Below are 57,671 nucleotides of genomic sequence, written 5' to 3'. Positions count from 1 at the left end.
GGCGCAGGCCATCGCCTTGCCCGGCTTTTCGGTGGACGATTACCTGGATGCGCGCGACGAATCGCCTTTCGACGAAGCGTGGTCGCTGGCCGCCACCGGCGTGGCCGATGCCGCAAAGGCCCAGCCGGAAGAGACGTGCAACGAACAGGCAGCGGCTTCGAGAAGCCTTCGGGAATGGGTGTTCAGGACGACGGCCGAACGCACGGGCGAACCGGAACTGGCGGCTTGCGTGTCCGACGACGCCGGCCTGATCCTCGAGGCGTCGCTTTGCGGCTGGTCATCGGCGTGGATCGGCACCCTGCGGCGCTGCTACGCATCGCATCGGCTGCCGCAAGGCGATCTGTGCGCCTGATTACGGCGCATGGCGCGCCGCCGGAAGAAAAGTGTGAAGCCCGCCGATAAGCCGGATTCTGTGCACCGGAGCCCTCTTGCGAAGACCCCGGCGTGACCGCCATTACTCTGGGCCGTTTGTCGCCAAACGGCTCGATGCCACCTACCCGCCAGCTCAGCGGAACCACCTCGATACTGGCCTACTTGGTGTTGCTGCGCGCAGAGATTGCCCGTTTCACCCGAACTGAATCGGCTCGTCTCTGTTGCTCTGATCCTCACCTCACGGTGGAGAGTCATTAACTCCTGCGCTGTCCTGTGCAGTCCGGACGTTCCTCCAGTGCGGCCTTTCGGCACTTGCACCAGCGGCGGTCTGGCGTGCTTCACCGCTCGATTATCGCCTCACGCCCAAAGAGACTCCTCTGCACCGGGGATACCGCGGAACCGGCTTTCGGCGAAGCGACATGCAGCGCGCGAAGACTGGGGGTGCCATCAAATGCCGCAGAACTCGCGCCGGTACTGCTCGGGCGTCGTTCCTGCTTCGCGCTGGAACATCGCGATGAACGCCGACGCCGTGCTGTAGCCCAGGTCGAAGGCGATCTCCTGCACGGTGCGGCCCGATTCCAGCGCGTCGATGGCGCGCAGGAAGCGCAGCCGCTGGCGCCAGTCGCCGAAGGACATGCCGAGTTCGCGCTGGCACTGGCGCGCGAGCGTGCGTTCGGTCATGTGCACGCGCTGCGCCCACTCGGCCAGCGGGCGGTGGTCGCCGGGGTCGGCCTGCAGCGCATCGAGCACGGTCGCGAGCGCGGGCGACGCGGCCGCCGGCAGGTAGCTGCGCTGCACCTCGGCCACCGCCAGCTGGTCGACCATCACGTGCGCCAGGCGCAGGTCGGCCGGCGTCTTCGGTTCGCGCACGTCGCGCGCAGCGAAGTCGGCCAGCACGCTGCGGATGATCGGGCTCATGCGCAGCATGCAGGCCTCGTCCGGCAGCGCGGCGCACAGGGCGGGCGCGATGTAGATCGAGCGATAGACGATGGCACTGCGCAGCGTGCAGCCGTGCATCACGTTCGGTGGAATCCACACCGCGAACTGCGGCGGCGACAGAAAGCGCAGACCCTCGGCCTCCGCATGCATGGTGCCGTGCGCGGCGTAGTTCAGGTGGCCCCAGCTGTGGCTGTGCGCCACGGCCAGCGTGTCGGCGGCGAACTCGTCATAACGGAAATAGAAGGGCCCCTCCTTGCCCTCCACGTCCTGGATCGGCAAATGACGCAACCGGTCGGCCATGGCGATGAAGCTCCTCGGCAAGAAAGAAAAGGATGGGAAAGCGTCCGGATCGCCGAACGGAATGTCCTGATCGAGCTATATGCCGCAGGACGGACGCATCGATGATAGGCCTCTACCCTGAAAAAGAAAGCTCCCTTTCATGTGGCCCTATGCCTTTCCTCTGCTCGCCGTCGTCATCTGGGCGGGCAATGTCGTCGTCAGCAAGATGGCCGCCGGCGCCATCGCGCCGGCCGAGATCAGCTTCTACCGGTGGCTGCTGGCCGCCCTGCTCTTCACGCCGCTGGCATTGCGCCCGATGCTGCGCAACTGGCCGGCGGTGCGGCCGCAACTGGGTCGCATCGCGGTGCTGGGCCTGCTGGGCATGGTCGTCTACCAGAGCCTGGCGTACTACGCGGCCTACCTCACCACGGCCACGCACATGGGCATCATCGGCTCGCTCACGCCGATCATGGTGCTGGCGCTGTCGATCCTGCTGCTGGGACAGCGACTCACGGCGGGCGCCGTGGCGGGCTCGCTGGCGTCGATCGCGGGCGTGCTGGTGGTGGTGTCCTCGGGCGACCTCGGCACCCTGCTGAAGAGCGGCGCCAATACCGGCGACGCGCTCATGCTGCTGGCGATGCTGGCCTATGCGGTCTACGTGATCCTGCTCAAGCGCTGGGGCATGAAGGACGTGCCCGCGCTGCAGCTGCTCTACCTGCAGATCGTAGTGGCCGTCATCGCGCTGCTGCCGCTTTACCTGCTCACGCCGCGGGTGGGGCTGTCCGCCGCCAATCTGCCGCTGATCGGCTTCGCGGGCCTCGGCGCCTCCATGATCGCGCCGCTGGTGTGGATGCACACGGTGGCGCACATCGGCCCGAGCCGCGCGAGCATGTTCTTCAACCTGATCCCGCTGCTCACCGCCGTGATCGCCGCGGCCGTCATCGGCGAGTCGCTGGCGGCGTACCACGCGGTCGGCGGCGCGCTCACGGTGGCGGGCGTGCTGCTGGCGGAGCTGTGGAAGGCACCGCTGCGCAGCCGGCGCGCGGTGGCGGGTTGATCAGGGACCGAGCGCGGAGAACACCTCGATCGCGATCAGGTTCGACACCGAGCGCCCCTGCTTCACCTCGCCCGGCACCACCAGCCGCGCGAAGCCGGTGGTGGTCAGGTCGGCGCCGTTCATCTGGTAGGCGACCATCGCGGCCTTGCCGCCGAAGCCGGGGTCGATCTCGCCCAGCGACAGCGTGGCGCGGTAGCCGTCGCTGCCCGTGACCACGGCGTACATGCCCAGCGAAGCGTTCTTCGGCGTGGCGGGCAGGCCCAGGCCGCTCAGCAGCGTCCACAGGCTGACGCCGTGGTACACGTTGGCACCCACGGTCAGGTCGGGCGACGCAGTCATGGCCTTGAGGTCCGCGGCGGTGTAGCTCATCGACGTGCCGACCTTGCCGGAAACGGCAAAGCTGCTCGACACACCGCCGCCCGGAAGGGCCGCCGCCGTCGCGGGCGCGGCCACCACGTCGAGCCGCACGAGGTTCGACACATAGCGCCCGCCCTTCACGTCGCCCGGCGCCGTCACGCGGAACGGGCCGTCGGTCGTGCCCAGCGGGGCCGAAGTGCCCGCCGTGGTTTCGGCATAAGCGACCACGCTCGGCTTGTTGCCGAAGTCGGGGCTGAGTTCTCCCAGCGCGAACACCACCTTGTAGCCATCGGCGCCGGTGGCCAGCAGGTAGCGGCTGAGCACGTCGTTCTTGCGCGCGCCATCGACCTGGATGCCCGCGTCGTTCAGCAGCGGCCACAGCCCGGCGCCGGTGTAGGTGTGCGTCTGGGCGCCGCTGCCGCTGGAGAAATCGACCGTCTGGGTGATCGGCGCGCGCGCTGCGAGCTCGGCTTCGGTGAGGGCCGCCGAGCGGTCGATGGCGCCACCGAGCTGCACGGACGGTGCAGGCGCTGGTGGCGGGGCGGGAGGCGGCGGCGGTGCGGGTGGCGCGGGCGCAGGTGCGGGCGCAAGCGGAACGAACACCGCGCCGCTGTTGTCCCCGCCACCACCGCACCCGGCGAGCACCAGGGCGGCGACGCCCGAAACCAAGCTCCTGGACCAATCCATGACCATCTCCCGTTTCCGATGTATTCGATAAGACACGGCGACAGCGCTCGCCCTGCGAACCAGCGCAAGCAATGCTGCGCTGGCCCGGCGGCGTCTCTCGCTCGCAACCAACGGGCGAATGTACCGCGTTGTATTCAGGTGAACATATCGGAAACGATATCCCGCGCCACCGGACGAAGGCCTGCGGCGGTCATTCGGGCCACCCGTTCGGCAACAGGGCGAAGCCCACCGCGCTGCGCCACGGCATGTACGGCGTGGCGACGAAGATCACGCCCGACGCCACTCAGGCAGGTTTGGCTGCATCGAGCGCAGCGCGCCGGAAGCGCCCCGGCGTCACGCCCGCATGGCGCGCGAACGCGCGGTTGAAGGCCGCCTCCGAGCGGTAGCCGACCGCCTCGCCGACGCTGGCCGTGTCCTGCCCGCCATGCGCCAGCAGCCGCGAGGCGAGTTCCATGCGCAGTGCCGTCAGCAGTTCGAGCGGACCCGTGCCCGCACGCCGCGCGAACTCGCGTGCGAAGGTGGCGCGCGACATGTGGCAGCGCCCGGCCAGCGCGGCGACCGTCCACGCCGCTTCGGGGTTCGCCAGCATGGCCTGCAGGGCGGGCGCGAGCCGCGGGCTGGCCATGAGCCCGAGCACGCCCGACAGTTCGGGCCGCGTGGCCAGGTGCGCACGCACCGCCAGCGTGAACAGCGTGCCCGACAGCTGCGCCACGATGGCCGCCGCGCCGGCGCGCTGCTGTTCGATCTCGTGCGCCATGAGCCGCACCAGCCCTTGGAGCCAGCCGTATTCCGGATGCTGCGCGAAAGGGATCACCATGGTCTCGGGCAGCGCGTCGAGCAGGATGCTGCGCCGCCGCCCCGGAAACTCGAACTCGCCGCACAGGATGTCGGTATCGGCCTTCGCGGGCTGCCGCAGGTTGGTCTTCAGGTCGACCAGTTCGCCGTGCCGCAGCCGGATGGCCCGCCCTTCGCTCTCGAGCCCCGTCGTGCGCAGCACGTGCGCCGAGCCGCGCGGCAGCACCACCAGGCTGCCCTCCTCCACCTGCAGCAACGCGCGGCTATCGGGCAGCCAGAGTTCGCAGCGCCCGCGCAGCAGGATGTGAAAAGGCGCGCGCCACGGGCCGATGGCCTCGTGCGGCGCGGCCCAGTCTTCGCCGAACAGGCAGCGCAGGTCCATGCGGCCGCGCGGGTCGAGCCATCCGACAAGTTCGCTCAAGGTGTCCATGGCAATCGGGCGTGAGACGCTGAAGCAATTCTTCGAGACATTCTGGCATTCAAAATCCCAATGCGCCGGCCTAAAGTTCATTCAACGTCTTCACGAGGTGAACAGAATGAATTCCGATCGTGCCGCTCCTTCCGCCCTTCCCACACTTCCATCACTTCCCGCCCTCACCGCCGCCCCGGCCGCGCGGTCGCCCGCTGCGCACTCCGCGGCGACCGCGGTGCCCGCCATCCCGGCCTCCTTCTTCGGCATCGCCGTCGGCCTGCTCGCGATGGGCAACGCCTGGCGCGTGGCCACGCCACTGTGGCATCTGCCGCGCGACATCGAACACGCCGTGACCTGGAGCGGCATCGCGGTGTGGTTCGCCCTGCTGGCGCTGTATGCATGGAAGTGGCTGCACCGCGGCGACGAGGCGCGCGCCGAGATGAACCATCCGGTGCAGTCGTCGTTCGCGGCGCTGGGTCCGGTGGCCAGCATGCTTGCGGCGATGGCGCTGCTGCCCTGGTCGCGACCCGTGGCGCTGGCCGTGTTCGCCGTGGCCGTCACGGCGCAGCTCGTGCTCGGCCTGTGGCTCTACGGCCGCGTGTGGCAGGGCGGGCGCCAGCCCGAGACGGTCACGCCGGCCATCTACCTGCCGGCGGTGGCGCAGAACTTCGTGGCCGGCACGGCGGCCGCCAGCTTCGGCTGGCCGCACCTGGGCATGCTGTTCTTCGGCGCGGGGCTGTTCTCGTGGCTGGCGATCGAGTCGCTGATCCTGGGCCGCGCCGCGCTGCAGCCGCCGATGCCCGAAGCGCAGCGCCCGGTGCTCGGTATCCAGCTCGCACCGGCGGTGGTCGGCGGCGTGACCTACCTGAGCCTGAACGGCGGCGTGCCCGACCTGTTCGCGCAGATCCTGCTGGGCTACGGCCTGTACCAGGCGCTGCTGCTGCTTCGGCTGCTGCCGTGGATCGCGCGGCAGCCGTTCGCGCCCTCGTACTGGGCCTTCAGCTTCGGCGTGGCTGCGCTGCCGACGCTGGCGATGCGGCTGCTGGCTGCCGGTGCCGGCGGCCCGCTCGAATGGATCGCCCCGGCCTCGTTCGCGGCCGCCAACCTCATCGTCGGCCTGCTGGTTCTGAAGACGCTGGGCCTGCTGCTTCGCGGGCGGCTGTTGCCTGCCGCAACACCCTCGCGCTGAAAAACGAAGCGGGCTGGTCTCACAATGCGCGCTATCCGTCCGACACCAACGCATCGACCCAAGGAGATCCCATTCCATGAAGGCCCAGAACATCCTCGAGACCATCGGCAACACGCCGCACATCCGCATCAACCGGCTGTTCGGCAACGCGAAGCAGCAGGTCTGGATCAAGTCCGAACGCGCCAACCCCGGCGGCTCGATCAAGGACCGCATCGCGCTCTCGATGGTGGAAGACGCCGAGAAGAGCGGCGCGCTCAAGCCCGGCGGCACCATCGTCGAGCCCACCTCGGGCAACACCGGCATCGGCCTGGCCATGGTCGCTGCCGTCAAGGGCTACAAGCTGATCCTGGTGATGCCCGACAGCATGTCGGTCGAGCGCCGCCGGCTGATGCTGGCCTACGGCGCCACCTTCGACCTGACGCCGCGCGCCGGCGGCATGAAGGCCTCCATCGCCCGCGCCGAGGAAATCGTGGCCGGCACGCCCGGTGCGTGGATGCCGCAGCAGTTCAACAACCCCGCCAACGTCGACGTGCACGTGCGCACCACGGCCGAGGAAATCGCGGCCGACTTCCCTGACGGCATCGATGTGCTCATCACCGGCGTGGGCACCGGCGGCCACATCACCGGCGTGGCGAAGGTGCTGAAGAAGAAGTGGCCGAAGCTGCAGGTGTTCGCGGTGGAACCGGTGGCCTCGCCGGTGATCTCCGGCGGCGCACCGTCGCCGCACCCCATTCAGGGCATCGGCGCGGGCTTCATCCCGAAAAACCTCGACACCTCGCTGCTCGACGGCGTGCTGCAGGTCGACGCCGAACCGGCGCGCGAGATGGCGCGCCGCTGCGCGCAGGAAGAAGGCATGCTGGTGGGCATCTCGTCCGGCGCGACGCTCGCAGCCATCGCCCAGAAGCTGCCCTCGCTGGCACCCGACGCGGTGGTGCTGGGCTTCAACTACGACACCGGCGAGCGCTACTTGTCCGTCGAAGGCTTCCTTCCAGCCTGATCTGGCTCGCCCCCAGGCTGCGCGGCACTTCGTGTCCGCTTCGCCTCCCCCCTACCGGGGGCAACACCTGAGGCCCGGCAAAGCCGGTTCCTCGGTGTTCCACGAACGACGAAGCTAAAATGGTGCGCTGCTTGATAGTCACAAGCCTTTGGCCATGCTGAGAATCTCCGAACTCAAACTCCCGCTCGACCACGCGCCCGACGCGCTGGCCGCACTGATCGCAAGAACGCTCGACGTTCCGCTCGACGCGATCGAATCCCACACCGTCTACAAGCGCAGCTTCGATGCGCGCAAGGTGGAACTGCTCACCGTCTACATCTGCGACGTGCAGCTGAAGGACGCGACGCTCGAAGCCGCGCTGCTCGCGAAGCACGCGGGCCATCCGCACATCCAGAACGCGCCCGACATGCGCTACACGCCGCCGGCCGATGCGCCCGACGGCGTGTCGCGCCCGGTGGTCATCGGCTTCGGCCCCTGCGGCATCTTCGCGGCGCTGATGCTCGCGAAGATGGGCTTCCGGCCCATCGTGCTCGAACGCGGCAAGACCGTGCGCCAGCGCACCCGCGACACCTGGGGCCTGTGGCGCAAGAGCACGCTGAACCCCGAGTCGAACGTGCAGTTCGGCGAAGGCGGCGCCGGCACCTTCTCGGACGGCAAGCTCTACAGCCAGATCAAGGACCCGCGCTTCCTGGGCCGCAAGGTGATGGAAGAGTTCGTGAAGGCCGGCGCGCCGCCCGAGATCCTCTACGTCGCGCATCCGCACATCGGCACCTTCAAGCTGGTGAAGGTGGTGGAGAACATCCGCGAGCAGATCGTGGCGCTGGGCGGCGAGATCCGCTTCGAGCAGCGCGTGACCGACGTGCACATCGAGAACGGCCACCTTCGCGGCCTCACCGTGCTCGACCAGACCACCGGCCAGAGCAGCGAGCTGCGCGCCGACCACGTGGTGATGGCGCTGGGCCACAGTTCGCGCGACACCTTCGAGATGCTGCATGCGCGCGGCGTGCATATCGAGGCCAAGCCCTTCTCCATCGGCTTCCGCGTCGAGCATCCGCAGGGCCTGATCGACCGCGCGCGCTGGGGCCGCCATGCGGGCCATCCGCTGCTCGGTGCGGCCGATTACAAGCTGGTGCACCACGCCAGCAACGGGCGCTCGGTCTACAGCTTCTGCATGTGCCCCGGCGGCACCGTGGTCGCGGCCACCAGCGAGCCGGGCCGCGTGGTCACCAACGGCATGAGCCAGTACTCGCGCAACGAGCGCAACGCCAACGCGGGCATCGTGGTGGGCATCGACCCGCGCGACTTCCCCGGCGATGCACTCGCCGGCATCGCGCTGCAGCGCGAGCTCGAGAGCAACGCTTTCGTGCTCGGCGGCGGCGACTACCGCGCGCCGGGCCAGCTGGTGGGCGACTTCATCGCGGGCAAGCCCTCCACCGCGCTCGGCAGCGTGACGCCTTCCTACAAGCCCGGCGTGACACCCACCGACCTGCACAAGGCCCTGCCGGCCTATGCCATCGAGGCGATGCGCGAGGCGTTTCCCGCGTTCGGCCGCAAGATCAAGGGCTTCGACACGCACGACGCGGTGCTCACCGGCGTCGAGACGCGCACCTCCTCGCCGATCCGCATCACGCGCGGCGACGACTTCCAGAGCCTGAACGTGCGCGGCCTGTACCCCGCCGGCGAAGGCGCGAGCTACGCAGGCGGCATCCTGTCGGCCGGCGTGGACGGCATCAAGGTGGCCGAGGCCGTGGCGCACAGCGTGCTGGCAGCGTCCGAACGCGAACGCACGGCGAACGTCTGACACAGGCCATGCACGCTGTCCACCCCATCCGCTTTGAGCGCGCCACGCTCGGCCACTTCACCGCCGCCACGCTCGCCATGGCCGCGGTGGTGCTGGCCTCCAACATCCTCGTGCAGTTCGCGCTCAACGACTGGCTGACGTGGGGCGCATTCACCTACCCTGTGGCCTACCTCGTGAGCGACCTGGTCAACCGGCGCTTCGGTCCCGGCATGGCGCGCCGCGTGGCCTGGGTCGGCTTCGCGGTGGCGGTGGGCGTGTCGCTGCTGCTGGCGCCGGTGCGCATCGCGGCCGCCTCGGGGCTGGCCTTCATCGCCTCGCAGCTGCTCGACATCGGCGTGTTCGATCGCCTGCGCCGCGGCCTGTGGTGGCGTGCGCCGCTGGTGGCCACGGTGATCGCCGCGGTGCTCGACAGCATCGTGTTCTGGGGCATCGCCTTCGCGGGCACCGACGGCCCCTGGCTCACCTGGGCGCTGGGCGACCTGGCGGTGAAGCTTGCCGTGGGCGTGCTGATGCTGCTGCCATTCCGGCTGCTGATCGGCCGTCAGGCGGCGCGGGCCTCGGCCTGAGCCGCCGGACGCCCACACGACACCGAGACCTCCCGATGGCCGGCGACGACTTCCACTTCTACGAACCCGCCAAGGGCCACGGCCTGCCGCACGACCCGTTCAACGCGATGGTCGGGCCGCGCCCGATCGGCTGGATCTCGTCGCAGGACGCGAACGGCGTGCTCAACCTCGCGCCCTACAGCTTCTTCAACGCCTTCAACTACACGCCGCCGATCGTCGGCTTCGCCAGCATCGGCGCCAAGGACAGCCTGCACAACATCCGCCAGACGCGGGAGTTCGGCTGGAACCTCGCAACGCGCCCTCTGGCCGAGCAGATGAACCGCTCCTGCGCGGCCGTGCCGCCGGAGGTGAACGAGTTCGAGCTGGCCGGACTCACGACCGCCGCATCGCAATGCATCGCCGTGCCGCGCGTGGCCGAGAGCCCGGTGTCGTTCGAGTGCCGGCTCACGCAGATCCTGCAGCTCGAAGGCGTGGACGGCGTGCCCGTTTCCACGTGGCTGGTCCTCGGCGAGGTGGTGGGCGTGCACATCGCGCGCCACCTGCTGAAGGACGGCATTTACGACACCGCCGCGGCGCAGCCGATCCTGCGTGGCGGCGGCCCGGCCGACTACTTCGAAGTCAGCCGCGACAATCTCTTCAGGATGTTCCGGCCGCGCTGATCGCGCCGCGCCGGACTTTCTCCTTCCAATCCATTACAGCGCCCCCGCATGACCGACGCTTCCACCGCCACCCCCAAGACCAACGCCCGTGCGCCCCGGCGCCAGCAACTGGACATGGCCGACCAGCTGAAGCAGCTGCAGGCCGGTGCAGGAACCGGCACCGGTGCCGACGCGCCCGAGCAGCAAGCACAGCAGCCGCAGCAGGCATCGCGTCCGCCGCGGCAGAAGAACGCGGGCGGCGGCCGCGGCCAGCGCGTGCAGCAGGCCGGCCAGCCGCAACCGCGGCAGCAGAAGGCGCAACAGCCCTCGCAGCAATCGCCGCAGCGCACGCCGCGCAAGGTCAATCCGGTGCTGGAGCGCCTGTTCGAGCTGTACCCGCAACTCTTCGGCGCGCGCTTCGTGCCGCTGAAGCTCGGCGTGTACGAAGAGCTGCTCGCCCGCCACCCCGAAGACTTCAAGGCCGAAGACCTGAAGATCGCCATGGGCCAGCACGCGCGCTCCACGCGCTACCTCGAGTCGGTGGCTGCCGGCCTGGCACGCCACGACCTCGACGGCAACGCGCTCGACCCGGTCGCGCCCGAGCATGTGCACCACGCCATCCTCGAGCTGCATCGCCGCCGTGCCCATCGCAACGGCAACAACGACAACGGCAACGCCGCCGCCGACCTGCGCCCGCAGCTGGTGGCGCGCATCGCCAAGGCCGTCGAGGCCTCGGGACTCGACCGCGAAGCCTACGCAGTGCTCGTGCGCTCGCGCGACGCGAACGCCAATGCGGTGGTCGACGAGGCCCTGGCCGAACTCGCCCAGCAGGCCGCCAAGCGCGAAGCCCTGCTGCGCGCCTTCGAGGCCAGCGGCCGCAGCGAGCAGGAATTCGCCGAGATGTACGGCATGAAGCCCGGTGACGTGGCGCGCACGCTGCAACGCGTGCGCAACGACCAGAAGAAGGCGCAGGCGGCCGCGGAGGCAGCGGCTGGAGCTGAAGTGGCGACGCCTTCTGCCGAAGCGGCCGTTGTCGCGCAGCCAGTAGAGGAAGCACCTGCTCAACCCGCTGAACCTTCGGGTCCCGCGGCCACCGGCAATTGAGCGGCCACCGGCCGATCATCATTGCGCTGGCTGTAAGGTGTGGCGACGCCGCACCTTTGCTGCAGCAGAAACGTTTTTATACATTTCCAGTTACATTCCCTTCCGCCCATGTCGGGCGGAGGAGAACGTTAATTGAAAAGAGTCATCAGGCTGCTCCTTGCAGCCGCGGCCGTGTCCCTGTTCACGAGCGGCTGTGCCGTCAATCGCGCAACGGCCACCGTCGATCCCTCAGCGAATCTCGACAAACTGCGCGTGGTGCAGGTCAAGCAGCTCGAAGGTGAAGACGGCACGATCCACAAGCTGATCGCCGGCAACCTGCGCAAACGCGGCCTGCAGGTCACGGAAGACAGCAAGTCAGCCGAACAGGTCGACGCCGTCGTCACCTACGTCGACAAGTGGATGTGGGATCTCTCGATGTACCTGCTCGAACTCACGGTGACGGTGCGAGACCCGAAATCCGACTTTCCCCTGGCCACGGGCAACTCGTTCCACACCTCGCTCACACGCCTGTCACCACAGGAAATGGTCGACGAAGTGGTTGGCAATATCTTCAAAGAATCGGCAACGCAGAAATGATCCATCAAGCCTTTCGCCGCGCTGCTGCGCTGGCTGCCCTCGCCGCTGTCGTCATGCTCGCTGGTTGCGCCTCGCCGGCCAATCGCGACGCCATGACGGCCACCAGCATTGCTTCGAGCAAGAAGCTGCCGTATTCGCTTTCGGTCAAGACCGGCGGCGGCAATGAGACGAATCCCCTCTGGAGCGCGGACATCAGCAATGACGATCTGCGCACGGCCATCGAGCAGTCGGTCACCAAGACGGCATTGTTCAAGGAAGTCGTCAAGGGCAAGAGCGGCGACTACGAGCTGTCGGTCTCGATTACTAGGTTGAACAAGCCCACCTTCGGCGCTGCGTTCACGGTCGACATGGAAGCGGGCTGGACGCTCATCAAGGTTTCCGACAAGTCGGTGGCCATGCGCCAGGTCATCAAGTCGACCTACACAGGTGGCGCGTTCGATTCGCTTGTGGGCACGACGCGTCTGCGCATGTCGGTGGAAGGTGCCGCACGCAACAACATCAAGCAGGGGCTGCAAGCCATCTCGGCACTCGATCTCTGAGCCAACGACACCCGCTTCTGCCAACGAAAAAAGGGGCTGGTCCATCGACCAGCCCCTTTTTATTTCATGCTGCCGTTCAGCTCAACGCTGCGCGCTCTGCAGCGCAGCGATGCGTTCCTCGATCGGCGGGTGCGTGGCGAACAGCTTGCCGATGCTGCCGGTGATGCCCATCGCTTCCACCGCCTTCGGCAGTTCGCCGGCGGGCAGGCCACCCAGGCGCGCAAGGGCGTTGATCATCGGCTGCTTCTGGCCCATGAGCGCGGCGGCGCCAGCATCGGCGCGGAACTCGCGATGGCGCGAGAACCAGGCCACCACCATCGCTGCCGCGAAACCGAGGACGATGTCGAGCACGATGGTGCTCACGTAGTAGCCGATGCCGGGGCCCGACGAACGGTCGTCGCCGCGGCGCAGGAAGCTGTCGACCGCATAGCCGATCACGCGCGACAGGAACACGACGAAGGTGTTCATCACGCCCTGGATCAACGTCATCGTGACCATGTCGCCGTTGGCGATGTGCGCCACCTCGTGGCCGATGACGGCCTCGACCTCTTCGCGCGTCATGTTCTGCAGCAGGCCGGTGGACACCGCCACCAGCGACGAGTTCTTGAATGCGCCGGTCGCGAAGGCATTGGGTTCGCCCTCGAAGATGCCGACCTCGGGCATGCCGATGCCGGCCTTGTCGGCGAACTTGCGCACGGTGCCGACGATCCAGGCCTCGTCGGGCGTCTGGGGGTTGTCGATCATGTGCAGGCCGGTGGTCCACTTGGCCATCGGCTTGCTGATGAGCAGCGAGATGATCGCGCCGCCGAAACCCATCACCAGCGCGAAACCGAGCAGCGCGCCCAGGTTGAGGCCGTTGGCCGTCAGGAACCGGTTGACGCCGAGCAGGCTGGCGACCACGCCCAGCACCGCAACCACCATCACGTTGGTCAGGACGAACAGAAGGATACGTTTCAAGTTGAATTCTCCGTGGGGAAACCTGCCACACAGTTGAGGGCCGTTCGGCCCCCTTCAAGCCGCGAACGGCAAGGAGGCGCTCACGTTGTCATGCGTTGCAGGGCGCTCCGGTGGCCCGGCGAAGCCATGATAGGAGCAAAAGTTCTAGCGCCCGCGTATTCCCCATCGTCCTGAAGGCCTGTCGGACAACTCAGAAGACGCCTGTGGCGCCCGGCGCCGGGCGCATCGCCACGTCGGCACGCAGGCGCGCGCCGCGCCGCATCGACTGGCTCAGGCGCAGCGCGAACACCACACCGTTGACCAGCACCAGGATCGCCGCGAACAGCGCCCACAGCGCGTAGGCACCGGCGGCCGCCGTGCGCGTGGCGTCGAGGCCCGGATCGATGCGCACCAGCGTCGTGCCGGCGGCATCGCCGCCAGTGGCGGTCACCAGCCCCTCGAGCACGAAGGGCTTCAGGCCGGCTTCGGTGGCATGGCGCTGCAGGCGGGCCCAGCGTTCGAGCAGCGAGCCGCCCGCGGCGTCCGCTTCGATGGCGGCGACGTCGTCGTCGACCGGCCCGGCTTCGCCATCGCCTGCCGTGCGCTTCGCATCGCCGATGAGCGTCGGCGACGACAGCAGCACGCCGCCGCCGGCCGGCACGATGGCCGGGCGCGCGGCCTCGATCTTTTCCGCAACCACGCCGTCGACCGCCTGCTGCACGAAGCTGTTCACGGAAGCGAGCTGGCTGCGCGAGAGCACGAGGTCGGCGTTCTCGCCGCCCGCCTTCGCGCTGGCCGCCAACGCGGCCCAGGTGGTCACCAGCGTGTCGACGCCGTCCTTCTCGACGGTGGCATCGATGGCGCGCACCATCTCGCGCTGCAGGTGGCCGCATCCCTCGGGGGAAAGTCCGCCGCTCTCGCCGCAGGCGGCTTCGACGAGCGCCACCGACCGGCCGAAGCCGCGCACCATCATCGGCGTGTTCTGGCGCGCGCGGTAGGCCGCGAGCGGATCGGGCGCCTGTCCCATCTGCATGCGCAGCATCGCCATCAGCGCAGCCGACATGCCGCTCTCCGACGCGCGAAGAAAGTCGGGGCGGGCCAGCGCCAGCACGCTCTGCGGAATGTCCAGTGCGGGAACGACAGGGGCGGTGCCGCCCCAGCGCACGGTGCCGCAGTCGATGACCGGCACGGCAAGTCCATTGACGGTGCTGCCGTTCACATCGATCTCGCAGCGGGCCTCGCCTTCGGCGTGCGCGAAGCTGCCCCACTTCGGCGGGCTGCCGGACAGCTGCGCCGCACTGCCGTAGCGCGGGTTCTCGTGATGCAGGACCGCATGCGCCACCAGCGCCGCCTCGCCGCGCAGGTCGGGCGCCGACAGCGCCAGCACACCGAGGGCCAGCAATCCCACCAGCATCAGCAGCAGGTGCCGCCCCCAGTACGCAGGCCGGAAGCGCCGCCATTCGTCGGCCACCGACCAGTTGCTTCCGAAGCTCACCGCGCTGAAGTCGCCGGTGCGCAGTTCCGCCTCGATCACTTCGCCGTGCGGCACCTTCGCGGCGTCGTTCCAGTGCGAAGGCAGCACGAGACTCAGCTTGTCGCCGATGAAGAGCCCGACGTTCCTGACCGACGCATTGCCGGCGTTGACCACTGCGATCCGGTTGAGCATGCCGCGCACACGGTTGACCGGCTGCGGCACCCGCGCGGCGGCCGTGGCGGACGGCCTGCGCACGAAGAGCCAGGCGGCCCATGCGGCCGCGATCAGCCCTGCGCCCAGCAGGTAGGCCTGCGCGCCGCGCGTGGCATCCCAGGTGGCGACCCACAGCAGTGCGAAGGCGGCCAGCCACACGAGCGCGGAAGCCCAGCCGCCGCGGCCCATGCGGCTGGCGACCTCCTCGGGCGTCTCGGTGCGCTGGCCCAGAATGTCGACCTCGCCGCGCTGGTAGCGGGCGGCCGGGTCGGCCTCGCGGCCGATCTCGTCGAGCGTCGGCAGCGCACCCGCCGCGCCGTGCTTCCATTGCCTGTCCTGGGCCTGCTGGCGCTGCGCGCGCTGGCGTCCTTCGAGCAGGTCGAAGCCGTTCACCCGGATGACCACCGCGCACTTCCTGCTCAGCACCACCAGTGCCTGGTTGTGCGGCTCGATGTAGTCGAGGGCGTCGTAAGGCAGCAGCACGTCGATGTCGCCGATGGTGTCGTGCTCGGTCGACGAGCCCTGCGCCTGCAGGCCGTGGCGCACGAAGGCGCCGGCGAGTTCGCGCACCTCGTCGTCCACCGCCAGGCCCTGCCCCATCAGGAACGGCTGCAACGCCGATTTCTCCTCGTCGGTGATCCGGCGCAGCACGGGCGTGTTGCGAAAGCTCTTCAGTGCGCCGCGGTTGCCCGAGCGGCGCGAGGCGTAGACGATGAGGCTGTAGATCGCGTAAAGAATCAGCCCCACCTTCAGGACGATGACGAAGGTATCCATGTTGTTGTGCTCTCCTCTGAACTGGAATGCCTGCCGTGCGTGCAGCACGGCGCGGGCGATGCATCGCCGCGCGGCCTCCCGCCTGCGTGGCTAGCGCTTCGCAGGGGCCGGCAGCGGGCGGAAGACCTGCGTGTCGGCGTAGAACGAAGCCTCGGTATTTTCGTCGCACCAACCGGGCACGCCGAGCACCGGAAGGGGTACGAAAGGTTTCGTCTGGAGCCTGTTTGCGTCGAGATCCGTCGCGATGGCCGCGTCGTCGAGCGCCATCGAGGTGTGCAGGTCGCGCGGCAGCAGCACGTGCGCGGTGACCGCCTTGCGCGGCGTCACGAGTTTTTCGAGCAGCGCATGGCCGAACAGCTGCAGCCGCGCTTCGCTCCAGAGCGCGCGCCGCGTGACGAACAGCGTGTGCCAGTCGCGCGCCACGAGCGCCTGCCACAACGCGGGCGGCGCATCGAGCAGCGCTCCGTTCTCGTCGAACAGCGTGAGCGCGTCGCGCACCGCTCCGCGCACCGGTGCGACGCCGTGGCGCGCGATCTCGGCCGCCTGCAGTTCGTTGAGGCGCCGCTTCGTGTGCGGAAACGCGAGCCACACGAGCCCGTTGAAAAAATCGTGCAGGTTGTCGCGCGTGGGCACGGTGCGGGTCTGGAAGACGTGGGCCTCGTAGGCCCGGCCCGCGGGCAGTTCATGCTGCTGCACGAATCCGGGCGCCGCACCGGGCCTGGCGCCCTGCAGCGCGGCGGCCACGCCGACGTGGCGCGCGGCCTGCGCCACGGTTTCACCGTCCGGACGATAGGGCGCCAGCCAGGGCTGCGCCCAATCGATCGCCGGCAGGATCAAGGCGTCGGGGCACCCGTCCAGCGGATGCGGTCCGGATGCTGCATCACCGCGAACTCGGCGGTGAGCTTGTCGAACAGCTTGAGCGAACTGCCGTGCTTGCCGAGCAGGCCTGCCGTGCGCAGTGCCTTCGCGACGTCGTTGAGCGGCACGTCCTTGCCGCTGCGCAGCGCGGGAGCGGCCTGCAAAATGAACTCGGCGGCTTCCGATGGCGGCTCGGGCTGCGGCGGTTGCGGTGCGGGCGCCTTGGCGGCCGTCTTGCGCGCGGTCTTCCTGGCCGGTGCCTTCTTCGCAGCGGGCACGGTGGCGGTGGTGGCCGTTGCCGCGGTCTTCGCACGCGCGGTCTTCGCACCGGCCGACTTGGCCGATGCCGTCTTCTTCGCCGCCGCGGTGCGGGCCGCAGGCTTTACGCCGCTGTTGCTGCTGCCGTGGTGCGCGAGGTCCATGAACGTGTCGTAGATGCCGACCGTTTCCTCGCCCGTCTTGCCCTGCTGGCCGATGCCGCAGACGCGGCAGCCCTTCTCGCGCAGGCGGATCACCAGCGGCGCGAAGTCGGAGTCGGACGACACCAGCACCACCACGTCGGGCCGCTCGGCAATGGCAAGGTCGATCGCATCGACCGACAGCGCGATGTCGGTGCTGTTCTTGCCGGCCGAGAGATTGACCATCGGTCGCACCGACAGCCGCTTGAACAGCGCCTGGCGGTTCACCGCCATCTCGGCATTGCAGTAGGCACGGCGCACGTGAATGGCGCCGTACTCGTCCATCGTGCGCTGCACGGCCTGTTCGATCACGTCGGCGGAGACGTTGTCTGCGTCGATCAGCAGCATCACTTGAAGGGTTGGAGTCATATTAAATTTCTGATGAGTATTCGGTCATCGTTCGACAGCCGCTTTGCGATTTCATCCCCGGTACCTGACGCAGTTCGGTTGGCTCTTGGGCATGAGTTCAAACTGCGCGGGATGACGTCGGAATAGGGTCACTGGCTTCGTCTTCGCATCCAGGACGCCCGCATCGCGCAACTTTGTCGCGATCTGACTCAGGTGCACAGGCTGCTTGCCCTTGAGTTCGGGAAGGATCGAAAGAATCTTCTTGATCGACGGCGTCGTGGCAACAACCGCCTTGTCCGAAGGCGCAGTCATCGCCTTCACTGGTTGCGGCTTCGGTTTGCTCGCCGGCACGGGACTGGGCTCGACGGCTGGCGACGCTTGAAAAATTGCCCCGCTTTCCTGCGCAGACTGAGCTTGTGGCACCTCGTTAGGGCTTACGTCCTCCACCACATTCAGCAACACCACGTCGTCGTAAAAGCTGTCGGGGTTGGCGAATATCTTGTTCGCCAAGCTGTAGCAAAGAACCCTGCAGCCCTTTTCTCGCAGCCAGAGCGCCAAAGGAACAAAGTCGGCGTCGCCGGAGCATATTGCGACGATATCGATGTCATTGGTGCATACAGCCTCAACGGCGTCGATCACCAGCGCGCTATCGGTTGTCGTCTTGTCGACGATCAGGTTGGCTACAGGCCGGACGCCATGCTTCCAGAGGACGGCATGAATGGCCTTGAGGCTCTCGGGCCGGCCATAGGCACGCCTGTAGATCACACGATCGGCCATCGATCGCAATGCCAACAGAACATGGTCGAGCGCCGTGGCATCGTTCAGATTGTCAGCGTCGATAAAAACGGCCAAATTCTTCGCCGTGGTGCTTGCCGGCGTACCGACAACGCTCATTACATGAGCTTCCAGTTCATGGTTTCACCGCCGCGCAGCGGCTTGAGCGTGGCATCGCCGTAGGGCACCGTTTCCGGCACCGTCCAGCTTTCGCGCTTGAGCGTGATGGTGCCGGTGTGGCGCGGCAGGTCGTAGAAGTCGGGGCCGTGGAAGCTGGCGAAGCCTTCGAGCTTGTCGAGCGCGTTCGCGTTGTCGAAGGCCTCGGCATACAGCTCGATGGCGGTCAGTGCGGTGTAGCAGCCGGCGCAGCCGAGGGCGTGTTCCTTCAGATGCGCCGGGTGCGGCGCGCTGTCGGTACCGAGGAAGAAGCGGTCGCTGCCGCTGGTGGCGGCCTCGACCAGCGCCACGCGGTGCGTCTCGCGCTTGAGCACCGGCAGGCAGTAGTAGTGCGGGCGGATGCCGCCCGTGAAGATGGCGTTGCGGTTGTACAGCAGATGGTGCGCGGTGATGGTGGCGGCGGTGAAGCGGCCGGCATCGCGCACGTAGTGGGCGCCTTCCTTCGTCGTCAGGTGCTCGAACACCACCTTGAGCTCGGGGAAGTCGCGGCGCAGCGGGATCATCACGCGATCGACGAACACGGCCTCGCGGTCGAACAGGTCGATGGCGGGGTCGGTCACTTCGCCATGCACCAGCAGCAGCAGGCCGTGCTTCTGCATGGCCTCGAGCGTCTTGTAGGTGTGGCGGATGTCGGTCACGCCGGCATCGCTGTTGGTGGTGGCGCCGGCCGGGTAGAGCTTGAGCGCGCGCACGCCGGCTTCGGCCGCGAGCGCGATCTCTTCCGGGGGCAGCCTGTCGGTGAGGTACAGCGACATCACGGGCTCGAAGTCCGTGCCCTCGGGCACGGCGGCGCGGATGCGGTCGCGGTAGGCCACGGCCTGCGCGGCGGTGGTCACGGGGGGGCGCAGGTTCGGCATGATCAGCGCGCGGCCGAACTGGCGCGCGCTGTGGGGAACGACGGCTTCGAGGGCGGCGCCGTCGCGCACGTGCAGGTGCCAGTCGTCGGGGCGGGTGATCGTGAGGGTGTCTGTCATGGCGGGGGCGATTGTCGCACCGGGGGGTGTGGCACTCCCCCAGGCTTCGCGCACTTCGTGTCGCTTCTCCTTGCCCCTACCGGGGGCGACACCGGCGGCCCGGTGATTCTTGGCTCGCCCCCAGGCTTCGCGCACTTCGTGTCGCTTCTCCTTCCCCCTACCGGGGGCGACACCGGCGGCCCGGCAAAGCCGGTTCCGCGGTGTCCTTGACTTGCCCCCAGGCTTCGCGCACTTCGTGTCGCTTCTCCTTCCCCCTACCGGGGGCGACACCGACGGCCCGGCGAAGCCGGTTCCGTGGTGTCCTCGACTTCCCGGGGGCTCACGCGATGGGTGTCGCCTCCACTTCACCTTTGCATCGGCGGTCGGGCAGAGCCGGCTGCGTGGTGTCTCGCGAACGGGTCGTGCGGGCGCGTGCACCTTCGAATCAGGCGAGCAGGTATTCGCGCGCCAGCGAGCGGGCGCGGTGCAGGCGGCTCTTGACGGCGCTGGCGGGCTCGCCGAGCCGCACGGCGATCTCGGCGATGGTGAGTTCCTCGAAATCGCGCAGCAGCACCACCTCGCGGTAGTGCGCGGGCAGCGACTCGAACGCGTGCACGAGGTCCAGCCGCAGGGCGCCGTCGCTGCGGCTGGCCAGCTGGCGCTCGGCGATGTCATCGTCCAGGGGCTCATGACGGAACATGGCACGCTGCAGCTTCAAGCATTCGCGGCGGATGACGGTGAAGAGCCACGCCGAGAACGCCGCGGCCGCCTTCAGCGCGCGCACCTTGCGCGCGATCACCATCAGCGACTCCTGCACGGCGTCGTCCACGTCGCTGGCCTGGCAGTGCCGCCAGGCGTAGCGGCGCGCGTCGGGCTGGCAGGCGGCCAGCAGGCTTTCGATGGCGGCAGGGTCGCCGGTCTGCGCGGCGAGCACCAGCGCGCTGCGGTCCGCATGCTCGACGAAGGCGGGGGCCACCGTTCAGCGTTCCCCGCCCAGCCTGCCGGGCTTGCGCCCGACCATGGCGCACATCGGGCAGAAGCCGGCCAGCCCGGTGAGCGCGAGCATCGCGCCCCCAGGCCGGCCGCCACGGCCAGCGCAGAACCGGCCGCGCCCCAGTTCATGGCGGCAAAAACCAGGCCGGCAAGCCCGGCCACGATGCGCAGCGCGCGTTCCCAACCGGGAACATTCTTGATGTAGAGCATGGCGATTCCTTCGATCCTTGGTTGTGCATGAGGAAGACCCTCGGACACAAGGAGGCGTCGAACCCGCCGAACGGTTCGCGGACCTTCGAAACATTCTGTGCGCAGCCGCCGACAGTGAGCCAGCAACGACCGCAGCGCGTTAGCGGTGGTCGTCCGCAGGGTCCGCCCACAGCCACGGATGCGATTTCGGGCTCAGGCAGTTGCGCCCTTCCTGCGGCGGGTCGATGCAGAGCCCGGCCAGCGGCCGCAGCAGCAGCTCGACCGACTGCGCAGCGCGAACGGTTCGGGCCGTCACGTCCCAGGGCTCGTCGGCGTCGGACATCGACAGGTCCAGCCGCCCGGCACGCAGCCACGCGAAGACCTCCGCGCCGGCGATGGTCACGCGGCCCGGCTGCCGCACCGGCAGCCCGAAGCCGCGCGCCGCGGGCACGAACTTCATGAATTCCGCGCCGGGGTAATGCACGCCGGCCACGGGCTCGGGGTGGTCCTGCGGCAGGCGCTCCAGCGCCATGCCGAGTTGCGCGAACACGTCCTGCAAATGCGCCTCCGACGCGATGGCAAGCGCCGCGCGCAGGCAGTCGCCGTCGTTCGCGTGGCCGCCGAAGGCGCGGCAGAAGCGGAAGAACGACAGGCTGCGGGCCCATTCGCGCAAGATCTCGCGCGAATGGCGTTCATGGAGGTAGGCGTTCCAGCGTGCGTCGTCGGTGCTCATCGGGCGTCGATGATCGCAGGCGCGGCCATTGCACCGGCCAGGTCTTCGAGCCAGCGCGCGTGGGCGGCGTCGCGTTCGCCGTCGGGCAGCCGCAGCAGCGCCGACGGATGCAGCGTAACGAACACCGGCCGGCCGTCGCCGCGCTCATGCAGCCAGGCGCCGCGCTCGGTCTGCACGGCCACCTGGCGGCCGAGCAGGGAACGTGCGGCCGTGGCGCCGAGCGCCACCAGCGCCTTCGGGCGCACCAGCGCGATCTCGCTGTCGAGCCAGTGCGCGCAGGCCAGGGCCTCGCGCTGGCCGGCCGTCTTGTGGATGCGCCGCTTGCCGCGCAGTTCGTACTTGAAGTGCTTGACGGCATTGGCCAGGTACACGCTCTCGCGCGCCCAGCCCAGCTGCGCCATCGCGCGGTCGAGCAGTTGCCCGGCCGGCCCGATGAAGGGCCGGCCCGCCAGGTCTTCCTGGTCGCCGGGCTGCTCGCCGACCAGCATGTGGAGCGCCCCCGCAGGCCCCTCGCCGCACACCGCCTGCGTGGCGAGCGCGCCGATCGGACACGCGCGGCACGCGTGTGCCGCGGCGCGCAGCTGGTCGAGGTCGGCTGGCGCCATGCCGTCGGCCGGCACCGGATGCAGCTGTATCGGCGCCCGGATGCGGCGCGCAGGCGTGGCGGGCGCGTCGATCATCGACTGGCTGCGCTGCGCAGCCGCCTCGGCCAGCGGCTGGATCAACGCAGCCTCGGGCAGGTTGTGCCAGTAGCGGCGCGGCATCTCGCGCCGCATCATCGCGAGCTTGAGCCGCGCGGGGTTGAAGATGTTCTCGTAGTAGGTGAGCCAGAGCTGCTCGCCCGCATCGGGCGGCGGCTTCTCGCGGCGGTCGGCGCCCTCGCGCAGCGACAGCGCCTGCCCGTCCCATTCGATGCAGCGCTCGGGCGTGAGGATGGCCCAGCGCATCTGTGCGAAGCGGCGCGCGAAGAACGGCGCGTTGGCCTCGACGATGTGGTGGTCGGGCTCGAACCACGCGACATGCCTCTCGCCGCCTTCGCCGTCTTCGACGCGGGTGAAGCGCACGAAGGCGCGCATCTTGTGGATGTCGCGGTGCACCGCCTTGGCCATGAGCTGCGCCTGCATCATGTCGGCATCGATCGGGGCGTGCCGCAGGCCGGGCTCGTGCACGAGGCGCCACAGCAGCCGGTACAGGAGCGTGAAGCGTTGCGGGTCGCGGTGCAGGATCACGTCGGCGCACAGCGCGACGAAGGACGCGGGCACGGGCTGGCGTGCCGCGACATGGAGCGGCGGCCTTGCGTCCGTGCTGCCTTCACCGGACGCATCGAACAGGCCGCCTGCCCCTTCGGCCGCCGCGCCCTCCAGCCATTCGACATGGTCCGGCGGCACGCCGTCGGCGAGCAGCCGCCGCGCGTGCCCGCGGAAGGCTTCAAGGTCGACCGGATCTTCGAGCCGCACCTGCATGACGCACCCGCTCAGAACAGCGCGGCCTGCACGGCCTCGGGCTGCGCCGAAGGCGCCGCGGCCGCCATCGCGCCGGCCGCCGGCCGATGCCCGTCGGCCACCACGAAGGGCAGCACCTTGCGCGACGGCACGTGCAGGCGGCGCAGGTCGTCCGCGCGCACCCGGCGCACGCGCCGCGCCTGCAGCAGCCGCTCGACCGCCTTCACGCCGAGCCCCGGCACGCGCAGCAGCATCTCGCGCGGCGCGTGGTTGAGGTCGACCGGAAAGCGGTCGGCATGCGCGAGCGCCCAGGCCAGCTTGGGGTCGACATCGAGCCGCAGCAGGCCGTCGGGCGCGGCCACGATCTCCTGGTGCTCGAAGCCGTAGAAGCGCATGAGCCAGTCGGCCTGGTAGAGGCGGTGCTCGCGCATCAACGGCGGCGCGGCCAGCGGCAGCGCGCGCGCCGCATCGGGAATGGGGCTGAAGGCCGAGTAGTACACGCGCTTGAGCTTGTACGCGCCGTACAGCGTGGCGCTCGACGCGAGGATGCGGCGGTCGTCGGTGGCGTCGGCGCCCACGATCATCTGCGTGCTCTGCCCGGCGGGCGCGAACGGCGGCGGCTTGGCGGGCGTGGCCGACGCGCCGGGCAGCGCGCGAATGGGCACCACGCGGCGCGCCTCCTCGCGCGTGTCGTCGATGCGCAGGCGCAGCCGCGCCATCGAGCGGCGGATGGCGCTCTCGTCCTTCTCGGGCGCCAGCGCACGCAGGCCCTCGGTGGTGGGCATCTCGACGTTGATGCTGAGCCGGTCCGCATAGCGGCCGGCGCGCGCGATGAGTTCGTCGCTCGCGTCGGGAATGGTCTTCAGGTGGATGTAGCCGCGGAAGTCGTGCTCCTCGCGCAGCAGGCGCGCCACCTCGACCACCTGCTCCATCGTGTGATCGGGCGACTTGATGATGCCGCTCGACAGGAACAGGCCCTCGATGCAGTTGCGCCGGTAGAAGTCGAGCGTGAGCTGCACCACCTCTTCCACCCGGAAGCGCGCCCGCGGCACGTTGCTCGACGCACGGTTCACACAGTAGAGGCAGTCGTACTGGCAATGGTTGGTGAGCAGCACCTTCAGCAGCGAAATGCACCGGCCGTCGGGTGCGTAGCTGTGGCAGATGCCCGCGCCTTCGGTCGAGCCGATGCCGCGACCGCCCATCGAGTCGCGCGGCTGCGAGCCGCTCGACGCGCAGGAGGCGTCGTACTTGGCGGCGTCGGCCAGGATCGCGAGTTTGCGCTGGGTGTCCACGGGAAGGCTTTCTCGGTCGGCGAAATGCTGTATGAATATACAGTTTTTCCGGATTGTGTCCCAGCCGGCGACCCGGACGGCCGTGCGGTTTTCCGGCCAAGCGGCCCGTGCGCTGGCTGGTTTTTCATCTCGCCCGGCGCGGGAAAACCACGAGCTTCGCGCCCCAATGCCAATGAATTCAAGCACTTGCGCACCATGCGCGGCTTGGCATACGCGTTGCTATCCACTGCGCACACCCGACAGAGGATGGAGACACACATGAACGACCTGCCCGCCCGCACCGCCGCGCCACCGCCGCCGGCGTTGTCCCGCCTGCACACCCCGCACTGACGCGCCGCCGCATGGCCGTTGCCGGCCCGGGGGAGCCGCCTTTCCCTGCATCGCTTGTTCAACCAGAACCACAACGGAGACAGAGAAGATGACCAGAACCGAGAAGAAGAGGATCCGCTTTCGCGCCGCCCCCGTGCGGGTCGGCACGCTGCTGGCCGCGCTGGTGCTCACCGCCTGCGGCGGCGGCAGCGGCGGGGGCGGCGGCATCGCCTTCATTCCGCCGGCCACGGGCGGCGGCGGAGGCACGCCCACCGACCCTGGCAACCCATCCAATCCCGGCAATCCCGATCCGGGCAACCCGGCACCGGCCGGCGCCACGCTCAAGGTCAGCGTGCTGTCTTCGCCACCGCAGCTCGTGACGGGAGACGACGCGCTGGTCGAGGTCGAGCTGCTGAGCGACCAGCCCGCGGACAGCCTCGCGGTGTCGATCGACGGCCGCGACGTGACGAAGGCCTTCTCGCGCAACCCCGCCAACGGCCGCCTACTGGGCAAGGTCACCGGACTGAAGGTGGGCGCCAATGAACTCGTCGCCGCATACGGCGGCTACAGCACCCGCCTCGCGCTCACGGCGTACCCGATCACCGGCCCCGTGATCTCGGGGCCGCATGAAGAGCCCTTCGTGTGCGGCTACGCCACCTTCACGCGCATGGGCGGGCAGGTGCTCAAGCCGCTGGACGACGGCAAGTGCTCGGTCGAGACGCGGGTTGACTACTACTACCGCACCACCGCCGGCAGCAACACCCGTTTCGTGCCGGAATCGATCACCGCCTACCCGGCCAACATGGCCTGGCTCACCATCAACGGCAAGCAGGTGCCGTACGTGGTGCGGCTCGAAAGCGGCACCATCAACCGCGGCCTGTACCAGTCGGCGATCCTCCACGACGTGCTCAACGAGCCGCCGCCGTCGCCCACCACGCCGCCGGCCGGCTGGAACGGAACGCTGCTCTACCCGCTGGGCGGCGGCTGCCAGGGCGGCTGGTTCCAGCAGGGCAACGACTTCGCCACGCTCATCAACCCGACCTACCAGAGCCGAGGCTACGCGGTGACGACCTCGACGCTCAACGTCTTCGGCACGAACTGCAACGACCAGCTGTCCTCCGAGACCATCGCGATGGTGAAGGAGCGCTTCATCGAGAACTTCGGCGTGCCGAAGCACACCATCGGCACCGGCGGCTCGGGCGGCTCCTACCAGAGCCACCAGACCAGCGACAACTACCCGGGCCTGTTCGACGGCGTGGTGGTGAGCTCGGTGTTCGCGGACGTCACTTCCTCGACCATCTTCAAGCTGTTCGACTCGCGCATCCTCAACAACTACTTCAGCGATCCGGCCACCGCGGCGCTGAACTACACCGCAGCGGAGAAGCAGGCGATCTCGGGCTACCTGCAGATCGCCAACATCCCGAACATGAGCGGCCAGGCCGGGCGGCTGGACCCGACGGTGTCCTTCCCGGCAGGCGTGGCGCCCGAGCAGCGCTACAACGCCAGCACCAACCCCAAGGGCGCGCGCGCAACGGTGTTCGACCACACGGTGAACGTCTACGGCAAGACCGACGCCGAAGGCTTCGCGATGCGCCCGATCGACAACGTGGGCATCCAGTACGGGCTGCAGGCGCTCAACGACGGCAAGCTGGGCATCGACAAGTTCCTCGACCTCAACGAGCGGGCCGGCGGCCTGGACCGCGACATGAAGCGCACCGCGGCGCGCACCGTGGGCGACATGGACGCGCTGCGCAGGGCCTACCAGTCCGGGCGCATCGTCAGCGGCGCCGGCGGGCTCGCATCGACCGCCATCATCGACCTGCGCGACTACAACGACGGCGCAACGGGCGGCGACATCCACACCAAGATCCACTCGTTCTCCATGCGCGAACGGCTGCGCCGCGCCAACGGCCACATCGACAACCACGTGATGTGGACCATGGGCGGAGGCACCGGCGAGGCCTTCGACCAGATGGACAAGTGGCTCGGGGCCGCCGAGGCCGACACATCGCAGCGCAGCAAGGCACAGAAGATCGCGGCCAACCGCCCCACGGACCTGAAGGACGCCTGCTGGAGCAACGGCCTGAAGTACACCGAGGAGCAGACGGCCTTCGGCACCGGCGCGTGCAACACCTTCTACCCGGCGGGCACCACGCCGCGCATGGCCGCGGGCGGACCGCTGACCGACGACATCGCCAAGTGCCAGCTGAAGCCGCTGAATCCGTCGGACTACCGCGTGATCTTCACCCCGACGCAATGGGCACGCCTGAACGCCGCCTTCCCCGGCGGCGTGTGCGACTGGACCCAGCCCGGCGTGGGCCAGCAGGCGCTGACCGGCACCTGGCTGTCGTTCGGGCCGTCGCCCGTGAACCTGCTGTTCGACATCACGAAGAAGCTGGTGTCGAGCTTCATGTAAGCCAAGCCGCGAGCGGGCCGGCATGCGCGGCCCCTCGCTTTTTCTCCCCTCCCCCGAAGCGAACCCAGGAAGCATCCATGAAGAAGACCCCGGCCCCTGCCACCCTCCTTGCCATTTCCCTCTGCCTCGCCACGGCCACCACTGCCCTCCACGCGCAGGACTTCCCCGCCGGCAAGCCCATCACCATCGTCGTGCCCTTCGCGGCCGGCGGCCCGACCGACCGCGTGGCGCGCGACCTGGCCGAGGCCATGCGCAAGCCGCTGGACGGCACCAGCATCGTGATCGACAACGCCGCCGGCGCCGGCAGCACCATCGGCAATGCCAAGGTGGCGCGCGCCAGGGCCGACGGCTACACGCTGCTGCTGACGCACGTGGGCATGGCGACCACGCCGGTGCTGTACCGCAAGCTGCCCTACAACTACGAGACCGACTTCGAGTACCTGGGCCTGATCAACGACGTGCCCATGACGGTCATCGGCAAGCCGCAGCTCGAGGCCGGCAGCTTCAAGGAACTGCGCGACTGGATCGCGAAGAACCCGGGCAAGACCAACCTCGGCAACGCCGGCATCGGCTCTGCCTCGCACCTGTGCGGCCTGCTGCTGCAAAGCGAACTGAAGGCCGAGATGACCACCGTGCCGTACAAGGGCACCGCGCCGGCCATCGCGGACCTGCTGGGCGGACAGATTGACCTGCTGTGCGACCAGACCACCAACACCACGTCGCAGATCGAGGCGAAGAAGGTCAAGGCCTACGGCGTGACCACGCTGAAGCGGCTCGGCACGCCCGCACTGAAGGACTTGCCCACGCTCGACGAAGCCGGCCTCAAGAACTTCCAGGTGACGATCTGGCACGGGCTCTACGCGCCCAAGGGCACGCCCGCGCCGGTGCTGAAGAAGCTCAACGACGCGCTCAAGGTCGCGCTGAAGGACCCGGAATTCATCAAGAAAGAGGAAGGCCTCGGCGCGGTGGTGGTCTCCGACAAGCGGGTCGAGCCCGGCGAGCACAGGAAGTTCGTGCAGGACGAGGTCGCGCGCTTCGGCCCCGTCATCAAGGCGGCCGGCGTGTACGCCGACTGACGCAGGCCGGGCATGGTGCGACGCACAGGCGACAGCGAGGGTAATTCCGCGTCGGCGCGGCGGGGGTGGCTGCATACCATCGGAGCCCTTCCTTGCACACCGGCGGACTCCCGCTTCCCGCTCCCGTGTCTTTGCTCCTTTCGGCAGGCCGCGCCATGCTGAAGCTTTCCGCGCCGTACCGGGCCGGCTTTGCCGGATCGCCCGGCGACCTGCGCGACAAGGCCGTACTGGCGCGATTCAACGGCGACGCCCCGGCCATCCCGGCCGGCGCGCCGCCGCTGCCGCGCTGGCGCTTCTGGGGCGCCATCGGCCTGTGGCTGTGCCTCATCGCGGGCGGTGGCGCGCTGGCCTACCTCGTCGGCGAGCGCGCGGGCATCCGCTCGCTGCAGCAGGGCACGCTGCACCGGCTCGACATCTACGCCACCAGCCTGCGCAGCGAGCTCAGCCGCTACGAGTACCTGCCGCAGGTGGTGTCGCTGAGCCCCGACGTGCTCGACCTGCTGCGCAAGCCGCATGACAGCAGCCTGCAGCTCGACGCCAACGTCTACCTCGAGACCGTCAACGCCCACGCGCAGGCCTCGGCCATCTATGTGATGAACGAGAACGGTCTCACGCTGGCCGCTAGCAACTGGAACCAGCCGGGCAGCTTCGTGGACATGAACTTCTCGTACCGCCCCTATTTCCAGGACGCGCTGCGCGGCGTGCCGGGGCGCTTCTACGGCATCGGCACGGTGAGCCGCGAGCCGGGCTACTACTTCTCCTTCGGCATCCCCGACGGCCTGCGCCAGCTCGGCGTGGCCACGGTGAAGGTCAACCTCGACAAGCTCGACGCGGCCTGGTCGCATTCGGCCGACCGCGTGCTGGCCATCGACGGTAACGGCGTGGTGTTCCTCTCGTCCGATCCGGGCTGGAAGTTCCGCGCGCTGCGTCCGCTGTCGAGCGAAACGCTGCAGCAGCTCGCGCAGACGCGCCAGTACACCGAGGCCGGCGCGCTCACGCCGATCGACATGCGCGAGCACCAGCCGCTGTCGGGCGGCGCGGGCACGGTGGTGCAGCTGCGGGCCGGCGAGGCGCCGCAGCGCGCGGGCGCCACGCCGTTCGGGCCCGACTACCTGCTCGACAGCCGGCCCGTGGACGGCACCGACTGGAAGCTCATCATGCTGTCGGACATGAAGCCGGTGCATGCGCTCGCGCGCACCAGCGCGCTGGCGACGATGTTCGCGCTGGTGTTCCTCACGCTGCTGGTCATGTACTTCCAGCAGCGCCGGCGCATCGTGCACCAGCGGCTGGCCGCTCGCGAAGCGCTGCAGGGCGCCTACGACGAACTCGAGCACAAGGTCGAGCTGCGCACCGAGGCCCTGAGCGAGGCCAATCAGCACCTGCAGACCGAGATCGCCGAGCGCAAGCGCGCCGAGGAGATCCTGAAGAACACGCTCGAGGACCTGGTGCAGACCGGCAAGATGGCCGTGCTGGGCCAGATGTCGGCCGGCATCACGCACGAGCTCAACCAGCCGCTGGCCGCATTGCGCACGCTGTCGGCTAACGCGGTGGTCTACCTAGAGCGCGGGCAGTCCGACCAGGTCGACCTGAACCTGCGCACCATCTGCGACCTGACCGACCGCATGGGCCAGATCACCGCGCAGCTCAAGAAATTCGCGCGGCGCTCGGCGGTGGAACTGCAGTCGGTGCCGCTGGCCGACGTCATTGCCGACTCGCTCTTCCTGCTGGGCCAGCGCATCCGCCAGGAGCGCATCGAGCTGGAGCAGGCCGTCGAGCCCCGGCTGTTCGCGCGCTGCGAGGGCAACCGGCTCGAGCAGGTGCTGGTCAACCTGCTGGTCAACGCCTTCGACGCGACGGCCGCCGCCGGCGCGAGCCCCCGCCGCGTGCGCATCGTGGCGCGCCGCACCGTCGAGGGCGTGGCGGTGGAGGTGCACGACAACGGCACCGGCATCGCGCCCGAGGTGATGCCGCGCCTGTTCGAGCCCTTCTTCACCACCAAGGAACAGGGGCTGGGCCTGGGCCTCGGTCTGGCCATCTCGGCCGGCATCGTGCGCGACTTCGGCGGGCTGCTGCGCGCCGGCGACAGCGAGCTCGGCGGCGCCGCCTTCATCGTGACGCTGCGCAACGGGCACCGCGGCGCGCAGGGCATGCAAAGCACACAAGGCACACAAGCCACACAGGGAGCACTTCATGGCTGAGCAGGAACTCGAGGTTCTTTTCGTCGAGGACGACCCGGCCGTGCGGCTGGGCAGCACGCAGGCGCTGCAGCTCGCGGGACTGCGCGTGTCGGGCTTCGGCTCGGCCGAGCACGTGCTGCCGCGCGTGGTGCCCGGTTTCGCAGGCGTGCTGGTCACCGACGTGAAGCTGCCCGGCATGGACGGGCTCGCGCTGCTGTCGCGCGCGCTCCAGGTCGACCCCACGCTGCCGGTCATCCTCGTCACGGGCCATGGCGACATCACGATGGCGGTGCAGGCCATGCGGCTGGGCGCCTACGACTTCCTCGAAAAGCCCTTCTCGCCCGACCAGCTCACCGAGGTGGTCCAGCGCGCGCTCGAGAAGCGCGCGCTCAGCCTCGAAGTCGACCTGCTGCGCCGCAAGCTCGAAGGCTACGAGGCCATCGAGGCCAAGCTGATCGGGCGCTCCTCGGCCATGCAGCGGCTGCGCCGGCTGGTGCTCGACGTGGCCAGCTCCGACGCGGACGTGCTGATCCTCGGAGAGACCGGCACCGGCAAGGAACTGGTCGCGCGCTGCCTGCACGACTGCGGGCGGCGGCGTGAAGGCAACTTCGCGGCCATCAACTGCGGCGGCATGCCCGAGGCGCTGTTCGAGAGCGAGATGTTCGGCCACGAGGCCGGCGCCTTCACCGGCGCGGCGAAGCGGCGCATCGGCAAGATCGAGCATGCGCGCGGCGGCACGCTCTTTCTCGACGAGATCGAGACCATGCCGATGAACCTGCAGGTGAAGATGCTGCGCGCGCTGCAGGAGCGCCAGTTCGAGCGCCTGGGTTCCAACGAGCTGCGGCCGATGGACAGCCGCGTGGTCGCAGCCACCAAGGCCGACCTGCTGGAAGCCGCGCGTGCGCAGAAGTTCCGCGACGACCTCTACTACCGCCTGAGCGTCGTGGTGCTGCACCTGCCGCCGCTGCGCGAACGGCGCGAGGACATCCCGCTGCTGTTCACCCATTTCGCGATGCAGGCCTCGCTGCGCCACGGGCGCGAGCTGCCCCTCGTCGGCCCGCGCCAGCTGCAGGCGTTGATGGCACACGCGTGGCCGGGCAACGTGCGCGAGCTGCGCAACATCGCCGACCGGTTCGTGCTCGGCCTGTGGGACGGCGAGGAAGGCTTCCGCAGCATGGCGCAAGGCCCGCGCACGCTCGACGAGCAGATGGCGCAGTTCGAGCGCTACCTGATCCACGAAGCGCTGGAAGCCTGCAACGGCAGCGCCGCCTCGGCCGCCGAGCGCCTGGGCGTGCCGCGCAAGACCCTCTACGACAAGATGCGCCGGCTCGGCCCGCTGGACGCGGCGCCGTCCGACGACGCGACGGCCTCGGCCCCGCCACGGCGCGCGTTGCGCAGCGCCTGAACCTTGGCTACGCTCGCGGGCAGATGACAGAACCCGCAGCGACCGCCCCTCTCCGCGCGACTTCCCCCGACCCGATCGCCGACGGACTCGCCGATGGCGGCCTTGCCCGCAGGTTCTTCGCCCCCGACGGCGCGCCGGCCTTCGCCGTGCGCTGGCACGGCACGGTGTACGCCTACCTCAACCAGTGCCCGCATGCGGGCGGCCCGCTCGACTTCGACGGCCAGGTGATCGAGCGTTCGGGCCGCTACCTGATGTGCGCGCGGCACGGCGCCATCTTCGAACCCGATACCGGCAAGTGCGTGGGCGGCCCGTGCCGCGGCGCGCGGCTCACGCCGCTGGCGGTGCACGAGCGGCCGGACGGCAGCGTGTGGCTCGGCCACGCCGGATGAAAACCATTCTTCAAGGAGATTCCATGCGCAACATGTCCCGTTCCTTCGCCCGTTCGCTCGCCCTGCCCGCAGCGGCCATCGCGCTCTCGGCGCTCGCGGCCGGCTGCACCGGCATGTCGGGCGGCCCCGGCGGCAAGGCCTACACCGGCATGCGCGTCAGCTCGAGCGCCTTCGCCGACAACGGCGTGATTCCGGCCGACCACGGCGGCGCCGGCGAATGCGGCGGCAAGAACGTCTCGCTGCCCGTGGCCTGGAGCAACCTGCCGGCCAAGACGAAGTCGGTGGCGGTGCTGGTGTTCGACCCGGACGGCGCCGCCGGGCTGGGCGTGTCGCACTGGGTGGCTTACAACATCGCGGCCGACCGCGGCGAGCTCAAGGCGGGCGAAGGCCAGGCGGGCTCGAACTTCAACTTCACCATGGGCCCGAACGTGGCCGGCGCGCCGGCCTACCGCGGCATGTGCCCGCCGGTGGGCGACCGTCCGCACCACTACGTGCTGACCGTGGTCGCGTCCGACCTCGCGCCGGGCGCGCTGCCGGCCGGCCTGGCGCGCGACGCGCTGCTGGCCGCGCTCAAGGGCCATGCACTGGGCGGGCAGAGCGTGGTGGGGCTCTACAGCCGCTGACGCTTTCGGTGCGGTAATAATCCGGCGTCCCCCCGCCGGCGCCCGTCGGCCATGGCTTCCGCCGCTTTCCGAAAGCTCCACCGATGGTCCCGTCCGCAGCCGCCGCGTCCGATGTCACCCAGCCCCACGACGACCTCGACGCCATGTTCGACCTGGCGCCCGTCTCGCTCTGGATCGAGGACTACAGCGAACTGAAGCGCAAGCTCGACGGCTGGCGCGCCGAGGGCATCACAGACCTGGTGGCCTACCTGTCGGAAGACCCGAGGCGTGTGAGCGACTGCATGGCGCTGCTGAAGGTTCTGCGCGTCAACCAGCACACGCTGCAGCTCTTCGCGGCCGACAGCCAGGAAACCCTGCTCGGCGCGCTCGACCAGGTGTTCCGCGGCGACATGTCGACCACCGTGATCCACGAGCTCGACTGCCTGTGGCGCGGCCAGCTCACCTTCGAGAGCGAGACCGTCAACTACGCACTCGACGGCCGCCGCCTCGACGTGCGCGTGCGTGCCCGCGTCCTGCCCGGCCACGAGAACGACTGGAACCGCGTGCTGGTCTCGCTCGACGACATCACCGAGCGCGTGGCCGCGCAGCGCCTGCGCGACGAAAGCGCCACCTATGCGCGCAACCTGTTCGAGCATTCGCCGGTGTCGCTGTGGGTGGAGGACTTCAGCGCGGTGCGCACGCTGATGCAGAGCATCCGCGCACGCGGCATCACCGACTTCGCCACCTTCATCAAGGTGCACCCCGAGTTCGTCACGCGCTGCATGCAGGAGATCCGCGTCATCGACGTGAACCAGGAAACGCTGCGCATGTTCGGCGCGCCCGACCTGCCCGCGCTGCTGGGCAACATCTCGCGCATCTTCCGCGACGAGATGCGCGAATCGTTCGCCGAGCAGCTGCAGGACCTGTGGAACGGCAAGACCGTGCAGCACCGAGAGGTCCTCAACTACTCGCTGTCGGGCGAGGTGCTGAACATCCACATGCAGTTCGCGGTGCAGGACGACCGGCTCGACTCCTGGGACCTGGTGCTGGTGTCGCTGGTGGACATCACCGCGCGCAAGAAGGCCGAGGCCTACCTCGAGTACCTCGGCAAGCACGACGTGCTCACCCAGCTGTGCAACCGCACCTACTACAGCGAGGAACTCAACCGCCTGTCGCGCAAGGGCCCGTGGCCGGTGTCGATCGTGGCCATCGACCTCAACGGCCTGAAGCAGCTCAACGACCAGGAAGGCCACGCCGCCGGCGACTCGATGCTGCGGCGCATGGGCGAAGTGCTCGACAAGGCCGTCGATCCGCCGGCCTGGCCCGCGCGCATCGGGGGCGACGAGTTCGCGGTGCTGCTGCCGATGACCGACGAGCGCGGTGCCGAGGCGATGCGCGATCGCATCCTCACGCTGCTCGAGATGAACAACCAGTTCCACGCCGGGCAGAGCGGCCATGCGCTGAGCCTGGCCATCGGCCTCGCGACCTGCCATGCCGGCGAGACGCTGGAGTCGGCGCTGCAGCGGGCCGACCGCGCGATGTACGACGACAAGGCCCGGTACTACGAGGCCGAAGGCAAGGACCGCCGCGGCACCGGCTCCTGAGGCAGGCGCACCCGCTCCAGCACGAAGTCGATGAAGGTCCGGATCGCCCGCGTGTGCTGGCGGTTCGGCATGTACAGCATGAACATCTGCGTTCCGAAGATGCTCAGGCGCCAGTCGTCCAGCGTGGTCACGACGTCGCCGCGGCGCACGTCCTCCTGCACCACGTAGTCGGGCACCAGCCCGATGCCCAGGCCCGCGAGGATGGCCTGGCGCAGGAACAGAAAATTCTCCGAAATGAGCGTCGGCTCGAGGATCACCTCGCGCCGCACCTCTCCCAGGTTCTGGCCCTGGTAGGCCGACACGCGCAGTTGCCGGCCGATGACGGCGGCCGTGACCACCGGCGCGCCCTGCAGCGCGTCGAGCTGGGTGGGCAGCGGATGCTTCGCTGCGTAGCCGGCTGAAGCGCAGGCCACGTAGCGCACCGGCCCCATCTCGCGCGCCACCAGGTTCTGCGGCGGCTCGGGAATCACCCGGATGGCGATGTCGACCTCGTCGCGCAGCAGGTCCTCGATGCGGTTCTCGAACACCACGTCGAGCACGATGCCGGGGTACTGGCGCTTGAAGTCGATCAGCCAGTCGGCCATGACCAGCTGCCCGTAGCCGCTGGGCACGCTCAGCCGCACGCGGCCCTGCAGGCCCTGGCCCAGTTCGGTGACCGATTCGCGCGCGGCCAGCAGTTCGCCCTGGATGGCCACGCCGTGCTGGTACAGCCGCAGGCCGATCTCGGTCGGCTCGGCGCGCCGGGTGGTGCGGCGCACCAGCTGCGCGCCCACCGAGCGCTCCAGCTGGTTCAGGTGGTAGCTCACGTTGGCGCGGCTCATCTTGAGCCGGCGGGCCGCCGCGCTCAGGTTGCCCGCATCGAGGATTTCCACCAGCAGGGTGAGCGATTGCAGGTCCATGCGGGCGATTGTGTCAAAAATCCTTTGACAGTCTGTCAACCGGCTATGCAATTGTCAAAGCCGCAGCACGGGCGAAGAATGAGGGGGTTCACCCCAGAGCCCCGGGTCCCGCCCGGGCCACTTCTCCCCCGTTCCTGTTCCGCAGGGCCCGCCACGCAAGAGACAAGCACATGGCCAGCACAACCCCCAGCCCCTCCACGTCCTCCGGTCCCGTCACCTTCGAGCGTCACGGCGACGTGTTCGTGGTGACCATCGACAACCCGCCCGTCAACGCCCTGGGCGTGGACGTGCGCGGCGGCCTGGTGGCCGCCATCGACGCGGCCGAAGCCGACAGCGCCGCCCGCGCGGTTCTGATCGTCGGCGCGGGCCGCAACTTCATCGCCGGCGCGGACATCCGCGAATTCGGCAAGCCGCCGATGCCACCCTCGCTGCCCGAGACCTGCCTGAAGATCGAGAACTGCAGCAAGCCGGTGATCGCCGCCATCCATGGCGCCGCGCTCGGCGGCGGGCTCGAGGTGGCGCTGTCGGCGCACTACCGCATCGCCTCGCCCACCGCCAAGCTGGGCCTGCCCGAAGTGGCGCTCGGCCTGCTGCCCGGCTCGGGCGGCACGCAGCGCACGCCGCGCCTGATCGGCGTGAAGCCCGCACTCGAACTGATGCTCAGCGGCCGCCACGCGGGCGCGAAGGAAGCGCTGTCGCTCGGCCTCGTCGACCGCCTGTCCACCGACGCCGATGCGCGCGCCGAAGGCCTGGCCTATGCAAATGAGCTGATCGCCGCCAGCGCCCCCGTGCGCCGCTCGCGCGAAGCGACCGGCCTTGCCGACAGGGAAGCCAGCCGCGCCGCCCTCGAGGCCGCGCGCGCCGACACCGCCAAGAAGAGCCGCGGCCTCTTCTCGCCGATGAAGATCATCGAGGCCGTCGAAGGCGCGCTTACGCTGCCCTTCGACGAAGGCATGGCGCTGGAGCGCAAGCTGTTCCTGCAGTGCATCGACAGCCCGCAGCGCGCCGGCCTGATCCACGCCTTCTTCGCCGAGCGCGAAGTGCTGAAGGCGCCCGAAACCAAGACCGCCAAGCCACGCGCGCTGGAGTCGGCCGGCATCGTCGGCGGCGGCACCATGGGCGCGGGCATCGCGGTGGCCATGCTCGACGCGGGCATGCCCGTGACCATGATCGAGCGCGACGACACGCAGCTCGCGCGCGGCCGCGCCAACGTCGAGAAGGTGTACGACGGCCTCATCAAGAAGGGCCGCATGACCGATGAGGCCAAGGCCGCGGTCATGGCGCGCTTCTCGGGCTCGACCAGCTACGACGCGCTCGCCAACGTCGACATCGTGGTGGAAGCCGTGTTCGAGGACATGGGCGTCAAGAAGGCCGTGTTCGCCGAACTCGACCGCGTGTGCAAGCGCGGCGCGGTGCTGGCCACCAACACCTCCTACCTCGACATCGACGAGATCGCCGCCAGCATCTCGCGCCCGCAGGACGTGGTGGGCCTGCACTTCTTCTCGCCGGCCAACATCATGAAGCTGCTGGAGATCGTGGTGCCCGCCAAGGTGAGCGCCGACGTGGTCGCCACCGGCTTCGAGCTGGCCAAGAAGCTCAAGAAGGTGCCGGTGCGCGCCGGCGTGTGCGACGGCTTCATCGGCAACCGCATCCTGGCCGTGTACCGCCAGGCCGCCGACCACATGATGGAAGACGGTGCCTCGCCCTACGACATCGACGCCGCCGTGCGCAACTTCGGCTACCCGATGGGTCCGTTCCAGGTGTCCGACCTGGCCGGCGGCGACATCGGCTGGGCCACGCGCAAGCGCAAGGCCGCCACGCGCGACCCGCAGGCGCGCTACGTGCAGATTGCCGACCGCATCTGCGAGCGCGGCTGGTTCGGCCAGAAGACGCAGCGCGGCTACTACCTGTACCCCGAAGGCGCCCGCACCGGCGAGCCCGACCCCGAGGTGCTGGCCATCATCGACGCCGAGCGCGAGCGCGCCGGCATCACCCCGCGCAAGTTCACCGAAGAGGAAATCATGCGCCGCTACATGGCCGCCATGATCAACGAGGGCGCCAACGTGGTGCTGCAGCGCATCGCGCTGCGCCCGCTGGACGTGGACGTGACCTTCCTCTACGGCTACGGCTTCCCGCGCTTCCGCGGCGGCCCGATGAAGTACGCCGACATGGTGGGCCTGCCGAAGGTGCTGGCCGACATCCGCGAGTTCGCCAAGGAAGACCCGGTCTTCTGGAAGCCGTCGCCGCTGCTGGTCGAGCTGGTCGAGCGCGGCGCCGACTTCGCCAGCCTGAATCAATCCGAGTAATCCAACGTCAGCCGTCCAGGAGACAACCCCATGCGTGAAGCCGTCATCGTTTCCACCGCCCGCACCCCGCTCACCAAGGCGCACCGCGGCGAATTCAACATCACCCCCGGTCCCACGCTGGCGGCCTTCGCCGTGAAGGCGGCCGTCGAACGCTCGGGCCTCGACCCCGCGCTCATCGAGGACGCCATCCTCGGCTGCGGCTACCCCGAGGGCACCACCGGCCGCAACATCGCGCGCCAGGCCATCATCCGCGCCGGCCTTCCGATCAGCATCGCCGGCACCACCGTCAACCGCTTCTGTGCCTCGGGCCTGCAAGCCATCGCCATGGCCGCGGGCCGCATCGTGGTGGACGGCGCACCGGCCATGATCGCGGGCGGCGTGGAAAGCATCTCGCAGATCCGCAGCCGCAGCGCCACCGACAGTGGCGACAGCGGCATGGACCCGTGGATCGTCGAACACAAGCCCGCGCTGTACATGGCGATGATCGAGACGGCCGACATCGTCGCCAAGCGCTACAACATCAGCCGCGAGGCGCAGGACCGCTTCTCGGCCGAGAGCCAGCGCCGCACAGAGGAGGCGCAGATCGCCGGCCGCTACAAGGACGAGATCGTCGCCTGCACCACCACCATGGCGGTGACCGACAAGGAAACCAAGGAAGTCACCCACCGCGAAGTCACCGCCACCGAAGACAACTGCAACCGCCGCGGCACCACCTACGAGGCGCTCGCCAAGCTCAAGCCGGTGATGGGCGAAGACAAGTTCGTGACGGCCGGCAACGCCTCGCAGCTGTCGGACGGCGCATCGGCCTGCGTGCTGATGGAAGCGAAGGATGCCGAGCGCGCCAACATCAAGCCGCTGGGCGCCTTCCGCGGTCTCGCGGTGGCCGGCTGCGAGCCCGACGAGATGGGCATCGGCCCCGTCTTCGCGGTGCCCAAGCTGCTCGCGCGCCACGGCCTGAAGGTGCAGGACATCGGCCTGTGGGAGCTCAACGAAGCCTTCGCCTCGCAGTCGATCTACTGCCAGGACAAGCTGGGCATTCCCTCGGAACTGCTCAACGTGAACGGCGGCGCGATCTCCATCGGCCACCCCTTCGGCATGACCGGCGCGCGCCTCGCGGGCCACGTGCTCATCGAAGGCAAGCGCCGTGGCGCGAAGTACGCCGTGGTCACGATGTGCATCGCCGGCGGCATGGGCGCCGCTGGTCTCTTTGAAATCTACTGAACGGCTCGCCCCCAGGCGTCGCGCACTTCGTGTCGCGACGCCACCCCCCGACCGGGGGCAACACCTGCGGCCCGGCAAGGCCAGTTCCGCGGTGTTCCCGATGAATACGTCCAAACGCAACCGAGAGATACGACATGGACCTGAACTTCACTCCCGAAGAAGAAGCCTTCCGCAGCGAGGTGCGCGCCTTCCTGGCCGCGAAGCTGCCGGTGCGGCTGTCCGAGAAAGTGCGCAGCGGCAAGATCCTCGAGAAGGCCGACATGCAGGAATGGCACGCCATCCTGAACGAGCGCGGCTGGCTCGCCAACCACTGGCCCGAGCAGTACGGCGGCCCGGGCTGGACGGCGGTCGAGAAGTTCATCTTCGAGAACGAGTGCGCGCTGGCCTTCGCGCCGCGCATCGTGCCCTTCGGCGTGAACATGCTCGGCCCGGTGCTCATCAAGTACGGCAACGAGGCGCAGAAGAGCCACTGGCTGCCGCGCATCCTGAACGGCGCCGACTGGTGGTGCCAGGGCTATTCGGAACCCGGCGCAGGCTCCGACCTGGCCGCGGTGAAGACCTCGGCCGTGCGCGGCATCGACGCGCAGGGCGACCACTACATCGTGAACGGCCAGAAGACCTGGACCACGCTGGGCCAGCACGCCAACATGATCTTCTGCCTGGTGCGCACCAACCGTGAGGCGAAGAAGCAGGAAGGCATCAGCTTCCTGCTGATCGACATGGAGTCGCCCGGTGTCGAAGTGCGCCCGATCATCACGCTCGACGGCGAGCATGAAGTGAACGAGGTGTTCTTCTCCGACGTGCGCGTGCCGGCCGAGAACCTCGTGGGCGAGGAGAACAAGGGCTGGACCTGCGCCAAGTACCTGCTGACCTACGAACGCACCAACATCGCGGGCGTGGGCTTCTCGGTGGCCGCGCTCGAACAGCTCAAGGGCATCGCGGCCACGCAGACGAAGAACGGCAAGCCGCTGGCCGACGACCCGGCCTTCGCGGCGCGCATGGCGCGTGTCGAGATCGACCTCGAGAACATGAAGACCACCAACCTGCGCGTGATCGCGGCGGTGGCAGGCGGCGGCGTGCCGGGCGCGGAAAGCTCGATGCTGAAGATCCGCGGCACCGAGATCCGCCAGGAAATCTCCTCGCTGGCCCGCCGTGCGATGGGCGTCTATGGCCGCCCCTTCATCGCCGAGGCATTGAAGGACGGCTACACCGGCGAAACCTTCGGGCCGCCTTACGCCTCGGCCGCCGCCTCGCGCTACTTCAACAACCGCAAGCTGTCGATCTTCGGCGGCTCGAATGAAATCCAGAAGAACATCATCTCCAAGATGATCCTCGGGCTGTAAAGGAGACATGCCATGAACTTCGAACACACCGAAGACCGGCGCATGCTCGCCGACAGCCTGAACCGCTTCATCAGCGAGCAGTACGCGTTCGACGCGCGCGACCGCATCGCGAAGTCGCAGCACGGGTTCAGCAAGGACATCTTCCAGCAGTTCGCCGAGCTCGGCGTGATCGGCGCGCTCTTCAGCGAAGCCGATGGCGGCTTCGGCGGCGGCGGCTTCGACATCGCCGTGGTCTTCGAGGCGCTGGGCCGTGGCCTGGTGATCGAACCGCTGCTGGGCGCGGTGATGGTCGGCGAGGCGCTCAGCGCGACCGGCACCGACGCGCAGAAGCAGAAGCTCGGCGACATCATCAACGGCGTTGCCGTCGCGGCCTTCGCGCACGACGAAGCCGACACGCACTACGAACGCACGCGCGTGCAGACAAAGGCCGAACGCAGCGGCGATGGCTGGGTGCTCAACGGCGCCAAGGCCGTGGTGCCGCAGGGCGAGCAGGCCGACCTGTTCCTGGTTTCGGCGCGCACATCGGGCAACGTGGACGACGAAGCAGGCATCTCGCTCTTTTTGGTGCCCGCGAAGACCGCGGGCCTCACGGTGCGCGGCTGCCCGTCGATCGACGGCGGCCGCGTGGCCGAACTCTCGTTCGACGGCATGAAGCTGGACGGCGACGCGCTGCTGGGCACCGAAGGCCAGGGCCACGCCACGCTGGAGCGCGCCATCGGCCGCGGCGTGCTCGCACTGTGCGCCGAAGCGCTGGGCGCGATGGAAGCCGCCAAGACCGCCACGCTGGAGTACCTGCGCACGCGCAAGCAGTTCGGTACGCTGATCGGCAGCTTCCAGGCGCTGCAGCACCGCATGGCCGACCTGCTGCTCGAAATCGAACAGGCCCGCTCGGCCGTCATCAACGCCGCGGCCGCCCTCGACACGGGCGACCGCGTGACGCGCGAGCGCGCGCTGTCGGCCGCCAAGTTCAGCATCGGCCGCATCGGTGCGCTGGTGGCCGAGGAAAGCATCCAGATGCACGGCGGCATCGGCATGACCTGGGAACTGCCCCTGCCCCACTACGCCAAGCGCCTGGTGATGATCGACCACCAGCTCGGCGACGAAGACCATCACCTGCAGCGCTACATCCAACTCGGCAAGGCACTTCCATGAGCGACAACAAGACCGTCCTGATCTCGCAGCAGGGTGCCGTGCGCATCCTCACCAACAGCAACCCTGCCGCGCGCAACGCGATCACGCCCACGCTGTATGCCGAACTCTCGGCCGCGCTGGCCGATGCCGAGAAAGACCCTGAAGTGGGCGCCATCGTCTTTACCGGCGCGGGCGACTTCTTCTGCTCCGGCGGCGACCTGAACCTGCTGGCCAAGCGGCGCGAGCTGCCGATGGCCGAGCGCCGCCAGATCCTCGAAGGCCTGAACAACCTGATTCGCGCGCTGCGCGACTGCAGCAAGCCGGTGATCGCGGCCGTCGAAGGCGGCGCGGCCGGCGCGGGCCTGTCGATGGCGCTGGCCTGCGACATGCTGGTGTCGGCGCGCGACGCGTTCTACACCGTGGCCTATGTGAAGGTCGGCCTCACGCCCGACGGCGGCGCCACCGCCTTCCTGGCGGAGTTCGTCTCGCGCCAGGTGCTCACCGAGCTGTGCCTCACCGGCGACCGCATGACGGCCGAGCGGCTGAACCAGCTGGGCGCCGTCAACCGCCTGACCGACAAGGGCGCGGCGCTGGCCGAAGCCGTTGCGCTCGCGGCAAAGGTGGCGACCGGTCCGCAACGCGCCATCGCGCGCATCAAGACGCTGTGCCGCCAGGCGCACCACGCCACGCTCGAGGAGCAGCTCGACGCCGAGGCCGTGTTCATGGTCGAGTCGCAGGGCGACGCCGAGGCGGCCGAAGGCATCGGTGCGTTCCTGGGCAAGCGCAAGTCCGACTTCGTCGCGCTGCGCCATCAAGGCCACAAGGCAAAGGACGCGTCCTGACGCGGCCCCTGCCGCCCCTGCCATCCGCCTCGCACGCCGTGCGGGGCTTTTCCGTTTCTCCGAAGTCCCCGTCATGCCTCTACTGAACTCATCGCTGCCGCTCGCCGGCGTGCGCGTCCTCGATCTGTCCCGCATCCTGGCGGGCCCCTGGTGCGGCATGGTGCTGGCCGACATGGGCGCCGAGGTGATCAAGGTCGAGCACCCCGGCCGCGGCGACGACACGCGCGACTGGGGCCTGCGCGTGGGCAAGACCGAGACCGCCTACTTCAACAGCGTCAACCGCAACAAGCGCTCGGTCACGCTCGACCTGCAGACGCCCGAGGGCCAGCAGCTCGCGCGCGACCTGGCAAAGCAGTGCGACGTGGTGATCCAGAACTTCAAGTTCGGCGGCATCGACAAGCTGGGCATGGGCTACGAGCAGCTCAGCAAGGAGCAACCGGGCCTCATCTACTGCTCGATCTCGGGCTACGACCGCACCGGCGCCGAGGCCGCGCGCCCCGGCTACGACTTGGTGGTGCAGGGCGAGGCCGGCCTGATGGCGCTGAACGGCGAGGCCGACCAGCCGCCGCTGAAGTTCGGCGTGGCCGCGGTCGACCTGTTCACCGGCATGTACTCCGCGCAGGCCGTGCTGGCCGCGCTCTACCAGCGCGAGAAGACCGGCCGTGGCCGGCATGTGGAAATGGCGCTGTTCGACTGCGGCCTGATGATCACCGCCTACTACGGCCTCGAGGCCCTGTTGATGGGCGAGGACCCGCCGCGCTACGGCAACTCGCACCCGTCGATCGTGCCCTACGGCGTGTTCGACGCGGCCGACGGCCCGCTGGTGATCACCGTGGGCAACAACGCGCAGTTCGCGCGCTTCTGCACCGACGTGATCGACCGCCCCGACCTCGCGGCCGACGAGCGCTTCAAGACCAACATCCTGCGTTCGGCCAACCGCGCGGCGCTGCTGCCCGAGCTGCACGCCGAGCTGGCGAAGCGCCCGCGCGCCGGCCTGCTCGAGAAGCTCACCGCCTCGGGCATTCCGTGCGGCGAGGTGCTGGGCCTGCTGGAGGCGCTGAACTCCAGGCGCGCCACCGACGCCGGCCTCGTGACCACGCAGCCGCATCCGGTGGCCGGCACAGTCAACGTGCTGGCGCCGCCCTACCGATTCGATGGCGAACGCCTGCCGGTGCGCAGCGCGCCGCCCACGCTGGGCGAAGGCACGCACGACGTGCTGCAGTCGCTGCTCGGCCTGTCGGACGAGAAGCTCGCCGCGCTGAAGACGAGCGGCGTGGTCTGAGCAAAAGACGTGCCCTCCCCCGCTTTCCTGTTTCCCTGTTTCCCTGTTTCCTGTTGTCCTGTTGAAGAAGTCCATGGCCTCCCTCGTTTCCCGTTCCCTCCGCAATCCCGTTCGCCGTGCACTCATCGCCCTGGCCTTGCCTCTCATCGCGGGCAGCGCCTTCGCGCAAGCGTGGCCCGGCAAGCCGATCACGCTGATCGTGCCCTTCCCGCCCGGCGGCCCGACCGACGTGGCCTCGCGCATCGTGGCGCAGAAGATGTCCACCGCGCTCAAGCAGAACATCGTCATCGACAACCGCAGCGGCGCGTCGGGCACCGTGGGCGCCGCCGCGGCCGCACGCGCGCCGGCCGACGGCTACACCTTCGTGATGCTGGCCACGCCCACGCTGCTGGCCTCGCACCTGTACGGCCCCACCGGTGGCTACGACATCTTCAAGAGCTTCACGCCCGTGGGCTCGGTGTACGACCTGCCGATCGTGCTCGTGGTCAACCCCAAGTCGCTGCCTGAAGTGACCAGCCTGCAGGGCCTGATCGCCAAGGCCAAGGCCGAGGGCGGCAAGCTCAACTACACCACCGCCGGCGCCGGCAGCTTCGGCCACCTGACGACCGAGCAGCTGAAGAACATCGGCAAGTTCGACATGCAGCACGTGCCCTACCGCGGCAGCGCGCCCGCCGTGACCGACCTGATCGGCGGCCAGGTGCCCGCGATGTTCTCCGACCTCGTGGCCGTGATCCCGCACATCCGCGCGGGCAAGCTCACCGCCATCGCGGTGGGCTCGGGCCAGCGCGTGAGCCTGCTGCCCGACGTGAAGACCGTGGCCGAGCAAGGCTTCCCCGGCTTCGACGCCACCTCGTGGGGCGGCCTGCTGGCACCGGCCGGCACGCCCAAGGACATCGTCGAGCGCATGAGCGCCGAGCTGAAGAAGGTTCTGGCCGACACGGAAGTGCAGGACAAGCTCGAGAGCGTGGGCTCCTTCGCCGCCTACCGCACGCCCGAGCAGACCGGCGTTCGCATGAAGCAGGACTTCGAGCGCTGGGGCAAGGTCATTCGCGACAACCACATCACGAACCAGTAAAACCGCAGGCGGCCCGGCCACGCACCACCGGCATCAAGGAGACAGACATGACAAACACGCAAAGCAACAAGAACAACGACAAGACCCCGGCCGGCGCGCCGTTCCGCCCCGCACTCCCGGTCCGCAGCCTCGCGGACATCCGCAAGCTCGAGGAGACGCCGCTCGCGCAGGCGCTCACGGTGCGCAGCACCTACGAGATCTTCCGCAACGCGGGCCATGCCTTCGGCGGCAAGACCGCGCTCACCTTCCTGCGCACCGGCAACCCGGCGGACGAGCCGATCCGCTGGTCTTACGCCGAACTGCTCGCGCGCATCCACCAGACCGCGAACCTGCTGCACACGCTCGGCGTGGGGCCCGACGACGCCGTGGCCGTGCTGCTGCCCGGCTGCCTCGAATATCACCTTGCGCTGTGGGGCGGCGAGGCGGCCGGCATCGTGCAGCCGCTGAACCCGCTGCTCACCGACGAGAAGCTGGTGGCGCTGATGACCGCCGCGCGCGCCAAGGTGCTGATCGCCTACGGCTCGGACATCGAATCGGGCATGTGGTCGAAGGCCATGCGCCTGCGCGGCCAGGTGCCCACGCTCACCACCGTGCTGCGCGTGGCGCCGCACGACGAGGCACCCGGCGCGGCCGGCGCGCTGCCCGAGGGCGTCGCCGAGTTCGACGTGCTGCGCACCGCGCAGCCCGACGACCGCCTCGTGAGCGGCCGCGACATCGCGCCCAGTGACATCGCCGCCTACTTCCACACCGGCGGCACCACGGGCGCGCCCAAGCTCGCGCGCCACAGCCATGGCGCGCAGGTGTTCACCGCCTGGGCCAGCGTGCAGGTCGCGGGCATGAACGAGAACGGCATCTCCATCAACGGCTATCCGCTGTTCCATGTGGCGGGCGTGCTGCCGGCGTCGCTGGCTTCGCTGTCGGCGGGCGTCGAGGTGATCATTCCCACGCCCTCGCTGCTGCGCAACAAGGAGGTGCTGGCCAACTACTGGAAGCTGGTCGCCAAGTACCGGCCGACCTCGCTGTCGGCCGTGCCCACCGTGCTGGCCGCGCTGGCCAACGTGCCGCTGGACGGCGCGGACATTTCATCGATCACCTACTGCCGCACCGGCGCGGCCGTGCTCTCGCCCGAACTGGCCGCGCGCTTCGAGCGCCTGTTCGGCCTGCATGTGCACGAGAGCCTGGGCATGACCGAGATGGCCGGCATCTCGACCATCACCCCGCCCGGCGTGGACGGGCCCGCGGGCTGCGTCGGCTTTCGCCTGCCGTACATGCAGATGCGCGTGGTGGCGCTCGACGAGAACGGCAACGCGAGCGACCGCGAAGTCGCGCCCGGCGAACAGGGCATGGTGCTGTTCAAGTCGCCCAACGTGTTCTCGGGCTTCGTGGACCCGGCCGACAACGCCAAGGCCTTCACCGCCGACGGCTGGCTCGCCACCGGCGACCTGGGCTGGATCGACAGCCAGGAGCGGCTGAACCTCACCGGCCGCTCGAAGGACCTGATCATCCGCAGCGGCCACAACATCGACCCGAAGACCATCGAGGACGCGCTGGGCGCGCACCCTGCCGTGCAGCTGTGCGCAGCAGTCGGTGCGCCCGATGCCTATGCGGGCGAACTGCCGGTGATCTTCGCGACCCTGGTGCCCGGCGCCTCGGCCACCGAAGAAGAACTGCTGGCTTTCACCGCCGCACGCGTGGACGAAGCACCGGCGCGGCCCAAGTGGGTGTCGGTGATCGGTGCGATGCCGATGACCAACGTCGGCAAGATCTACAAGCCCGAACTGCGCGCCATGGCCGCCCGGCAGGTGGTGGCCGCGACGGTGGCCGAGCTGTGCGCCGAACTCGGCGCGAGCGAGGCCGCGCGGCCCGCGGTGACCGCCGAAGGCGAAAGCCTGGTGCATGTGCAGATCGACAGCGTCGCGGCAGGCGCGCTGGCCGCGACGTTGCGGGAGCGCCTGCAGGCGGCGTTGGCGCCGCTGCCCTTCAAGACGCGCGTGACGCGGCAGTGAGCGGGCCTCGAGAGTTTGAGAAACCCAAAAGATAGAGAGAGACAAGCCATGACCCATTCATCCACCGGCCGCCGCGCATTGCTCTGCGCCGCCGCATCGACCTCGGCGCTGTTCGCGCTGGCGCCCGCGCACGCGCAGGCGCCCTACCCGAATAAGCCGATCCGCCTCGTCGTGCCCTTCCAGGCCGGCGGCGCCACCGACGTGCTCGCGCGCGTGCTGGGCCAGAAGATGTCGGCCGGCTTCGGCCAGCCCGTGATCGTCGACAACAAGCCCGGCGCGGCCGGCATCATCGGCACCGACGCGGTCGCCAAGTCGGCGCCCGATGGCTACACGGTCGTGTTCTCGCTCAGCAACGCGCTGCTGACCAACGAGTTCCTCTACGAGAAGCTGCCCTACGACACGCAGCGCGACCTCACGCTGGTCTACCAGGTGGCGATGGGTCCGCTGGTGCTGGTGGTGCATCCGAGCGTGCCGGCCAAGACCGCACCCGAACTGCTGAAGTACGTGGCCGCGAACAAGGGCAAGGTCGCATACGGTTCGTATGGCGTGGGCGCCTACCCGCACCTGGCCGGCGCGCACATGAGCCTCACGCAGCAGGCCGACATGAACCACGTCGCCTACAAGGGCGAGGCGCCGATGATGCAGGACCTGATCGGCGGCCAGGTCCAGATGGCCTATGCGAGCGCCCTTGTGGCCAAGCCGCACATCGACGCGGGCAAGGTGCGCGCCATCGGCGTGAGCGGCGAGCGCCGCATGGCCGCGCTGCCCAACGTGCCGACCATGGCCGAGCAGGGCCTCAAGGACGAGGCCTACCGCGTGACCGGCTGGCTCGCCTTCGCGGTGCCCGCCAAGACGCCCAAGCCCATCGTGGACCGCATCGCCGAGGAAGTGCGCAAGGCCTCGCAGCAGCCCGACGTGCGCGAGCGCATCGCAGCCATGGGCTTCGAGCTGAAGGACAGCTCGCCCGAACTCTTTGCTGCCGCATGGAAGCAGGAGCGCCCGGTGTGGGAGCGCCTGATCAAGCAGTCGGGCGCGCGGCTCGAATAAACCCTCTTTCTTTTTTCATTCGTCATTCGTCATTCGAAGGAACAACCATGAAGATTCTTGTGCCCGTGAAGCGGGTCGTCGACTACAACGTGAAGGTGCGCGTGAAGAGCGACGGCACCGGCGTGGACATTGCCAACGTGAAGATGAGCATGAACCCGTTCGACGAGATCGCCGTCGAAGAAGCGGTTCGCCTGAAGGAAAAGGGCGTGGTCACGGAAGTGATCGCCGTCTCGTGCGGCGACGCCAAGTGCCAGGAAACCCTGCGCACCGCGATGGCCATCGGCGCCGACCGCGGCATCCTGGTGGAGACCACCGAAGAGCTGCAGCCCCTCGCTGTTGCCAAGCTGCTCAAGGCGCTGGTCGACAAGGAGCAGCCTTCGCTGGTCATTCTGGGCAAGCAGGCCATCGACGACGACGCCAACCAGACCGGCCAGATGCTCGCTGCCCTCGCCGACCTGCCCCAGGCCACCTTCGCCTCCAAGGTCGAAGTCGCCGGCGACAAGGCCACGGTCACCCGCGAAGTCGACGGCGGCCTCGAAACCCTCACCCTCAGCCTGCCGGCCGTCATCACCACCGACCTGCGCCTGAACGAGCCGCGCTACGTGACCTTGCCCAACATCATGAAGGCCAAGAAGAAGCAGCTCGACACGGTCAAGCCGGAAGACCTGGGCGTGGACGTGAAGCCGCGCCTGAAGACCCTGAAGGTCGCGGAGCCGCCCAAGCGCGGCGCCGGCATCAAGGTGCCTGACGTTGCAACGCTGGTGGACAAACTGAAGAACGAAGCGAAGGTCATTTGACTCGCCCCCAGGCTTCGCGCACTTCGTGTCGCTACGCCACCCCCCAACCGGGGGCAACACCTGCGGCCCGGCGAAGCCGGTTCCGCGGTGTTCCCCGAAAAGTCTCGTTGAATAGCGTGCCGCAAATTGCCGCACAGGAGAAATGAAATGACCGCACTCGTCATTGCAGAACACGACCACGCCAGCATCAAGCCGGCGACCCTGAACACCGTGACTGCCGCACTCGCTTGCGGTGGTGATGTTCACGTGCTGGTGGCTGGCGCCAATGCCGCCGAAGCGGCCAAGGCAGCCGCCCAGATCGCAGGCGTGACCAAGGTCATCGCCGCCGACAGCCCGAGCCTGGCCGAGAACCTCGCAGAGAACGTTGCAGCGCAAGTCCTCGCCATCGCCGCGAACTACAGCCACATCCTGTTCCCCTCGACTGCCAACGGCAAGAACGTCGCGCCGCGCGTGGCCGCCAAGCTGGACGTGGCCCAGATCAGCGACATCACCAAGGTCGACAGCCCCGACACCTTCGAGCGCCCGATCTACGCAGGCAATGCGATCGCCACCGTGCAGAGCAGCGACGCCACCAAGGTGATCACCGTTCGCACGACCGGCTTCGACGCCGCAGCCGCCACCGGTGGCAGCGCAACGGTCGAAACCGCCGAAGGCGTGGCCGACAGCGGCAAGAGCAGCTTCGTGGGCCGCGAAGTCACGAAGAGCGACCGCCCCGAACTGACCGCCGCCAAGATCATCGTGTCGGGTGGCCGCGCGCTGGGCAGCGCAGAGAAGTTCACCGAGGTGATGACGCCGCTGGCGGACAAGCTCAATGCGGGCCTCGGCGCCAGCCGCGCCGCAGTGGACGCGGGCTACGCCCCGAACGACTGGCAAGTGGGCCAGACCGGCAAGATCGTCGCCCCCCAGCTGTACATCGCAGCAGGCATCTCGGGCGCGATCCAGCATCTGGCCGGCATGAAGGACTCGAAGGTCATCGTCGCGATCAACAAGGACGAAGAAGCCCCGATCTTCTCGGTGGCCGACTATGGCCTCGTGGCCGACCTGTTCACGGCCGTGCCGGAACTGGTGAAGGCGCTGTAAGCGGGAGGCCGCGACGATGAAGACCCGCATCACCGAACTGCTGGGCATCCGCTACCCGATCATCCAGGGCGGCATGCAATGGGTGGGCCGCGCCGAGCTGGCCTCGGCCGTGTCGAACGCCGGGGGCCTCGGCATCGTCACCGCGCTCACGCAGCCCACGCCCGACGACCTGCGCCGCGAGATCGAGCGCACGCGCACGATGACCGACAAGCCCTTCGGCGTGAACCTCACGATCCTGCCGGCCGTGAAGCCGCCGCCCTATGCGGAGTACGTGCAGGCCATCATCGACAGCGGCGTGAAGATCGTCGAGACCGCGGGCAACAGCCCGAAGGACTTCATCGCAGCGCTGAAGGAGCATGGCGTGAAGATCGTCCACAAGTGCACCTCGGTGCGCCATGCGCTCTCGGCCGAGCGCAACGGCGTCGATGCGGTGTCGGTGGACGGCTTCGAGTGCGCGGGCCATCCGGGCGAGGACGACGTGCCCGGCCTCGTGCTGCTGCCGGTGGCGGCGCGCAAGCTGCGCATTCCGATCATCGCGTCGGGCGGCATCGCCGACGGGCGCGGCATGGCGGCAGCGCTGGCACTGGGCGCAGAAGGCATCAACATGGGCACGCGCTTCTGCGTGACCAAGGAAGCGCCGATCCACGACAACATCAAGCAGGCGCTGGTCGATGCGACCGAGCGCGACACCAAGCTGATGTTCCGCACCATGCACAACACGGCGCGCGTGTTCCGCAACGCCGTCTCCGAAGAAGTGGTGGCCACCGAGAACCGGCCGGGCGGCTGCGAGTTCGAGGACGTGCGCCCGCTGGTGGCCGGCGCGCGCGGACGTGCGGCGCTGGAGTCTGGCGAGGTGCAGAACGGCGTGGTCTCGGCCGGCCAGTGCATCGGGCTGATCGACGACATTCCGACCTGCGCGGAACTGCTGGAACGCATGGTGCGCGAGTGCCGCGAGCATCTGGACCGGGCCCGGTCCTGGATGGACTGAGTTCCTTCTTCTCTTCGCCGGGGGCGCTCACGCCGACGTGATGCGCGGCGAAGCGAATGTCCCCCGGCCTGCGGCCTCCTTCCCCTCTATTTCGCTACGCAAGGCACCCCATCGGCTTGAGCGTTCGGGGCTGATGTGAACCGGCACGGCCGGGCTCACGATGCCAGCGCGCGGCGCCTTGCGGAAGGTGCATTTGTTGGCGGTTGCCGCAACTTCGTGCTGCATGAAGCGGCCACGTCGCCGCGCGCGTATCTAAAGTGATGCCCCTGTCACTCGATACCCCAACAAGGGAACAAGGAAGGCGCAACACACACAACCACTGAATGTTTGAAGGCTGCTTGCCTCGCGGCAGGTTGTCGGTGCGAAAGCAGCGATGCGAATGCGAGGTATCAAAAGGCGACGGCCGAGGTGTTACGAGCACCCCGGCCGTCTAACCAAGTTCGTGCACTACCCCCGAAAGGACCGCACAAAAATGGCTACCAAGACTATAGCCCGGCCAACTACGCCGGTCGCTTCCGAAGACAACGCCCAGGACGCGGCGGATCTTCTTGAAAACACCCTTACTCAGCTCGAAGCTCTTCTGTGGGTCTGCCACGGGGAAGAGATCGACTGGTGCAGCGGGGATGGGCCTCGGCAACTGAACAATCTGCTTTGGCTTGCGGCTGAGATGGCGCGCAAGGCTGGGGAGTTGTTTCAGGTGAGTGAGAAGGCGCGGCATTGCGGGCCTGAGGCTGGCGGTTAGGGGCCGGTCTGCGGGCTGCCAGTTGCGCGGCCCGCTCGAAGCAGTTCATCGCCGACCTGCCATGCCATGCCGAACGGAAGGGCTGAGGCCGCGCGGTCAAGATGTTCAAGCGGACGCGACGTGACGAACGTCCCGGGCTTTTTTGAACGCTTTCAGCATCGTGTCTGGCATCACATAGAGGTCGCCGCGCGCACGCGAGCACGCAACGTACAGCTTGTTCCGCGAGGTCGCAGCCATCTCGGCCAGAGTACCTGCCGTGAAGTGCTTCCAAGATTCGGCGTTCAGGACGACGCAGACATCCTCATAGTGGTCGCGCCCTTTTGAGTCGCCCCAAGTCTGCGAGTAGCAGCCGTACCGTCCGTGCTCTTGATAAAACAGCTTAATCGTGCCTGCAGCAGCGTGAAGCTCTGCCGCCAGTGATGGTTCGTTGACGACTGAGACTTGGGTGGTGCGATCCGAGTGCGAATAGATATCCACCCCGATCTTGTCTCGGATGAACGAGCACACCGAGGAACTGCAGCGGTGGCTCTTGAGCAAGGATGTCGTATCAACAATCAAACCGGCAGATCGCAAGGCATCTTTGAAGCGGTCATAGCTGTCGTGCAGCCCTTTGTTGACTGCGCCATCAGCGCTGGTGGAGTACGTGTGCTGATAGAAGTCACCGACTAACAGAATCTCGACGTTGGCCTGTGCGATCTGCTTGAGCAGATTGAAGTCATGTCCGCCGAAATCCTGAACCTCGTCAATGCAGACTTTGTCGTAGTAGCGCTCCAGTCGACGCTGGAGGGTCGGGATGCAACCATGCACATCCAAGACCTTCGCCATTCTCGCGTGGTAGATGCGGCCGCCTGTTGTGACGTACCGGTCACGGCTTTGGAGCTTCTGGCGCGATGAGTACTCGCTCGGCCTATCGAACGAAATTCCCATGGTCTGCATCTTCATCAGAAGCAAGGGCCGATAGCAGAACGAGTTCAAGAATGTGAAGTAGGTGCAGACGGTGATGTTGTCCGGGAGATACCCGAACTTCACAAGGACGCGGCGACGAATCTCTTCGCAGTTGCTCTCGGTGTAGGTGATGAGCAAGACCCGCTTCACAAGATCCAGCTCATTGATCAGGCGGGTTGTCTTCCCTGAGCCTGCGACCGCGAAGACTACTCGTTTATCCACTTGATGGCCTCCTGAATGTACCGAGGGGCCACCAGTTCAGTTTCCTTCGCCAGCAGGAGGTCAAACGCCGCGTCAGCCTTGTTGGCGAGCATGTACGCCAACGGTTCAAGCTTACGCTTTGGCGTGCGGAAGACCTCGTCGCAAACTGCCTTGTTATCTTCGTACAGACAAATCTCGAAGGTCGTGCGCTGCTTGGAGTCGGCGTCTGCAAAAACTTTGGCATGCGGCATCGCATGCTCTGCGTAGTTGTCGACACAGTTCTTCTGGTAGTCGCCATCGTTGTCGCGAATGACCGCAGTGCGCACGCCCAGCAGCTTGGCAAGGTCTAGGTAGCGCTTGAAGCTCGTACCGCCCACTGAGATGACGTGGACACTGTCTTTCTTCAATGTAGACCCTGAGTGCTTTTGATAGAGCGCATCCAGGAGGATGAACTCGGCATCGCCCTCCACGAGGATCACCTTTTTCGAGAGCGCAAACTCAAGGACGTTGTTATCAGGCGCCTTCATGAAGAATTTCGCGGTGTCAGATGGGAGTTTGTTGAGCCGCGCCTGCTGACCTCGCTTTCCAAGAAGGATGGCTTTGCGCAGGTCAAGTCGCGCGGAGATCAGGCTGCTATGAGTCGCGATGAACAGTTGCTTGTTCACCGACTGAGCGATTCGCTCGATGAGTTGATGCATCGTCGCGTGGCTCAGGTGGTTTTCAGGTTCCTCCAAGAGCAGGACGTCCAGCCCACTTTTGACGCCCTTCTTGCTCAGCGCGAACTCGGTCTTGATGAAGCACTGCCGCCCCTTACCCTTACTCTCAATGGGGATCTCGTCTTCGGTGATGACCAAGTCGGACTCCAGGTTGGCTTTAGCGCTCGTGCGCACGCCAAATTTGTAGTCCACCAGCAAGTCGTTCAGATCCCTCAGTTGGGCATTCTTGAATTCGCCCTTGCTTTGTCGATAGGCGTTCTCGAGCCTGCTGCGGCTCCCCACGTTCGCGTGCATCGCGAACACCGACCGCGTGTACTCCCTCGCTGCATAGTCGCTGTCGATTCTGGAGCTATCGATTGCCAGGTGCCGGACGTGCCTCTTGACGCTGGAGTACGCCTCGCCTCCAAACGTATAGAACTGGGCTGCGTAGTACTCGAAGGGGAAGTTGGCCGGGTCTTCCTTCAGCGCTTCCGCGATGTCCTTGCTGAAGTCGAGAATCGGCTCAAATGACATGCGCAGCCCGTCACGCTCGAGAACTTTAGAGTTGTTCTTTCCATTCAAGCCAGGTTTTTTGTCGGCCGAGAGGTAGACCTCTACGAACAGTTTCGGTAGCCGGTCTACGGTACATGGCCCTGCCTGAAATGCCCTGACAGCGTCGGCATTCAGTAGCGTCTCGATTCCGATGGTTTCGACCCTGCTGCGACTTCCGCTCATCACAAGTTCCAGCGCCAGCAGCACTGAGCTTTTCCCCGCCTCGTTGTCCCCAATGAGGAGGTTTAGCTCCCGATCAAACTCGAGTTCCAAGCTGTCGAACTTCTTGAAATTCGACAGCACCAGCCTTTCAATCGTTGGCATCCTCGCTCCCAGTTTCTTCGCTTCGGCACACGGGCCGACTCCGAGGGCCTCCCTCCCGGGGCGCGGCACCTGAACCGGATCCAATGTTATGCGAGCGGCGTTGGCAAACGAAAGCTCAAAGGGCACTGCGTTGCTGATGCTTCACGACTTGAGATATCCATCGACAAATAGAACTCGATGACGATGCGCAGCGATTGCTGCCGATTGCCAACCGACTGATCGGCGCACAGAGCCGCTGTTCGCCGGTCTGGCTGCGAGCATCAGCAACCAGACTGAAGCGAACATTGAGCGGCGTCAGACCAATGTCGACCGCGACCGGCACCAGCCCTTCGGACTTCTGCTTCGCCAGCGCTTTTCGCTGACAAAAGTGCCGTATTACGCCCCGCACCTCCATCTGCAATCCACCGTAGCGACCAAACCGCCAACCCCACAGCCGCACTCATCGTGCGCAGGGCGCCGGGTACTCCCCGCAGCGAAATAAAGACACCGTTCTGCTTGTCAACCACAGACTGCCTTGGGATGATGGTTCGCATCGAAGGGTTTGCCCGACTTCAGCACGCCGTAGGCGATGGCCAGGAGCTTGTGCATGCAGGCCACGACGATGACCTTGCCGGGCTTGTTCTGCGCCTTCAGGCGCTGCCAGAACTCGGCCACCAACGGGTTGTATCTGCCGGCCACCATGGCCGGGAAGTAAAGCGCGTTCCTGAACTCCCGATGCCCCTGAGGATGCGTTCCTCGTCGCTTGTCCAACGATGTGCCGGACTGTCTGATCATCGGCGTGAGGCTGGCATAGGCAATCAGCGCCTTGACGCAGCCGAATCGCTCGGGACGCCCGATGTATGCGAGCAGCTGGGGAATTGTCCTGTCCCCGAGGCCCGGGATCGAGGCGAGCAGTTCGCCGCGTTGCCGCAGATCAGGGTCGTCGTCGATGGTCTTGCGGATCTGCATGCGCACGTCCTTGATGGACTCGTCCAGGCTCGAGATGACCGCGGTGAGAGACGACCTGACCGCGTCGTGGGCGACCTCCAGGCGGTTCGACTCGGCCTGCCTGAGTTCCAGCAGCGTGTCCAGCCGGGCCACCAACGCCTGCAGCGAGCGCACGCCCGCAGAAGGCGCCTCCCACAACGCCGGAGCGGTCTTGTCGCAAAACCGTGCAAGGGCCTTCGCGTCGCCGCCATCGGTCTTGTTGCGAACACCCTCGAGCTCCATGAATCGCTTCACCTGCAGCGGGTTCACGACCGAGACAGCCACCGCCTGGTCATGCAGGAACAGCGCCAGGGCCTCGTGGTACGTCCCGGTGGCTTCCATGCAGACGTGGGCCGTTGCCTTGCCATCGGGCAGATTGGATTGCAGCCATCGCAGCAGCTCAGCGAAGCCGCCTGCGTTGTTGGGGAACACCTTGGAGCGGTACTTGCCGTCCGCCCGCAGCCACGCCACATCGAGCTTCATCTTGCTGATGTCCACTCCTACCTTGCATGTCACCGTGATACTCCTTGAGCAGAGTCAATGCGCCGCATTCGACACGCACACCCTGATATGCGGGGTCGTCGCCAGCGCATCGGCCAGCGACGCCCCAAGACACCGTTCGAGCTACAGCGTCGAATCCGTACGGTTCCCCAGTCTTTATTACGGGCTGGAGGCCCAAGGAGGAGCACAGGGTCTACCGAACGGGCTCCCTTCAGCGCTACGGGAGCGGATAAACAATATCAGGAGGAGGCCGAAGGCCGGGGGACATTCGCGGAGGGGAGTACCCGGCGGCCTGTGCACGCCCCGGAAGCAGATCCGAGAACCAGCCGCAGCCTCGTCGGCTAAGGAAACCCCCGATACATGAATGGTCATGGACCCCCTAGCATCGGTAACAGTTTCCCTGTCGAGGTGTACGGAACGCGTCCCGGCGTCCGCCCGGTGACATGGCGTTCGTGCGTGCCTCACTGACCATCCTGCGATGACAACTCCACCCGAGTCCGGCCCCACGCTGGACGCCGCCAGCCCCATTCCCCCCGACATCGAAGCCGCAGACGAACCGACCAAGGTTCCCCTTGCCATCGAGGACTGGCTCACGGTCATCATCATGGGCGCGCTGGCGCTCATCACCTTTGCCAACGTCATCGTTCGCTACTTCACCGACTCGTCCTTCGCGTGGACGGAAGAGTTCTCGGTGTTCCTGATGATCATGCTGGCGCTGGTGGCCGGCTCGGCCGCGGTGGCGCGCGACCGGCACATCCGCATCGAGTACTTCTCCGAAAGCGGCTCGATGGCGCGGCGCAAGCGGCTGGCGCAGTTCGGCGCGCTGATGATCGCCATCCTGTTCATGCTGATCGGGACGCTGAGCATCCGCATGGTGTGGGACGACTACCGCTTCGAGGAGACCACCCCGGGCATCGGCCTGCCGGCCTGGTGGTATTCGATCTGGCTGCCGATCGTGTCGTATGCCATCGCGGGGCGCGCCGTCGGCCTCATGGTGCGGCGCGGTCGCAAGACCAACTACGCCTCCGACGCGCCGAAAAAGGCCAGCAAGCCATGATCGCGACCCTGCTCTTCGTCGCCTTCGTCGTGATGATGCTGGTGGGCGTGCCCATCGGCGCCGCGCTGGGCCTGGCGGGTGCCGCCTGCATCGCGCTGGCCAACAGCGACGCCCAGTGGTTCGGCCTGCTGGCCGTGCCGCAGAACTTCTATGCGGGCCTGGGCAAATATCCGCTGCTGGCCATTCCGATGTTCGTGCTGGTCGGCTCCATCTTCGACCGCTCGGGCGTGGCGCTGCGGCTGGTGAACTTCGCGGTCGCCATCGTGGGGCGCGGCCCCGGCATGCTGCCGCTGGTGGCGATTGCGGTGGCGATGTTCCTCGGCGGCATCTCGGGCTCGGGCCCAGCCAATGCCGCCGCCGTGGGCGCGGTGATGATCGCGGCCATGTCGCGCGCCGGCTACCCGGCCGCGTTCTCAGCCAGCGTGGTGGGCGCCGCGGCTGCCACCGACATCCTGATTCCGCCGTCGGTCGCATTCATCGTTTACTCGGTGCTGGTGCCGGGCGCCTCGGTGCCGGCGCTGTTCGCGGCCGGCATGATCCCCGGCATCATGGCCGGCCTCGCGCTGATGATTCCGGCCGTGTGGCTGGCACGCAAGCACAAGATGGGCGCGCTCGAGGCGACGCTGCCGCGCCCGCCGTTCTGGAAGAGCTTTCGCGAAGCGATCTGGGGCCTCGCGGCGCCGGTGCTCATTCTTGGCGGCATGCGCGCGGGCTGGTTCACGCCGACCGAGGCTGCGGTGGTGGCGGTGTTCTACGGCCTGTTCGTGGGCATGTGCATCCACCGGACGATCAAGGTGCGCGACCTGTTCGTGATCCTGCGCGAGTCGGGCGAGCTCTCGGCGGTGATCTTGCTGGTGGTGTCGCTGGCGGGCATCTTCGCGTATTCGCTCTCGACGCTGGGCGTGATCGACCCGGTCACGCGCGCCATCGTGAACTCGGGGCTGGGCGAGTACGGCATCCTGGCGCTGCTGATACTGCTGCTCATCACGGTGGGCATGTTCCTCGATGGCGTGTCGATCTTCCTGATCTTCGTGCCGCTGCTGTTGCCCATCGTGCAGTACTACAAGTGGGACCCGGTGTGGTTCGGCGTGATCCTCACGCTGAAGGTGGCGCTGGGCCAGTTCACGCCGCCGCTGGCGGTCAACCTCATGGTGTCGTGCCGCATCGCGAAGGTGCGCATGGAAGAAACCGTGCGCTGGGTGGGCTGGATGCTGTTCTCGATGTTCGTGGTGATGGTGCTGGTCATCGCGTTCCCCGAGCTGGCACTCTGGCTGCCGCGCAAGCTGGGCTACTGATCCGTTTTCTGTCCGCGCTTCAAAAACCACTAGGAGACCTCTCATGAAATTCCGCCGCACGCTGCTCGGTCTCGCTGCCGCAGCCACCGCCCTTGGCATGTTCTCGTCGGGCGCGATGGCGCAGGCCGCCTACAAGCCCGAGTACAAGATGTCGCTGGTGCTGGGCCCGCCCACGCCATGGGGCCAGGCCGGGAAGATCTGGGCCGACCTGGTGAAGGAGCGCACGCAGGGCCGCATCAACATCAAGCTGTACCCGGGCGTGTCGCTCATCCAGGGCGACCAGACGCGCGAGTTCAGCGCGCTGCGCCAGGGCGTGATCGACATGGCCGTGGGCTCGACCATCAACTGGTCGCCGCAGGTCAAGCAGCTCAACCTGTTCTCGATGCCCTTCCTGATGCCCGACTACGCGGCCATCGACGCGCTCACGCAGGGCGAGGTGGGCAAGGAGATGTTCAAGACGCTCGACAAGGCCGGCG

At 67.9% G+C, this 57,671-nt stretch carries 50 protein-coding genes and 1 other RNA gene (2 of these 51 only partly in view); 33 read left to right on the top strand and 18 right to left on the bottom strand.

What is annotated here, in order from left to right; all coding sequences use genetic code 11:
• A protein-coding gene (locus AACL56_RS07045; RefSeq protein ID WP_339089112.1) for a hypothetical protein crosses the window boundary here: on the top strand, nt 1-352 show its 3' portion. Its footprint begins 77 nt before the window's first position; only the last 352 of its 429 coding nucleotides appear in the window; the start codon falls outside the window, past its left edge; it ends in the stop codon at nt 350-352.
• A 31-nt stretch (nt 353-383) separates the two neighbouring features.
• Here AACL56_RS07045 and rnpB read toward each other — a convergent pair.
• Nucleotides 384-712: RNase P RNA component class A (rnpB, locus tag AACL56_RS07040), an RNA gene on the bottom strand.
• Nucleotides 713-819: 107 nt separating this feature from the next.
• Nucleotides 820-1,611, bottom strand: coding sequence for an AraC family transcriptional regulator (locus AACL56_RS07035; RefSeq protein WP_339089110.1), 792 nt, complete (start codon nt 1,609-1,611; stop codon nt 820-822).
• Nucleotides 1,612-1,750: 139 nt separating this feature from the next.
• Between AACL56_RS07035 and AACL56_RS07030 the strand changes: the two genes are divergently transcribed.
• Nucleotides 1,751-2,647, top strand: coding sequence for a DMT family transporter (locus tag AACL56_RS07030; RefSeq protein WP_339089109.1), 897 nt, complete (start codon nt 1,751-1,753; stop codon nt 2,645-2,647).
• Here AACL56_RS07030 and AACL56_RS07025 read toward each other — a convergent pair whose 3' ends face one another.
• Complete coding sequence (locus AACL56_RS07025) at nt 2,648-3,520, bottom strand: molybdopterin-dependent oxidoreductase (protein WP_339089108.1); 873 nt, start codon at nt 3,518-3,520, stop codon at nt 2,648-2,650. It abuts the gene before it with no gap.
• 454 nt (nt 3,521-3,974) lie between these two features.
• Nucleotides 3,975-4,916: an AraC family transcriptional regulator gene (locus AACL56_RS07020; RefSeq protein ID WP_339089107.1), complete on the bottom strand. Its 942-nt coding sequence runs from the start codon at nt 4,914-4,916 to the stop codon at nt 3,975-3,977.
• 217 nt (nt 4,917-5,133) lie between these two features.
• On the opposite strand from AACL56_RS07020, the gene tehA reads away from it, so the two are divergent.
• The 8 genes from tehA (at nt 5,134) to AACL56_RS06980 (ending at nt 12,308) form a co-directional block, all read left to right on the top strand.
• Nucleotides 5,134-6,087 carry a dicarboxylate transporter/tellurite-resistance protein TehA gene (gene tehA / locus AACL56_RS07015; protein ID WP_339089105.1) on the top strand — a complete coding sequence of 318 codons (954 nt, stop codon included), beginning with the start codon at nt 5,134-5,136 and terminating at the stop codon, nt 6,085-6,087.
• Between the two features lie 76 nt (nt 6,088-6,163).
• The gene (gene cysK / locus AACL56_RS07010) at nt 6,164-7,084 is read left to right on the top strand and encodes a cysteine synthase A (RefSeq protein ID WP_339089104.1); all 921 of its coding nucleotides are present in this window, start codon (nt 6,164-6,166) and stop codon (nt 7,082-7,084) included.
• 154 nt (nt 7,085-7,238) lie between these two features.
• A complete protein-coding gene (locus AACL56_RS07005) occupies nt 7,239-8,885 on the top strand; it encodes an NAD(P)/FAD-dependent oxidoreductase (RefSeq protein WP_339089103.1) in 1,647 nt (548 codons plus the stop codon).
• An 8-nt stretch (nt 8,886-8,893) separates the two neighbouring features.
• The gene (locus tag AACL56_RS07000) at nt 8,894-9,451 is read left to right on the top strand and encodes a VUT family protein (protein WP_425336991.1); all 558 of its coding nucleotides are present in this window, start codon (nt 8,894-8,896) and stop codon (nt 9,449-9,451) included.
• A gap of 35 nt (nt 9,452-9,486) precedes the next feature.
• A complete protein-coding gene (locus tag AACL56_RS06995) occupies nt 9,487-10,110 on the top strand; it encodes a flavin reductase family protein (protein WP_339089102.1) in 624 nt (207 codons plus the stop codon).
• Nucleotides 10,111-10,158: 48 nt separating this feature from the next.
• Nucleotides 10,159-11,193, top strand: coding sequence for a ProQ/FinO family protein (locus AACL56_RS06990; RefSeq protein ID WP_339089101.1), 1,035 nt, complete (start codon nt 10,159-10,161; stop codon nt 11,191-11,193).
• A gap of 171 nt (nt 11,194-11,364) precedes the next feature.
• On the top strand, nt 11,365-11,769 hold the full coding sequence (locus AACL56_RS06985) for a hypothetical protein (RefSeq protein WP_339089100.1): 405 nt from the start codon (nt 11,365-11,367) through the stop codon (nt 11,767-11,769).
• Nucleotides 11,766-12,308, top strand: coding sequence for a hypothetical protein (locus tag AACL56_RS06980; protein ID WP_339089099.1), 543 nt, complete (start codon nt 11,766-11,768; stop codon nt 12,306-12,308). Before AACL56_RS06985 ends, AACL56_RS06980 begins: the two co-directional genes overlap by 4 nt.
• 81 nt (nt 12,309-12,389) lie before the next feature.
• On the opposite strand, the gene htpX is transcribed toward AACL56_RS06980, so the two are convergent.
• The 10 genes from htpX to AACL56_RS06930 all read right to left on the bottom strand — a co-directional run bounded on the left by htpX (nt 12,390) and on the right by AACL56_RS06930 (nt 23,922).
• Nucleotides 12,390-13,265: a protease HtpX gene (gene htpX, locus AACL56_RS06975; protein WP_339089098.1), complete on the bottom strand. Its 876-nt coding sequence runs from the start codon at nt 13,263-13,265 to the stop codon at nt 12,390-12,392.
• Nucleotides 13,266-13,455: 190 nt separating this feature from the next.
• A complete protein-coding gene (locus AACL56_RS06970; protein WP_339089097.1) occupies nt 13,456-15,705 on the bottom strand; it encodes an IgaA/UmoB family intracellular growth attenuator in 2,250 nt (749 codons plus the stop codon).
• A gap of 90 nt (nt 15,706-15,795) precedes the next feature.
• Nucleotides 15,796-16,542 (bottom strand): DUF3025 domain-containing protein, encoded by a 747-nt coding sequence (locus AACL56_RS06965; protein ID WP_339089096.1) that lies wholly within the window; start codon nt 16,540-16,542, stop codon nt 15,796-15,798.
• Nucleotides 16,539-17,390 carry an NYN domain-containing protein gene (locus AACL56_RS06960; protein ID WP_339089095.1) on the bottom strand — a complete coding sequence of 284 codons (852 nt, stop codon included), beginning with the start codon at nt 17,388-17,390 and terminating at the stop codon, nt 16,539-16,541. The genes AACL56_RS06965 and AACL56_RS06960 overlap by 4 nt, the downstream gene beginning before the upstream one ends.
• 51 nt (nt 17,391-17,441) lie before the next feature.
• Nucleotides 17,442-18,263: an NYN domain-containing protein gene (locus AACL56_RS06955; protein WP_339089094.1), complete on the bottom strand. Its 822-nt coding sequence runs from the start codon at nt 18,261-18,263 to the stop codon at nt 17,442-17,444.
• Nucleotides 18,263-19,294 carry a dihydroorotase gene (pyrC, locus tag AACL56_RS06950; protein ID WP_339089093.1) on the bottom strand — a complete coding sequence of 344 codons (1,032 nt, stop codon included), beginning with the start codon at nt 19,292-19,294 and terminating at the stop codon, nt 18,263-18,265. The genes AACL56_RS06955 and pyrC overlap by 1 nt, the downstream gene beginning before the upstream one ends.
• Before the next feature lie 424 nt (nt 19,295-19,718).
• Nucleotides 19,719-20,249, bottom strand: coding sequence for an RNA polymerase sigma factor (locus AACL56_RS06945; protein WP_339089092.1), 531 nt, complete (start codon nt 20,247-20,249; stop codon nt 19,719-19,721).
• Between the two features lie 366 nt (nt 20,250-20,615).
• A complete protein-coding gene (locus AACL56_RS06940) occupies nt 20,616-21,188 on the bottom strand; it encodes a hypothetical protein (RefSeq protein WP_339089091.1) in 573 nt (190 codons plus the stop codon).
• The gene (locus tag AACL56_RS06935; protein ID WP_339089090.1) at nt 21,185-22,651 is read right to left on the bottom strand and encodes a UdgX family uracil-DNA binding protein; all 1,467 of its coding nucleotides are present in this window, start codon (nt 22,649-22,651) and stop codon (nt 21,185-21,187) included. Before AACL56_RS06935 ends, AACL56_RS06940 begins: the two co-directional genes overlap by 4 nt.
• 11 nt (nt 22,652-22,662) lie before the next feature.
• A complete protein-coding gene (locus AACL56_RS06930; RefSeq protein ID WP_339089089.1) occupies nt 22,663-23,922 on the bottom strand; it encodes a putative DNA modification/repair radical SAM protein in 1,260 nt (419 codons plus the stop codon).
• 418 nt (nt 23,923-24,340) lie between these two features.
• Between AACL56_RS06930 and AACL56_RS06925 the strand changes: the two genes are divergently transcribed.
• The 7 genes from AACL56_RS06925 to AACL56_RS06895 all read left to right on the top strand — a co-directional run bounded on the left by AACL56_RS06925 (nt 24,341) and on the right by AACL56_RS06895 (nt 33,900).
• Nucleotides 24,341-26,647, top strand: a complete 2,307-nt coding sequence (locus AACL56_RS06925; protein WP_339089088.1) for a DUF6351 family protein — start codon at nt 24,341-24,343, stop codon at nt 26,645-26,647.
• Between the two features lie 77 nt (nt 26,648-26,724).
• Nucleotides 26,725-27,723: a tripartite tricarboxylate transporter substrate-binding protein gene (locus AACL56_RS06920; RefSeq protein WP_339089087.1), complete on the top strand. Its 999-nt coding sequence runs from the start codon at nt 26,725-26,727 to the stop codon at nt 27,721-27,723.
• Between the two features lie 155 nt (nt 27,724-27,878).
• Complete coding sequence (locus tag AACL56_RS06915) at nt 27,879-29,921, top strand: sensor histidine kinase (RefSeq protein WP_339089086.1); 2,043 nt, start codon at nt 27,879-27,881, stop codon at nt 29,919-29,921.
• The gene (locus AACL56_RS06910; protein WP_339089085.1) at nt 29,914-31,305 is read left to right on the top strand and encodes a sigma-54-dependent transcriptional regulator; all 1,392 of its coding nucleotides are present in this window, start codon (nt 29,914-29,916) and stop codon (nt 31,303-31,305) included. The genes AACL56_RS06915 and AACL56_RS06910 overlap by 8 nt, the downstream gene beginning before the upstream one ends.
• Nucleotides 31,306-31,328: 23 nt before the next feature.
• Nucleotides 31,329-31,694, top strand: a complete 366-nt coding sequence (locus tag AACL56_RS06905) for a Rieske (2Fe-2S) protein (protein ID WP_339089083.1) — start codon at nt 31,329-31,331, stop codon at nt 31,692-31,694.
• A 23-nt stretch (nt 31,695-31,717) separates the two neighbouring features.
• On the top strand, nt 31,718-32,317 hold the full coding sequence (locus tag AACL56_RS06900; protein ID WP_339089082.1) for a YbhB/YbcL family Raf kinase inhibitor-like protein: 600 nt from the start codon (nt 31,718-31,720) through the stop codon (nt 32,315-32,317).
• Between the two features lie 83 nt (nt 32,318-32,400).
• Entirely contained in the window at nt 32,401-33,900 is a 1,500-nt protein-coding gene (locus AACL56_RS06895) for a sensor domain-containing diguanylate cyclase (RefSeq protein ID WP_339089081.1), read from the top strand.
• Here AACL56_RS06895 and AACL56_RS06890 read toward each other — a convergent pair.
• On the bottom strand, nt 33,858-34,799 hold the full coding sequence (locus AACL56_RS06890) for a LysR family transcriptional regulator (RefSeq protein ID WP_339089080.1): 942 nt from the start codon (nt 34,797-34,799) through the stop codon (nt 33,858-33,860). The genes AACL56_RS06895 and AACL56_RS06890 overlap by 43 nt on opposite strands.
• Nucleotides 34,800-34,969: 170 nt before the next feature.
• Between AACL56_RS06890 and AACL56_RS06885 the strand changes: the two genes are divergently transcribed.
• The 13 genes from AACL56_RS06885 (at nt 34,970) to AACL56_RS06825 (ending at nt 50,659) form a co-directional block, all read left to right on the top strand.
• Nucleotides 34,970-37,105 (top strand): 3-hydroxyacyl-CoA dehydrogenase NAD-binding domain-containing protein, encoded by a 2,136-nt coding sequence (locus AACL56_RS06885; RefSeq protein WP_339089079.1) that lies wholly within the window; start codon nt 34,970-34,972, stop codon nt 37,103-37,105.
• 30 nt (nt 37,106-37,135) lie between these two features.
• Nucleotides 37,136-38,326 (top strand): acetyl-CoA C-acyltransferase, encoded by a 1,191-nt coding sequence (locus AACL56_RS06880; protein WP_339089078.1) that lies wholly within the window; start codon nt 37,136-37,138, stop codon nt 38,324-38,326.
• Between the two features lie 134 nt (nt 38,327-38,460).
• The gene (locus AACL56_RS06875; RefSeq protein WP_339089077.1) at nt 38,461-39,669 is read left to right on the top strand and encodes an acyl-CoA dehydrogenase family protein; all 1,209 of its coding nucleotides are present in this window, start codon (nt 38,461-38,463) and stop codon (nt 39,667-39,669) included.
• Nucleotides 39,670-39,681: 12 nt separating this feature from the next.
• Nucleotides 39,682-40,821, top strand: coding sequence for an acyl-CoA dehydrogenase family protein (locus AACL56_RS06870; protein WP_339089076.1), 1,140 nt, complete (start codon nt 39,682-39,684; stop codon nt 40,819-40,821).
• A complete protein-coding gene (locus tag AACL56_RS06865; RefSeq protein ID WP_339089075.1) occupies nt 40,818-41,642 on the top strand; it encodes an oxepin-CoA hydrolase, alternative type in 825 nt (274 codons plus the stop codon). The genes AACL56_RS06870 and AACL56_RS06865 overlap by 4 nt, the downstream gene beginning before the upstream one ends.
• A gap of 73 nt (nt 41,643-41,715) precedes the next feature.
• Complete coding sequence (locus AACL56_RS06860; RefSeq protein ID WP_339089074.1) at nt 41,716-42,924, top strand: CaiB/BaiF CoA transferase family protein; 1,209 nt, start codon at nt 41,716-41,718, stop codon at nt 42,922-42,924.
• A gap of 73 nt (nt 42,925-42,997) precedes the next feature.
• Nucleotides 42,998-43,999 carry a Bug family tripartite tricarboxylate transporter substrate binding protein gene (locus tag AACL56_RS06855; protein ID WP_339089073.1) on the top strand — a complete coding sequence of 334 codons (1,002 nt, stop codon included), beginning with the start codon at nt 42,998-43,000 and terminating at the stop codon, nt 43,997-43,999.
• A 47-nt stretch (nt 44,000-44,046) separates the two neighbouring features.
• Entirely contained in the window at nt 44,047-46,005 is a 1,959-nt protein-coding gene (locus tag AACL56_RS06850; RefSeq protein WP_339089072.1) for an acyl-CoA synthetase, read from the top strand.
• Nucleotides 46,006-46,053: 48 nt separating this feature from the next.
• Nucleotides 46,054-47,052 carry a Bug family tripartite tricarboxylate transporter substrate binding protein gene (locus AACL56_RS06845; protein ID WP_339089071.1) on the top strand — a complete coding sequence of 333 codons (999 nt, stop codon included), beginning with the start codon at nt 46,054-46,056 and terminating at the stop codon, nt 47,050-47,052.
• Nucleotides 47,053-47,099: 47 nt separating this feature from the next.
• Nucleotides 47,100-47,849, top strand: a complete 750-nt coding sequence (locus tag AACL56_RS06840; protein WP_339089070.1) for an electron transfer flavoprotein subunit beta/FixA family protein — start codon at nt 47,100-47,102, stop codon at nt 47,847-47,849.
• Nucleotides 47,850-47,996: 147 nt separating this feature from the next.
• A complete protein-coding gene (locus AACL56_RS06835) occupies nt 47,997-48,929 on the top strand; it encodes an electron transfer flavoprotein subunit alpha/FixB family protein (RefSeq protein WP_339089069.1) in 933 nt (310 codons plus the stop codon).
• Nucleotides 48,930-48,945: 16 nt separating this feature from the next.
• A complete protein-coding gene (locus AACL56_RS06830) occupies nt 48,946-49,917 on the top strand; it encodes an NAD(P)H-dependent flavin oxidoreductase (RefSeq protein ID WP_339089068.1) in 972 nt (323 codons plus the stop codon).
• A gap of 472 nt (nt 49,918-50,389) precedes the next feature.
• On the top strand, nt 50,390-50,659 hold the full coding sequence (locus tag AACL56_RS06825) for a hypothetical protein (protein ID WP_339089067.1): 270 nt from the start codon (nt 50,390-50,392) through the stop codon (nt 50,657-50,659).
• Nucleotides 50,660-50,764: 105 nt separating this feature from the next.
• Here the strand turns inward: AACL56_RS06825 and AACL56_RS06820 are convergent, their stop codons facing one another.
• From AACL56_RS06820 to AACL56_RS06810, 3 genes are all read right to left on the bottom strand, one after another.
• On the bottom strand, nt 50,765-51,826 hold the full coding sequence (locus AACL56_RS06820; RefSeq protein ID WP_339089066.1) for an AAA family ATPase: 1,062 nt from the start codon (nt 51,824-51,826) through the stop codon (nt 50,765-50,767).
• A complete protein-coding gene (locus AACL56_RS06815; RefSeq protein ID WP_339089065.1) occupies nt 51,811-53,376 on the bottom strand; it encodes an ATP-dependent nuclease in 1,566 nt (521 codons plus the stop codon). Before AACL56_RS06815 ends, AACL56_RS06820 begins: the two co-directional genes overlap by 16 nt.
• Nucleotides 53,377-53,874: 498 nt before the next feature.
• Entirely contained in the window at nt 53,875-54,840 is a 966-nt protein-coding gene (locus AACL56_RS06810) for an IS110 family transposase (RefSeq protein WP_339089064.1), read from the bottom strand.
• Between the two features lie 481 nt (nt 54,841-55,321).
• Here AACL56_RS06810 and AACL56_RS06805 point away from each other — a divergent pair, with 481 nt between their 5' ends.
• The 3 genes in view from AACL56_RS06805 to AACL56_RS06795 are tightly spaced (at most 43 nt apart) and all read left to right on the top strand, a layout consistent with a single transcriptional unit that may run on beyond the window.
• Entirely contained in the window at nt 55,322-55,900 is a 579-nt protein-coding gene (locus tag AACL56_RS06805; protein ID WP_339089063.1) for a TRAP transporter small permease, read from the top strand.
• Entirely contained in the window at nt 55,897-57,195 is a 1,299-nt protein-coding gene (locus AACL56_RS06800; RefSeq protein ID WP_339089062.1) for a TRAP transporter large permease, read from the top strand. Before AACL56_RS06805 ends, AACL56_RS06800 begins: the two co-directional genes overlap by 4 nt.
• A 43-nt stretch (nt 57,196-57,238) precedes the next feature.
• Nucleotides 57,239-57,671, top strand: the beginning of a protein-coding gene (locus AACL56_RS06795; protein ID WP_339089061.1) for a DctP family TRAP transporter solute-binding subunit. It continues 605 nt past the right edge of the window; only the first 433 of its 1,038 coding nucleotides appear in the window; the start codon lies at nt 57,239-57,241; its stop codon lies off the right edge, out of view.

This window comes from Variovorax paradoxus, assembly GCF_902712855.1.
In the GTDB taxonomy this organism is placed as follows: Bacteria; Pseudomonadota; Gammaproteobacteria; order Burkholderiales; family Burkholderiaceae_C; genus Variovorax; species Variovorax paradoxus_Q.
The sequence above is the reverse complement of the archived record's forward strand: the minus strand, read 5'-3'. Positions and strand labels throughout refer to the sequence as shown.

Bases quoted from the DNA above. Each gene is read 5' to 3' on its own strand.
- AACL56_RS06910 (WP_339089085.1), top strand. From the start codon at position 29,914: ATGGCTGAGCAGGAACTCGAGGTTCTTTTCGTCGAGGACGACCCGGCC.
- AACL56_RS06980 (WP_339089099.1), top strand. From the start codon at position 11,766: ATGATCCATCAAGCCTTTCGCCGCGCTGCTGCGCTGGCTGCCCTCGCC.
- pyrC (WP_339089093.1), bottom strand. From the start codon at position 19,294: ATGACAGACACCCTCACGATCACCCGCCCCGACGACTGGCACCTGCAC.
- AACL56_RS06845 (WP_339089071.1), top strand. From the start codon at position 46,054: ATGACCCATTCATCCACCGGCCGCCGCGCATTGCTCTGCGCCGCCGCA.
- AACL56_RS06970 (WP_339089097.1), bottom strand. From the start codon at position 15,705: ATGGATACCTTCGTCATCGTCCTGAAGGTGGGGCTGATTCTTTACGCG.
- AACL56_RS06920 (WP_339089087.1), top strand. From the start codon at position 26,725: ATGAAGAAGACCCCGGCCCCTGCCACCCTCCTTGCCATTTCCCTCTGC.
- AACL56_RS06895 (WP_339089081.1), top strand. From the start codon at position 32,401: ATGGTCCCGTCCGCAGCCGCCGCGTCCGATGTCACCCAGCCCCACGAC.
- AACL56_RS06875 (WP_339089077.1), top strand. From the start codon at position 38,461: ATGGACCTGAACTTCACTCCCGAAGAAGAAGCCTTCCGCAGCGAGGTG.
- AACL56_RS06855 (WP_339089073.1), top strand. From the start codon at position 42,998: ATGGCCTCCCTCGTTTCCCGTTCCCTCCGCAATCCCGTTCGCCGTGCA.
- AACL56_RS06990 (WP_339089101.1), top strand. From the start codon at position 10,159: ATGACCGACGCTTCCACCGCCACCCCCAAGACCAACGCCCGTGCGCCC.
- AACL56_RS06925 (WP_339089088.1), top strand. From the start codon at position 24,341: ATGACCAGAACCGAGAAGAAGAGGATCCGCTTTCGCGCCGCCCCCGTG.
- AACL56_RS06995 (WP_339089102.1), top strand. From the start codon at position 9,487: ATGGCCGGCGACGACTTCCACTTCTACGAACCCGCCAAGGGCCACGGC.
- AACL56_RS06900 (WP_339089082.1), top strand. From the start codon at position 31,718: ATGCGCAACATGTCCCGTTCCTTCGCCCGTTCGCTCGCCCTGCCCGCA.
- AACL56_RS06915 (WP_339089086.1), top strand. From the start codon at position 27,879: ATGCTGAAGCTTTCCGCGCCGTACCGGGCCGGCTTTGCCGGATCGCCC.
- AACL56_RS06960 (WP_339089095.1), bottom strand. From the start codon at position 17,390: ATGACTCCAACCCTTCAAGTGATGCTGCTGATCGACGCAGACAACGTC.
- AACL56_RS06800 (WP_339089062.1), top strand. From the start codon at position 55,897: ATGATCGCGACCCTGCTCTTCGTCGCCTTCGTCGTGATGATGCTGGTG.
- AACL56_RS06940 (WP_339089091.1), bottom strand. From the start codon at position 21,188: ATGAGCACCGACGACGCACGCTGGAACGCCTACCTCCATGAACGCCAT.
- AACL56_RS06840 (WP_339089070.1), top strand. From the start codon at position 47,100: ATGAAGATTCTTGTGCCCGTGAAGCGGGTCGTCGACTACAACGTGAAG.
- AACL56_RS07005 (WP_339089103.1), top strand. From the start codon at position 7,239: ATGCTGAGAATCTCCGAACTCAAACTCCCGCTCGACCACGCGCCCGAC.
- AACL56_RS06860 (WP_339089074.1), top strand. From the start codon at position 41,716: ATGCCTCTACTGAACTCATCGCTGCCGCTCGCCGGCGTGCGCGTCCTC.
- AACL56_RS07035 (WP_339089110.1), bottom strand. From the start codon at position 1,611: ATGGCCGACCGGTTGCGTCATTTGCCGATCCAGGACGTGGAGGGCAAG.
- AACL56_RS06890 (WP_339089080.1), bottom strand. From the start codon at position 34,799: ATGGACCTGCAATCGCTCACCCTGCTGGTGGAAATCCTCGATGCGGGC.
- AACL56_RS07020 (WP_339089107.1), bottom strand. From the start codon at position 4,916: ATGGACACCTTGAGCGAACTTGTCGGATGGCTCGACCCGCGCGGCCGC.
- cysK (WP_339089104.1), top strand. From the start codon at position 6,164: ATGAAGGCCCAGAACATCCTCGAGACCATCGGCAACACGCCGCACATC.
- AACL56_RS06955 (WP_339089094.1), bottom strand. From the start codon at position 18,263: ATGAGCGTTGTCGGTACGCCGGCAAGCACCACGGCGAAGAATTTGGCC.
- AACL56_RS06850 (WP_339089072.1), top strand. From the start codon at position 44,047: ATGACAAACACGCAAAGCAACAAGAACAACGACAAGACCCCGGCCGGC.
- AACL56_RS06880 (WP_339089078.1), top strand. From the start codon at position 37,136: ATGCGTGAAGCCGTCATCGTTTCCACCGCCCGCACCCCGCTCACCAAG.
- AACL56_RS06835 (WP_339089069.1), top strand. From the start codon at position 47,997: ATGACCGCACTCGTCATTGCAGAACACGACCACGCCAGCATCAAGCCG.
- AACL56_RS06815 (WP_339089065.1), bottom strand. From the start codon at position 53,376: ATGCCAACGATTGAAAGGCTGGTGCTGTCGAATTTCAAGAAGTTCGAC.
- AACL56_RS06830 (WP_339089068.1), top strand. From the start codon at position 48,946: ATGAAGACCCGCATCACCGAACTGCTGGGCATCCGCTACCCGATCATC.
- AACL56_RS06825 (WP_339089067.1), top strand. From the start codon at position 50,390: ATGGCTACCAAGACTATAGCCCGGCCAACTACGCCGGTCGCTTCCGAA.
- AACL56_RS06805 (WP_339089063.1), top strand. From the start codon at position 55,322: ATGACAACTCCACCCGAGTCCGGCCCCACGCTGGACGCCGCCAGCCCC.
- AACL56_RS06865 (WP_339089075.1), top strand. From the start codon at position 40,818: ATGAGCGACAACAAGACCGTCCTGATCTCGCAGCAGGGTGCCGTGCGC.
- AACL56_RS06885 (WP_339089079.1), top strand. From the start codon at position 34,970: ATGGCCAGCACAACCCCCAGCCCCTCCACGTCCTCCGGTCCCGTCACC.
- AACL56_RS07030 (WP_339089109.1), top strand. From the start codon at position 1,751: ATGTGGCCCTATGCCTTTCCTCTGCTCGCCGTCGTCATCTGGGCGGGC.
- AACL56_RS06935 (WP_339089090.1), bottom strand. From the start codon at position 22,651: ATGCAGGTGCGGCTCGAAGATCCGGTCGACCTTGAAGCCTTCCGCGGG.
- AACL56_RS06870 (WP_339089076.1), top strand. From the start codon at position 39,682: ATGAACTTCGAACACACCGAAGACCGGCGCATGCTCGCCGACAGCCTG.
- AACL56_RS07000 (WP_425336991.1), top strand. From the start codon at position 8,894: ATGCACGCTGTCCACCCCATCCGCTTTGAGCGCGCCACGCTCGGCCAC.
- AACL56_RS06905 (WP_339089083.1), top strand. From the start codon at position 31,329: ATGACAGAACCCGCAGCGACCGCCCCTCTCCGCGCGACTTCCCCCGAC.